The 52,398-nt window shown below is 53.7% G+C and carries 48 protein-coding genes and 1 pseudogene (1 of these 49 cut by a window edge); 2 read left to right on the top strand and 47 right to left on the bottom strand.

Annotated features, from left to right (window positions below):
* From ACYASS_RS18940 to ACYASS_RS18950, 3 genes are all read right to left on the bottom strand, one after another.
* Positions 1-2,639 carry the start of a non-ribosomal peptide synthetase gene (locus ACYASS_RS18940; protein ID WP_463587234.1) on the bottom strand. 10,414 nt of this gene lie to the left of the window's left edge, so the window shows 2,639 of its 13,053 coding nt (coding positions 1-2,639); its start codon is at positions 2,637-2,639; its stop codon lies beyond the left edge, outside the window.
* 84 nt (positions 2,640-2,723) lie between these two features.
* Positions 2,724-3,488 (bottom strand): thioesterase II family protein, encoded by a 765-nt coding sequence (locus ACYASS_RS18945; RefSeq protein WP_463587235.1) that lies wholly within the window; start codon positions 3,486-3,488, stop codon positions 2,724-2,726.
* A gap of 1 nt (position 3,489) precedes the next feature.
* Entirely contained in the window at positions 3,490-3,708 is a 219-nt protein-coding gene (locus tag ACYASS_RS18950; protein WP_243246590.1) for an MbtH family protein, read from the bottom strand.
* A gap of 263 nt (positions 3,709-3,971) precedes the next feature.
* On the opposite strand from ACYASS_RS18950, the gene ACYASS_RS18955 reads away from it, so the two are divergent.
* Entirely contained in the window at positions 3,972-4,517 is a 546-nt protein-coding gene (locus tag ACYASS_RS18955) for an RNA polymerase factor sigma-70 (RefSeq protein ID WP_243246589.1), read from the top strand.
* A 95-nt stretch (positions 4,518-4,612) separates the two neighbouring features.
* Here ACYASS_RS18955 and ACYASS_RS18960 read toward each other — a convergent pair.
* Positions 4,613-5,197, bottom strand: a pseudogene (locus ACYASS_RS18960) (GNAT family N-acetyltransferase); the annotation flags it as partial.
* Positions 5,198-5,454: 257 nt separating this feature from the next.
* Here ACYASS_RS18960 and ACYASS_RS18965 point away from each other — a divergent pair.
* On the top strand, positions 5,455-6,018 hold the full coding sequence (locus tag ACYASS_RS18965; protein WP_463587236.1) for a TetR/AcrR family transcriptional regulator: 564 nt from the start codon (positions 5,455-5,457) through the stop codon (positions 6,016-6,018).
* On the opposite strand, the gene fabF is transcribed toward ACYASS_RS18965, so the two are convergent.
* From fabF to serC, 43 genes are all read right to left on the bottom strand, one after another.
* Positions 6,019-7,293: a beta-ketoacyl-ACP synthase II gene (gene fabF / locus ACYASS_RS18970; RefSeq protein WP_463587237.1), complete on the bottom strand. Its 1,275-nt coding sequence runs from the start codon at positions 7,291-7,293 to the stop codon at positions 6,019-6,021.
* Positions 7,294-7,611: 318 nt separating this feature from the next.
* Positions 7,612-7,932: a ComEA family DNA-binding protein gene (locus tag ACYASS_RS18975; RefSeq protein ID WP_463587238.1), complete on the bottom strand. Its 321-nt coding sequence runs from the start codon at positions 7,930-7,932 to the stop codon at positions 7,612-7,614.
* A 524-nt stretch (positions 7,933-8,456) separates the two neighbouring features.
* On the bottom strand, positions 8,457-9,608 hold the full coding sequence (rffA, locus tag ACYASS_RS18980) for a dTDP-4-amino-4,6-dideoxygalactose transaminase (protein WP_463587239.1): 1,152 nt from the start codon (positions 9,606-9,608) through the stop codon (positions 8,457-8,459).
* Positions 9,609-9,672: 64 nt separating this feature from the next.
* Positions 9,673-10,101, bottom strand: coding sequence for a GtrA family protein (locus tag ACYASS_RS18985; RefSeq protein WP_463587240.1), 429 nt, complete (start codon positions 10,099-10,101; stop codon positions 9,673-9,675).
* Positions 10,094-11,014 carry a hypothetical protein gene (locus ACYASS_RS18990; RefSeq protein WP_463587241.1) on the bottom strand — a complete coding sequence of 307 codons (921 nt, stop codon included), beginning with the start codon at positions 11,012-11,014 and terminating at the stop codon, positions 10,094-10,096. Before ACYASS_RS18990 ends, ACYASS_RS18985 begins: the two co-directional genes overlap by 8 nt.
* Positions 11,011-11,673: an acetyltransferase gene (locus ACYASS_RS18995; protein ID WP_463587242.1), complete on the bottom strand. Its 663-nt coding sequence runs from the start codon at positions 11,671-11,673 to the stop codon at positions 11,011-11,013. Before ACYASS_RS18995 ends, ACYASS_RS18990 begins: the two co-directional genes overlap by 4 nt.
* Entirely contained in the window at positions 11,670-12,338 is a 669-nt protein-coding gene (locus ACYASS_RS19000) for a methyltransferase domain-containing protein (protein WP_463587243.1), read from the bottom strand. The genes ACYASS_RS18995 and ACYASS_RS19000 overlap by 4 nt, the downstream gene beginning before the upstream one ends.
* Complete coding sequence (locus ACYASS_RS19005) at positions 12,335-13,333, bottom strand: class I SAM-dependent methyltransferase (protein ID WP_463587244.1); 999 nt, start codon at positions 13,331-13,333, stop codon at positions 12,335-12,337. Before ACYASS_RS19005 ends, ACYASS_RS19000 begins: the two co-directional genes overlap by 4 nt.
* Positions 13,334-13,383: 50 nt before the next feature.
* Positions 13,384-14,199, bottom strand: a complete 816-nt coding sequence (locus ACYASS_RS19010; protein WP_463587245.1) for a phytanoyl-CoA dioxygenase family protein — start codon at positions 14,197-14,199, stop codon at positions 13,384-13,386.
* Positions 14,200-14,208: 9 nt separating this feature from the next.
* Positions 14,209-15,135 carry a glycosyltransferase family 2 protein gene (locus ACYASS_RS19015; protein ID WP_243246578.1) on the bottom strand — a complete coding sequence of 309 codons (927 nt, stop codon included), beginning with the start codon at positions 15,133-15,135 and terminating at the stop codon, positions 14,209-14,211.
* Positions 15,132-15,824: a WbqC family protein gene (locus ACYASS_RS19020; RefSeq protein ID WP_463587246.1), complete on the bottom strand. Its 693-nt coding sequence runs from the start codon at positions 15,822-15,824 to the stop codon at positions 15,132-15,134. Before ACYASS_RS19020 ends, ACYASS_RS19015 begins: the two co-directional genes overlap by 4 nt.
* 1 nt (position 15,825) lies before the next feature.
* Positions 15,826-17,346 (bottom strand): hypothetical protein, encoded by a 1,521-nt coding sequence (locus ACYASS_RS19025; RefSeq protein ID WP_463587247.1) that lies wholly within the window; start codon positions 17,344-17,346, stop codon positions 15,826-15,828.
* 273 nt (positions 17,347-17,619) lie between these two features.
* On the bottom strand, positions 17,620-19,614 hold the full coding sequence (locus ACYASS_RS19030; protein WP_463587248.1) for a polysaccharide biosynthesis protein: 1,995 nt from the start codon (positions 19,612-19,614) through the stop codon (positions 17,620-17,622).
* A gap of 109 nt (positions 19,615-19,723) precedes the next feature.
* Positions 19,724-20,734: an MraY family glycosyltransferase gene (locus tag ACYASS_RS19035; protein ID WP_463587249.1), complete on the bottom strand. Its 1,011-nt coding sequence runs from the start codon at positions 20,732-20,734 to the stop codon at positions 19,724-19,726.
* A complete protein-coding gene (locus ACYASS_RS19040) occupies positions 20,731-21,708 on the bottom strand; it encodes a UDP-glucose 4-epimerase family protein (RefSeq protein WP_463587250.1) in 978 nt (325 codons plus the stop codon). The genes ACYASS_RS19035 and ACYASS_RS19040 overlap by 4 nt, the downstream gene beginning before the upstream one ends.
* Positions 21,705-22,961, bottom strand: a complete 1,257-nt coding sequence (locus ACYASS_RS19045; RefSeq protein ID WP_463587251.1) for a glycosyltransferase family 4 protein — start codon at positions 22,959-22,961, stop codon at positions 21,705-21,707. The genes ACYASS_RS19040 and ACYASS_RS19045 overlap by 4 nt, the downstream gene beginning before the upstream one ends.
* Positions 22,962-22,975: 14 nt before the next feature.
* Positions 22,976-24,106, bottom strand: coding sequence for a non-hydrolyzing UDP-N-acetylglucosamine 2-epimerase (gene wecB / locus ACYASS_RS19050; protein ID WP_243246572.1), 1,131 nt, complete (start codon positions 24,104-24,106; stop codon positions 22,976-22,978).
* A gap of 23 nt (positions 24,107-24,129) precedes the next feature.
* Positions 24,130-25,248, bottom strand: a complete 1,119-nt coding sequence (wbjC, locus tag ACYASS_RS19055) for a UDP-2-acetamido-2,6-beta-L-arabino-hexul-4-ose reductase (RefSeq protein ID WP_463587252.1) — start codon at positions 25,246-25,248, stop codon at positions 24,130-24,132.
* Positions 25,249-25,250: 2 nt separating this feature from the next.
* Positions 25,251-26,285 (bottom strand): polysaccharide biosynthesis protein, encoded by a 1,035-nt coding sequence (locus ACYASS_RS19060; RefSeq protein ID WP_243246570.1) that lies wholly within the window; start codon positions 26,283-26,285, stop codon positions 25,251-25,253.
* Positions 26,278-26,793 carry an acyltransferase gene (locus ACYASS_RS19065; protein ID WP_463587253.1) on the bottom strand — a complete coding sequence of 172 codons (516 nt, stop codon included), beginning with the start codon at positions 26,791-26,793 and terminating at the stop codon, positions 26,278-26,280. Before ACYASS_RS19065 ends, ACYASS_RS19060 begins: the two co-directional genes overlap by 8 nt.
* Positions 26,794-28,209, bottom strand: coding sequence for a hypothetical protein (locus ACYASS_RS19070; protein ID WP_463587254.1), 1,416 nt, complete (start codon positions 28,207-28,209; stop codon positions 26,794-26,796). It abuts the gene before it with no gap.
* A gap of 1 nt (position 28,210) precedes the next feature.
* The gene (locus ACYASS_RS19075) at positions 28,211-29,314 is read right to left on the bottom strand and encodes an O-antigen ligase family protein (RefSeq protein ID WP_463587255.1); all 1,104 of its coding nucleotides are present in this window, start codon (positions 29,312-29,314) and stop codon (positions 28,211-28,213) included.
* On the bottom strand, positions 29,311-30,543 hold the full coding sequence (locus ACYASS_RS19080; protein WP_463587256.1) for a lipopolysaccharide biosynthesis protein: 1,233 nt from the start codon (positions 30,541-30,543) through the stop codon (positions 29,311-29,313). Before ACYASS_RS19080 ends, ACYASS_RS19075 begins: the two co-directional genes overlap by 4 nt.
* An 88-nt stretch (positions 30,544-30,631) precedes the next feature.
* Positions 30,632-31,321 (bottom strand): acylneuraminate cytidylyltransferase family protein, encoded by a 690-nt coding sequence (locus ACYASS_RS19085; protein ID WP_463587257.1) that lies wholly within the window; start codon positions 31,319-31,321, stop codon positions 30,632-30,634.
* Positions 31,318-31,968, bottom strand: a complete 651-nt coding sequence (gene hisH, locus ACYASS_RS19090) for an imidazole glycerol phosphate synthase subunit HisH (protein WP_463587258.1) — start codon at positions 31,966-31,968, stop codon at positions 31,318-31,320. The genes ACYASS_RS19085 and hisH overlap by 4 nt, the downstream gene beginning before the upstream one ends.
* Positions 31,961-32,722, bottom strand: a complete 762-nt coding sequence (gene hisF, locus ACYASS_RS19095) for an imidazole glycerol phosphate synthase subunit HisF (RefSeq protein ID WP_243246563.1) — start codon at positions 32,720-32,722, stop codon at positions 31,961-31,963. Before hisF ends, hisH begins: the two co-directional genes overlap by 8 nt.
* Complete coding sequence (locus ACYASS_RS19100) at positions 32,719-34,032, bottom strand: N-acetyl sugar amidotransferase (protein ID WP_243246562.1); 1,314 nt, start codon at positions 34,030-34,032, stop codon at positions 32,719-32,721. Before ACYASS_RS19100 ends, hisF begins: the two co-directional genes overlap by 4 nt.
* 25 nt (positions 34,033-34,057) lie before the next feature.
* Positions 34,058-35,113, bottom strand: a complete 1,056-nt coding sequence (locus ACYASS_RS19105) for a nucleotidyltransferase family protein (RefSeq protein ID WP_243246561.1) — start codon at positions 35,111-35,113, stop codon at positions 34,058-34,060.
* Positions 35,110-35,802 (bottom strand): acetyltransferase, encoded by a 693-nt coding sequence (locus tag ACYASS_RS19110; protein ID WP_243246560.1) that lies wholly within the window; start codon positions 35,800-35,802, stop codon positions 35,110-35,112. Before ACYASS_RS19110 ends, ACYASS_RS19105 begins: the two co-directional genes overlap by 4 nt.
* Entirely contained in the window at positions 35,799-36,884 is a 1,086-nt protein-coding gene (neuB, locus tag ACYASS_RS19115; protein ID WP_463587259.1) for an N-acetylneuraminate synthase, read from the bottom strand. The genes ACYASS_RS19110 and neuB overlap by 4 nt, the downstream gene beginning before the upstream one ends.
* Positions 36,885-36,887: 3 nt before the next feature.
* On the bottom strand, positions 36,888-38,042 hold the full coding sequence (gene neuC / locus ACYASS_RS19120) for a UDP-N-acetylglucosamine 2-epimerase (protein WP_463587260.1): 1,155 nt from the start codon (positions 38,040-38,042) through the stop codon (positions 36,888-36,890).
* The gene (locus tag ACYASS_RS19125) at positions 38,042-39,190 is read right to left on the bottom strand and encodes a LegC family aminotransferase (RefSeq protein WP_463587261.1); all 1,149 of its coding nucleotides are present in this window, start codon (positions 39,188-39,190) and stop codon (positions 38,042-38,044) included. The genes neuC and ACYASS_RS19125 overlap by 1 nt, the downstream gene beginning before the upstream one ends.
* An 8-nt stretch (positions 39,191-39,198) precedes the next feature.
* Complete coding sequence (locus ACYASS_RS19130) at positions 39,199-40,176, bottom strand: NAD-dependent 4,6-dehydratase LegB (RefSeq protein WP_243246556.1); 978 nt, start codon at positions 40,174-40,176, stop codon at positions 39,199-39,201.
* Positions 40,177-40,433: 257 nt separating this feature from the next.
* Positions 40,434-41,504, bottom strand: coding sequence for an LPS O-antigen chain length determinant protein WzzB (locus ACYASS_RS19135; RefSeq protein ID WP_463587262.1), 1,071 nt, complete (start codon positions 41,502-41,504; stop codon positions 40,434-40,436).
* Between the two features lie 187 nt (positions 41,505-41,691).
* A complete protein-coding gene (locus tag ACYASS_RS19140; RefSeq protein WP_463587275.1) occupies positions 41,692-43,140 on the bottom strand; it encodes an MBL fold metallo-hydrolase RNA specificity domain-containing protein in 1,449 nt (482 codons plus the stop codon).
* Between the two features lie 140 nt (positions 43,141-43,280).
* Positions 43,281-43,523 carry a lipopolysaccharide assembly protein LapA domain-containing protein gene (locus ACYASS_RS19145; protein ID WP_463587263.1) on the bottom strand — a complete coding sequence of 81 codons (243 nt, stop codon included), beginning with the start codon at positions 43,521-43,523 and terminating at the stop codon, positions 43,281-43,283.
* A gap of 24 nt (positions 43,524-43,547) precedes the next feature.
* On the bottom strand, positions 43,548-43,844 hold the full coding sequence (gene ihfB / locus ACYASS_RS19150) for an integration host factor subunit beta (RefSeq protein ID WP_122704315.1): 297 nt from the start codon (positions 43,842-43,844) through the stop codon (positions 43,548-43,550).
* A gap of 229 nt (positions 43,845-44,073) precedes the next feature.
* Positions 44,074-45,765: a 30S ribosomal protein S1 gene (rpsA, locus tag ACYASS_RS19155; RefSeq protein ID WP_122665829.1), complete on the bottom strand. Its 1,692-nt coding sequence runs from the start codon at positions 45,763-45,765 to the stop codon at positions 44,074-44,076.
* Positions 45,766-45,886: 121 nt separating this feature from the next.
* Positions 45,887-46,576, bottom strand: coding sequence for a (d)CMP kinase (gene cmk, locus ACYASS_RS19160; RefSeq protein WP_122665830.1), 690 nt, complete (start codon positions 46,574-46,576; stop codon positions 45,887-45,889).
* A complete protein-coding gene (locus ACYASS_RS19165; RefSeq protein ID WP_463587276.1) occupies positions 46,573-48,780 on the bottom strand; it encodes a bifunctional prephenate dehydrogenase/3-phosphoshikimate 1-carboxyvinyltransferase in 2,208 nt (735 codons plus the stop codon). Before ACYASS_RS19165 ends, cmk begins: the two co-directional genes overlap by 4 nt.
* A 28-nt stretch (positions 48,781-48,808) precedes the next feature.
* Positions 48,809-49,921, bottom strand: a complete 1,113-nt coding sequence (hisC, locus tag ACYASS_RS19170; RefSeq protein ID WP_463587264.1) for a histidinol-phosphate transaminase — start codon at positions 49,919-49,921, stop codon at positions 48,809-48,811.
* A 91-nt stretch (positions 49,922-50,012) separates the two neighbouring features.
* The gene (gene pheA, locus ACYASS_RS19175) at positions 50,013-51,107 is read right to left on the bottom strand and encodes a prephenate dehydratase (RefSeq protein ID WP_027902853.1); all 1,095 of its coding nucleotides are present in this window, start codon (positions 51,105-51,107) and stop codon (positions 50,013-50,015) included.
* Positions 51,107-52,192: a 3-phosphoserine/phosphohydroxythreonine transaminase gene (serC, locus tag ACYASS_RS19180; RefSeq protein WP_463587265.1), complete on the bottom strand. Its 1,086-nt coding sequence runs from the start codon at positions 52,190-52,192 to the stop codon at positions 51,107-51,109. Before serC ends, pheA begins: the two co-directional genes overlap by 1 nt.
* Positions 52,193-52,398 lie beyond the last annotated feature (206 nt).

Here is a 52,398-nt window from a genome sequence, read left to right on the forward strand (position 1 = left end):
AACTGTTGCGTCCAGTAAACGAGCTGGCGGTGTGCTTCGCCTGCCGCCAGCCAGTCGCGTTGCCATTGCGCGTAATCAGCGTAGTGCAGCGACAAGGGCGTGAGGGTCGCTTTCTGTCCCTGAGTGGCGGCTGCATAAAGGCGTGAGAACTCGTCGATCAGCACGTTCAGCGACCAGCCGTCAGCAATGATGTGGTGCAACGTGACCCACAGTTGATGCTCCTGGTCGTCGAGACGCACCAGCGTCACCCGCAGCAGCGGCCCTTGCTCAAGGTCGAAGGCCGTCCGGGCGTCCTGATCCCGGGCCTGCACAACCTGAGCATCGCGCTCGGCCTGCGGCACATGACTGAAGTCCAGATGCTGCAAGGTGAACGTTGCTGAGGGCTCAATGCGTTGCAGTGCATGCCCGTCGCGCTCCAGAAAACGTGTACGCAGGGATTCATGCCGCTCGATCAACTGCTCGAAGCTGTTGCTCAAGGCCTGCTGATCGAGATCGCCGCGCAAACGCAGCGCGGCAGGAATGTTGTAAGCAGCGCTTTGCGGCTCCAGTTGCCAGACAATCCACAGGCGGTTTTGCGCCAGCGACTGGGGCAGATCACGATCACGCGGCAGCAACGCAATGCTGTTCTGGCGGGTTGCACCTGAGGCTTGTTGACGCGCGACTTCAGTGCAGAACTCGGCCAGTGAAGGCGCCTCGAACAACAGGCGTAGATTCAGCTCCAGACCAAGAGCCTCACGCAAACGTCCCATGACCTGGGTTGCGGCGATCGAGTTGCCACCGAGCAGGAAGAAATGGTCATCGTCGGCAATGTGCTCGACGTGCAGCTGCTCACGCCAGATCGCGGCGATGCGCTGTTGCAGGTCATCGCCAACAGCCGTCTTATCATTTGTGCGCTCAGCATCAAGCTCACCCTGATACTGGGCGACCGGGAAAAGCGCATAACTGTCGAGCGTGCCATCCGCCAGACGCGTGCGGCAGGCCGAGCGTTGCAGCTTGCCGCTGGAAGTCTTTGGCAATGCGCCGGGATTGAGCAATGCAACGACGCCTGGCGTTTCCTGAAATGCCTCAGCCACGGTTTGCCGAATCGCCTTGATCAAAGCGTCCGGCGGCAGGATTTTCTGCACGCTACGGCTGATTTCCGCCGCGATACCAATGCTATCCACACCGTTTTCAGTCACCGCAAAAGCGGCAACCCGCCCTTTGCGCACCACGTCGACTTCGCGCTCGATGGCCTGCTCTATGTCCTGCGGATAAAGGTTATGACCTCGCACGATCAGCATGTCTTTCAAGCGACCTGTGACGAACAGTTCACCATGACGCAGAAAACCAAGATCGCCGGTACGCAGCCAGGTACGGCCGTCCCGCTCAACAAAAGTCCTGGCACTGGCTTCGGGGTTGCGCCAGTAGCCATGGGCAATACTGGGGCCAGCGGCCCAGATCTCCCCCACTTGATTATCTGTCAGCACCTCACCACTCACGGCATCGACAATACACACCGCATGCCTGGGCTGACTGCCACCGCAACTCATTAACACGCTGCCAGCACCTGGCTCGGCGCGGTTCTGAGCCAACGCCTGATCGCTCACTTCCAGATTCGGAATACCGCGTCCACGCTGCCCGCCGGTCACGAACAATGTGGCTTCGGCCAAGCCGTAGCAGGCGAAGAAACTGTCTGCCGTGAAACCGCTGGCGGCGAACTTGCTGCTGAACAGATCGAGGCTGTCCTGACGAATCGGCTCGGAGCCGGAAAATGCCACGCGCCATTTACTCAGGTCCAACTTTTCCAGAGCCGAGTCACTGACCCGTTCGCTGCATAGCCGATAGGCGAAATCAGGCCCGCCACTGATAGTGCCGCCGTACTCACTGATTGCCTCCAGCCAGCGCAGCGGACGGCCGAGGAAGTAGCCCGGCGACATCAACACACACGGTACACCGCTGAAGATCGGTTGCAGCAAGCCGCCGATCAGCCCCATGTCGTGATACAGAGGCAACCAGCTGACGATGACATCGTCCGGGTTGAGATCGATGCCGAAGCCGCGACGAATCAGCAGCTCGTTGGCCACCAGATTGCCGTGGCTGACCTGCACCCCTTTGGGCAACGCGGTAGAGCCGGATGTGTATTGCAGGAACGCGATGTCATCCGGGTTCAGGCTCGGCTCATGCCAGGCGTTTGCCAGATCGATGTCCAGGGTATCCACACATAACAGTTGGGGAGCATCGGCGGCGTTGAGCTGAGCGCTCATTTGCAGCAGGGGCTCGCGCAAACTGCTGCGAGTCAGGATCAGCCGCGGCTCGGCGTCGGCGATGATCGACAACAGACGCTCCTGATGATGACGACGCGCCGACTCGGGCGGATAGGCAGGCACCGCAATGACACCGGCATACAGGCAGCCAAAGAACGCCGCGACGTAATCCGGGCCGCTGGGGAACAACAACACTGCACGTTCGCCGGGCTCGACCTGGGCTTGTAAGGCTGCCGCGATAGTACGCGCCCGCTGATCAAGCTGGCGATAACTGAGCACCGCGCCTTCACTGGCCTCCTCAGCCAGAAAACGCAAGGCAATGCGATCAGGCTGGCCTTCTGCACGTTGTTGCAGGGCCTGCACCAGAGTGTTGGGGAGTTCGAACGCGTCGTTCATGGTTGTTCCTGCCTGAGTCCGGCTTGCAATCGGGAGTTCACGAAGAGAGGCGCGCCAGATGCGCGCCGGGTACTGCTGTCTGGTTCAGCTGGCCGCCGCCGCAGGTGAACGCTGGCGATTGGCGCGCGCCAGATGCTGCTCGGCATAGCGACGCAGACAGCGCAACAAAGACGCTTCCTGGCTTTGCAGGAAAAAGTGATGACCTTCAAACATGTCCAGCGAGAAACCAACGGTGGTTTCATCCTGCCAGTCGAGTAGTTCCTCGACGCGCACGCTGTCCTGCTTGCCACCGAACACATGCACGGGCATTGGCAACGGCTCACGGGGCAGGTATTCGAAGCTGCCACACATCAGAAAATCAGCACGCAGAATGGGCAGCATCAGCGCCATCAGATCAGGGTCTGCCAACGCCACTTCAGAGGTGCCCTTGAGCGTACGCAAGCGCTCGATCAGCTCGGCATCGGTCCTGGCCTGGCGATATTCGCTGACATCACGTCGCGCCGGCCCCGCCGTACCCGAGGCGAACAGACACAGCGGCGACGGGACGTTCAACGTCAGCAAGGCATGTGCCAGCTCATAACCGAGCAATCCGCCAAGGCTATGCCCGAATATTGCGTAGGGTTGTCCAGGACTTTGCTGCAACTGGCGGCTGACCTCGCGAGCAAGTTGCGAGGCCAACCGACGGATATCGGTCTGCAGCGGCTCACTCATGCGCATACCGCGCCCGGGCAGTTCCAGTGGATGGATTTCGAGCCACTGCGGCAAGGTGCGACGCCAGCGACTGTAGACCATGGCACTGGCCCCGGAGTACGGCAGACAGAACAGGCGCAGACTGTTAAAGGCGCTCACTTCAGGCCACCACTTTGTCCTGATCCATCTTCTGTCGCAGGCTCAACGGGCGCATGTCGGTCCAGTGCTGCTCGATGTACTCCAGGCACTCTTTCTTCAGACCTTTCATGCCGACTGCACGCCAGCCATTAGGAATAGCCTTGTATTCAGGCCAGATCGAGTACTGTTCTTCGTGGTTGCACACGACCTGAAAGGTGAGGTCTTCGCGATCAAATACCATGTCATTCTCCTGCTGCATGGGTGCCTGGCGGGTAGCCGGGACTGTCATCAAAGAGAACGGATGGGGGTGAAAAATAATTAGTAACACGAGGGGCGCTGATCGTCAGGCAGAGCAAGACCTGCGACGCAGCCTGCTGAGAAAAGCATACCGATAGATATATTTCTCATTTGACAATCATTATCATCAAGCCTAATTTGTTGCCCGGTGTGTAGGGGGCTTCCCTACGAAAGCTTCATCTGCCCAATTGCTGCAAGGTGATTTCCATGCCGGAACAACTATCCACAAGTACGTGCGATTCACCGCTTCTTCAGGCGTTCGTCGAGAACCGTCTGATCCTGGTCAAGATTGCAGCCCGAATCACCGGTTGCCGATCGCGGGCCGAAGATGTCGTACAGGACGCTTTCTTTCGATTACAGTCCGCGCCACAAATTACGTCGTCAATCAAAGCCCAGCTCAGTTACCTGTTTCAGATCGTGCGCAACCTGGCGATCGATCACTACCGCAAACAGGCGCTTGAGCAGAAGTACTCGGGCACGGAGGAAGAGGGACTCAATGTGGTTATCCACGGCGCCTCCCCTGAAACCTCACACATCAACTTCACGACGCTGGAAACCATCGCCGATGCACTGACCGAACTGCCTAGCCGCACGCGCTATGCATTCGAAATGTATCGACTGCACGGCGTTCCGCAGAAAGACATTGCCAAAGAGTTGGGTGTATCACCCACACTGGTGAACTTCATGATTCGCGATGCTTTAGTGCATTGCCGCAAGGTCTCTCTCCAGGAAGCACGCGCCGTACGTCGCTGAACGCGATCGACACTGCGCCTGTAGGAGCTGCCGAAGGCTGCGAAGCTTTTTTGCCCCAATCGCAGCCTTCGGCAGCGCCTACAGAATCCGGCTTGTTAAACCCACTCGCACCGCTCAAAAAAACGCTGTCGGTGCAGGGTCATCAACGCCGCCCGCTTGTGCGGAAAATCGAATTCCTTTTCTTTCTCAAAGCCCTGTTTTTGCATGTAAGCAATCATCTTCGCGTTGTCGGCGCGCGGCTCTGAAACCAGCCGTTGGGTGCGCTCATCTTCCAGAAAAAGATAATGCACCAGTGCCGAGAGCCAACTGGCGACCTTGTGAGGGCCCCGATGGCTTTCTTCGCCGACCAGCATATGAATTCCGCGGTCGTAATCGCCGGGATTACAGAACGGCGCAATCCGGTCTTCGAGCGCCCAGTAGGCCTCAAAGTATGCAAATGGCTCATCGTCAAAGGACCCGATCAACGTCAGCGTATGGGGATCGGCAGCCTGCTTCTCCAAGTACTCTCGATGCTGCGCCAGGGTTCCGCCCTCTTGCCAGAACTGCAGAACACGTGGGTTGTTCTGCCAACGATTGAAACGCTCAAGGTCCTGATCAACATCCAGCGTGCGCAGAGAAATCGAGGCGCCAAGACTGGCATCGAAACGTCGATAGACTTCGCCTGTTGGCTTGGCCGGGCGAATCAACGGCATAGCCGTCGCGGGTAATGACTGAGGCATGCTTTGGGCTCACGAAAAAAGGCTGATTCAATGAGAAAACGTGCTCGGGCCGGGAAAATTTAATATTGGGTTTCAGTCAAGCAACACGACCTTCCTCGGTGAGCTCCTACAGGGCCGGTGTTGCCGCGCGACCGCCCAGGAAATTTACGCTCCGCCTTACCCTCATCCATGTAAAAATGTCGATCAACATTTAAAGGTCACAGCGTGAGGAGAGTTGCATGCGGTACGCGCAAGATCACAAGGCCCAGACCCACGAACGCATCCTTCATGAAGCATCGGCACGCTTTCGACGTGACGGTATCGGCGCGACCGGTCTACAGCCACTGATGAAAGCACTGGGCCTGACCCATGGCGGCTTTTATGCGCACTTCAAATCCAAGGATGACTTGGTGGAAAAGGCGCTACGCTGCGCTGCAGACGAAGCCAACGACCGCACCAGCAAGGCATTTGCAGAAGATAATGGCCTGGCTGCCTTTATCGAAATGTATCTCTCGGAAACGCATCGCAATGCTCCCGAAAAAGGCTGCCCGATCCCGACCATGAGTTCGGAGCTTGGCCAGCGTGGGGAAGCCAGTCCGATCACCGATGAGCTGATCGAGTCGCGCCTGGCGTCCTTGCAAAAATCTCTGCGCGGACCAGATGCCGACGCGCAAAGCGTGGTCATGCTGTCGACCCTGGTCGGTGCGCTGATGCTGTCGCGCAGCACGCAGGATCCGGCGCTTTCGCAGCGAATCCTGCACACGACCCGAGACTGGCTAACGCAGCAGGCGAACGAATCCTGATCAGTCCTGCCAGCGCCTGAACAGCACGCTGGCGTTGACTCCCCCGAAGCCAAAGCCGTTCGACAAGGCGTATTCGATGTTCATGCCCCGCGCTGCGCCATGGACAATATCAATCCCCGCAGCCGCGTCGTCGGGATTGTCGAAGTTAAGGGTCGCCGGGGCTATCTGATCGCGAATAGCCAAAGCGGTGAAGATGGCCTCTATCCCGCCCGCAGCCCCCAACAAATGCCCGGTCGCCGATTTGGTCGACGTCACCGCAATCGCGTGCTGCTCACCAAACAGCGCTTTGATTGCGGCCATTTCACCTTTGTCACCAACCGGTGTCGACGTCGCATGGGCATTCAAGTGCTGGATGTGTTCCGGCTTGATCCCCGCCTGACGGATTGCCGCGCCCATGGCTCGCTGCGCCCCGCTACCGTCCTCGGGCCCTGCCGTCAGGTGATACGCGTCCGCACTGGTGCCATACCCGACGAGCTCGACAATCGGCTTCGCTCCCCGAGCCAACGCATGGTCCAGGGATTCAATAACCAGTATTCCCGCGCCCTCACCCATCACGAAACCGTCACGGTCCCGGTCAAAGGGGCGTGAAGCTCGCTCGGGCGTTTCATTGAAGCCGCTGGACAAGGCCCGGGCTGCCGCAAAACCTCCCAGGCTTACCCGGTCGATAGCCGCTTCCGCGCCACCGCAAATGGCAATGTCCGCCTCACCACAACGAATCAGCCTTGCAGCATCGCCAATCGCTTGCACACCTGCAGCACAGGCCGTCACCGGTGCGCCAAGCGGCCCCTTGAAGCCATGCTGGATAGACACATGCCCGGCCGCCAGATTGACCAGAAACGAAGGGACCGTAAACGGTGACAATCGCCGAGGTCCACGGCTGTCAGTGGTGCGTACAGCATCGGCAATCGCTCCGAAGCCGCCGATACCCGAGCCAATAATCGTCGCGGTACGCTCTTGGGCCTCTTCACTCTCGGCGACCCAACCTGCCTGTTCAATCGCCTCTTTCGCGGCGGCCAGAGCAAACAGAATGAAACGGTCCATCTTCTTTTGTTCCTTCACGGGCACCGCGCTGTCGGCATCAAAACCCGCGTCGGGATCATCAGCCTTGAGCGGTACACGACCTCCGACCTTGCCCGGCAGGTCAGCGACGTCTTCGTCAGCTAGCCGAACGATGCCGGAACGCCCTGCCAGCAAACGCTGCCAAACCGCCTCAACACCAGACCCCAAGGGCGTCACCAGCCCCATGCCCGTCACTACAATTCGTCGACCACTCATGATGTTCTGCACCTTGTTTGTCACGACTTCAAGCCTTGTAACGGACAACGAAAAGACCAATGCCTGCAGAGGCGCCAATGATCAGGATTGTCCCTTTTGCGTTGACAGTGCTCATTTGAAAACTCCAGAGGTGATCAAAATTTTAGTATTACGACTGTAATTTCAAATATTGTATGTCGATTGTCATTTGATGTGTCAAGGAGTGAATCAGCACTGAGGTGCCTGACGGATAGGCCGACAAAGAAGAAGTGATCAATTTGATCAGGGTGACGAGAAGGCCGGCGCTAAACCGGCCTTCTGAGGAGGGTTTAGCGAAGGTTACTCAACCGCGATCTTGTCCAGATTTTTGTCCAGAAGTGCTTTGCCAATGCCTTTGACTTCGATCAATTCATCCACCGAGGTAAACTCGCCGTTGGCTTCTCGATAAGCAACGATGGCTTCTGCCTTGCCCTTCCCGATACCGGAGAGCTGTTTTTGCAAGGTTTCAGCGTCAGCTGTGTTGATATTGACCTTGGCTGCCATTTGCTCCTGCATGACGGGCGCGTTCTTTTCCAAAGAGGCAGTGGGCGCGGCAGTAGCAACCACCGAAACACTGGTTAACACAGCGAACAACAGCGAGGAGAGAAAAGCTTTACGCATCTGGAACACTCCGTAACATCATTTGATTTGAATGCGACATTCCGTGTGCCGCCTTCCAAAGTTAGTTCAGAGTCGTGAGCTGTCAATTAAAGTAAGCGTGTCGAGTTATTACACAGCCCCTAAACTCTGACATTTCTGAGATCATTATTTTTCAGCATGACTACACAGAAGCTTACAATGAAATTCCAACAATAAAAGATGCTAAAATCCTTGTAGGTTTTAAGAAATATTTTAGATGATACTCTCACGCATCGAGCGCTTAACCCATGACCTTCTTGACCCTGACAGCGCACTAAGGCGGCATACCGCCACTTACTGGAAAACATAAAACTCCGAACTGCGTGGCCCGCTGCTAGACGGGAGCAAGCCGTCGCCCCTCAAATCCCGCGGCCTCGGGAACTGGAGCACACGTAGCGTATTTAACAACGAACAACGCCAATAATGCTCAGCCCAGATCGATTTCCGCTTGCAGAGCGCTCTGATGAACGATCAGGACCGCCACTCTGCAACAACGTTTTGTCTGTTTATCTTCGCGCAATCAATAACGCCTTTGCCAGGACGTCAATAATACGATGCTGTTGTTGGGCTGTCATACCCACCCACAGGGGGAGTCGTAAAATTCGAGACGAAACATCATCAGTCACTTGCATGCTCCCATGATGACGTCCGAACTTCAGCCCCCCGGGTGAAGAGTGCAGAGGCACGTAATGGAAGACAGCGGAAACGGAGTGTTGCTTTAAATACTCGATCACTTTTCCCCGGTCAACTTCAGGGTTTAGCAACACATAATACATATGCGCATTATGCCCACACTCGGCGGGTACGATAGGTCGACGAATCAGCTTATCCGTTTCAAGCGAAGCAAGAAGAGTATGGTAGTTTTCCCAAATAGCCAGCCGCAAGTTAGTAATCGCTTGCGCCTCTTCCAACTGTGCCCAGAGAAACGCAGCCGTCAACTCTCCGGGCAGAAACGAGGAACCCATTTCCTGCCAGGTATATTTATCCACCTGTCCCCTGAAGAAACGACTTCTGTCTGTCCCTTTTTCCCTGATAATTTCCGCTCGTGCACCCAACTGAGGATCGCGTACCAATAACGCTCCTCCCTCTCCTGATATCACATTCTTCGTTTCATGAAAGCTGTAGGCGCCGAGTTCACCAATACTTCCTAACGCACGACCTTTGTAGGAGGCCATTACACCTTGCGCCGCATCCTCAACAATCATCAAGCTGTGTTTTTTTGCGATCGCCAACAGCGTATCCATTTCACACGCTACCCCGGCGTAGTGCACAGGAACAATGGCGCGGGTTTTAGCAGTAATAGCAGCTTCGACCAAAGTCTCGTCAAGATTAAGGGTATCAGCCCGAACATCCACAAACACCGGCACCCCGCCCCTCAGCACAAACGCATTGGCCGTCGAAACGAAGGTATAGGAAGGCATAATCACTTCGTCCCCCGGCTGGATGTCAAGCAGGAGGGCCGCCATCTCCAGCGCAGCGGTACACGAATGCGTCAGCAGCGCTGTAGGTACGTCACCGACCTCTTCTAACCAGCGATGACAGCGCTTGGTAAACGGCCCGTCGCCTGCCAGCATATTGCCGAATTTAGCCTCAGCAATGTAATGAAGCTCTTTACCTGTCATGTAGGGCCGGTTGAATTCAATTTTTTCGTCAGTCATTTCAATCCCTTCAACCTATAAATTCAGCCTATAAACTGGCCGTACAGCTGCAGTACAGTTATCGCTAGCGGCTTGTCGAGGCATCACGGGGCGATGAAAATACGAAGAACTTCAGTACGATGAATAGATAACCTGCCACCACTACAATGGCCACTGCCTGAACCCACTGATGCGGCCATCCCAGCCGCTCGTGCAGGTAAAGCAGCATGGCCAAATTGATACTATACCCCCCTAAATGAGCAAGGCCATACCGGATGGCCGTCTGCCAAAAACGCCCAGAGTGACTGAAGGCAATCTTTTTTGCGCCAAAAAAGCCGGCGGTTGCTCCCACTGCGTAAAGGCAGGTCATCGTCAACGAGGGGTCAGTGCCGAGCCATGTCAGCAAAAGGTACACGCAAAATCCTATCCCATTGTTCAACAGCCCGACCACGCCGTAACGAAACAACTCTCGGAGAGTGCGGTTATTCCGGTACCGCTCCAGCAGCTCATACATCAGCCAATACCGCCAAACCAAAACCACTTCGCCCATAGCCGTTGCCGTTGTAAAGCATGTACGTAGCCCCGCCATGCCTTAAAACAAAGGGATACTCGACCATTTCGCTGTCCCACCCGTGAGGGGATACATTCAACATCGCCGTGTCGAACGCTAGTTGCCAGCTGACACCATCCACGCTGGCGGCATGACCGATCCGGTAGGACTCTCCTGTTCCAGAGCGAAAGGAAAACCACATATGAAATAAATTGTCGTCACCTTTTAAAATGGTCGGCCGGGAAAACGCTTGGGCAACCCCCAATTTATAGGGTACAGAAGCGCCATGCCTTTCCCAGTGCTCCCCATCTGAGGAAGTGGCATGTTTAATCACGGCGAGCATCTCACCATTGCCGGCCTCCCAGGAAACAACCGATGGGTACCACATATCTAAACCGTGCTCACCGGCTTCCACCCAAGGGTAGGCAAGACTAATAGGATCTTCTTCACCCATACCCATAAGTAGCGATTCGCTACCCGTCGCAATAGTAAGATTGTCAAAAACCTCTACACGACCAATATCACCACGCCAATGGCCATCCGACGGTGTCTGCCACCCCATGAAGGCCATATAGCGTCGCCCTTGGACCGTATAACAATTTCCGATGCTGACTCCATCTGCAAAAAAACTACCTTCCCCGCCATGCTCGAAGAACGGCGCGACATGCTCTTTAATTACAACACGTTTGACAATGTCAATATCGACGGCGCCGACTGAAGAACGATTTTCAACGTCTCTGCCACAATAAAATATTCGATAAACATCACCTTCCAGATGAAGAGGCAGTGGATTAGCAGCATGGGTCAACAGCTTGGCATGTCGAGCATCAGTGCCTGGACAGTAAAGCAACCCAAGCTTCTGCCATTCCCTGCTCATAAACCACGCAGCCGTGAGCTCGGTATCTTTGATCGCGGGGAGGCTGTCCCCATGTAAACGCCACCCGCTTCCGCGTCTGTTAATATAAGCACGCCCGCCCCCAGCACACATTTTTCGCCAATAGTTATATGGTCACGCAACGTGGCATTAACACCGATAAAGGAATACGCACCGACCGTGACACCTCCGGATATAACGACATGCGAGGAAATAAAGCAGTGGTCAGCCAATGTGCTGTGGTGCCCAATATGATTACCGCTCCACAACGTGACATTTTCACCGATTCTGACGAATGGCTGAATGGTATTGTCTTCGAGAATGAAGCAGTTTTCTCCGGGCGGCGAAGAGCTTAAGTAATTCGCCCGGGAACTCACATAACTTGCCAAGCCATATCCCAACTGCCGGGCTGCTGAAAATTTATTTGCACGTATTGAATTAAGCCCCGAATAGCTGAGCGCGATAAACATACTGTATTCACTGGGCGGAAAGTGCTCACTAACACTTTCGAACGGCACAACCGGCAAGCCAAAAAACTCCGACTCAAGCCTGTAGGCTGCGTCCACAGTAAACGCTACCACTTCATAGTCGGAATCCGTGGAAAAATAATGATGAGCAAGCTCCGCGATTTGCCCTACTCCAAATATCACCAACTTCTTCACGATGACTTCCTCACAAGGATTGTAAACTCGTACAGGTCATAGTCATGCAACAACGTTACATTTTTTGAATAGCGACGCTTGCACAAATCAAACAACCAGCATGGGTCCGCATAGTACAAATCACTGCGCATAAAAGGCGCGTCTGAGTAGCTGGTCAGGCAGTTGAACGCAAAACCATGTCGGCTGGAACTGGCCAAGACATCAAGTGTGTCTACGAGATACGCCTTCCATTCTGAATCAGAACGACCTAGACGCACATTAAAGATACCGCTGGCCACAGCATAGTCAGCTACCTCATCCGGGCGATTGGCAGTGATAAAGCGGGCAGCGTCCTGGTGTGCATATCGTTTTTTCGCAGCATCAATCATTGCGTCAGCAATATCGACACCGATATAGGAAAAATCATCGTAACTCGTACGAAGATAATCGAACATTGCGCCATATCCGCAGCCAAGATCTGCGATAGAAAATGTTTGAAGCTGTATCAGCCTGCAAAGCTGGGTGAAGCGCAGTACCTGCCCTTCGGCACCATTCCAGTCAACGCCTTTGGGTGTTTCACCATGAGTCGAGAGCTTTTGAGTGTAGTAGTCAGACACCTCGGCCAGCAGCGCTTTGTCAGATAGACCGATGGCTTCAGGTCCGGATTTTGAAGTCATAATTTTCATTCACCTGTATCCAGACGTGCTCGTAAGGCATCCTCTATCCATTGGCTTGCACTAATCCCGGCTTCCAGGCTCGCGTCTTTTACACGGTTCTTAACGGCTGGACTAACGCCCTCAAGCTGGCCGTAATAGCGCGTACGCATCGAGCCCCCACGAGTGCCTTTATGCACAACGTCCATGTCAATAAAAGGGAGCGTTTCACCAACCGTGAAGTCAATGACATAAAAACAGTTCCCCAACGTCCAGGAAAGAGAAACGTCTTTTGCGGTCGACGGTACATATTCAAGTGGAGCATCGCATGCCCACAACCCGTTGTTCTGTATTGCCGCCTTGCCGTACTCGGTATTTTTCAGCCAAGGCGCGACACCTTCGTCGCCTATCAACACCCTCCCACCCGTCTTGGTGACCCGGTTCATTTCCGCGATAGCTCCGGGGATATCGGAAAACAAATTAATGCCGCCAAAATGATAGGCGGAATCAAAATAACCATCCGGGAAAGGCAGGGCCGACGCATTTGAAACGGAGAGATAAAGATTTTGCCGTCCTTGAGGGACCACACTAGCCATTCGACGAGAGGTAGCGGCAACCATCAAATCTGACAGATCCTGAGCGAAGAGCTCGCCAGTTTCGCCCAACAGAGGGTAAATGTACTTCAGATCATCGCCTAATCCGCATCCGGTAACCAGAACCCGGTGACCTGACTCTATATTTAAACGCTCAATGAGTGCCAATCGAAAGCTACGCTCGTCTTGTGCAAACGTAGCAAATAGCCATGAGAGGAAATTATCATATGCGCCTTCCGAGTCATCTTGAGTGTACATCGCACGCGAGATGACATCTCCACCCGAGAGTTTGTCTGCTTCGACGAAAACAGGAATATCGTTGCCCTGTGCGGAAGAAAGCAACGAATATGAATGGCCGCACGCGCTGATCAGTTTCCCATCATGCGTGTGAAGAGGCTGATGCGTGACAGGACAGCAATAGGGTGAATGTGTCATGGGCTATCCTTACTGAATAAAATTAAGATTATGCATTTGATACGACCACGCTATGCGCCCCTGCCGTGGAGGTAGTGCTCTACAGTGGCAGGGGTTGAGTAGTTAAAGCCCAGGAAATCCTTCTGTGCTGCAGTCAGTGTTTCTGCGGCCATGAGCGAGGGCAAATCTATTTGCTGCTTGAAGTAAGGAACTGTGAACAGGTGATTGACCGCACGTCTGGGCTGCCGCGTACTGTTGTAACCACCGCGATGAAATAGCATGCAATCAAGGACAACAAATGACCCAGCCTTTGCCTCGACCTGCACAGCATTTCGACGTATGTATTCATCACTGGGAAAATTTTCCAGTCTGTGTGACGCCGGTAATACGAACGTACAGCCGTTGTCCAGAGTAAAATCGTCAATGCAATACAACGCATTGAGAGCGAGTGGACGAGACGACACGAAATGCTGGTAGGGAAGATCACGATGCCACGCCGCCTGATTGTAGGTTTCGCAGGCTGGATTGATGATGCCGTTTTGCTGGCTCAACATAAACTTCCCCACGATGAGGCTTTGCAGAACCGTGTTCAACGGAATATTCATCGCCAACTGTAGAAACGCAGGGTCCCCTTGAGCCAGGATCGCTCGAACAGTATTTAATTCATCGCAAGCTCGTAACCTTTCAGGTCCATATTTTGCTCGATAGCCTTCGGATACAGCTGCAAAACGCTGGGCAATATCCTGGATTTGCGCTTGCGTATATCCAGACTCAACAACGGCATACCCGATTGCCCGTATCTGCTCAACTGCCGGATGATCCTGCCCCTGAGCCCGGAACCCGCCAAGAACTCCATAGGAAGGTTCTGATGACTCTTGCCTATCCATGCCGTGCCCTCAGTCCGCTTTTTTATAGATCGACTTGATAATGGTGTATGGGCGCTTCTTCACCTCGGTGAAGATCTTCGAGATATAAATCCCTTGGACCCCTATGAAAAATATGATCAACCCCGAGAAAAACCAGATCGATGCCACAACAGAGGTATAGCCCGTTGGCGGGGCGGATCCAATAAAATAGCGAAAAAGCAAGTATAGAATGAAGCAGGCTGCGGTGAACGAGATAGCCGCGCCAACATAGAATGTGAAAACAAGAGGGAGACTGCTGAAGGACGTTACGGCATTAACCAGGTGGCCCAGCTTGCTACGCAGCGAATAGGTCGTAGGACTACTGGCTTTTTTAGCAACCATTAAAGGACGCTGATCAAATCCGGTCAGTATCCACAGCCCCCCAATATTGAGCTCCCGCTCCTCATGCCGCAGCAGTGCCGCTACGTACTGCGCAGTCATGAGGCGTGCCGTGACAATATTGTCTGGCTGGGATATGCCTGTCAGCAACCGGAAGGCGCGATAAAAGATATTGCCGGTCAACCGCTCTACCCATCCGCCTTTACGCGTGCCTTGAACGCCATACACCACATCACAACGATGAGTGGCCATGCACTCAGCAAACAGAGTGAGCCACTCGGGGTCTTCCTCAAGGTCGCTGTCGATCAGAAAAACCCTCTCCCCCTTTGCCAAGCTCAATCCTGTCATCATGGCCTTGTGATGACCAAAATTTTTGGAGAGATCCACCACACAAACTTTTTCATTGGAGTCAGCAACGCCTTGAGCAACACTCAGGCTGTCATCTGGCGACCCGTCGTTGACCAGAATGATTTCATACTCATCGCCCACGAGGGCCTGGGCTGCAGAACCCGCACGCTGGCAAAACTCGTTTATATAGGATGTAGATTTATACAGCGTCGCAACGATGGACAACTTCATTTTACAAACCTCATGAAGCTTTTGGCAGACTGGCCGCAGTTCATTAAAAGGTCCAAGATAGAAACACCGTGCTCAAAAGCACCCCAGAGTTGCGGATATTCAGGATACCCGCTGTAGTCAAACCAGGTAAGCTTTACTCCAGCGTCAGAGAAAAGACTTGGCACCACGTAGTCCATTGCAGAGGGCCCCGAAACATATTCCGTAGCCTGCGCCTGCAGGCAAAGGTCTACCAGACGCTCAGTCTTCCCTTCTTTAAGATTAAATTCACTGGATGAGCGAATGACCGTGCGTATTCCGAGGTAGTTGCAAACCGCCTCCACCAGGCGTCGATTCAACGTAGACAGGTCCTGTGGCAAGCATTCCGTATATATTGGAACCAACCATGCCATCACCTCATCGAAGAACTTGGCACGTTTATAGTTTTGGCTCAATGCGTTCAGGTGATCGTTCGCCCACCCGCCCGAAACGATCCGGGTGTCTTTTATCAACTGATGATACTTCCCTTTCACTTCGACGGGGACAGTGAGCCATTGAAGTCCTTGGGGTGTTTTTATCTTGTTGCGGTTGCGCCAATCCCGACGCGTGTACTGCATATCATCATAAAGAATAAACTCATCGACTGCTGCGATAAGATCAAAATAACCCTTCCACGGTATGTAATTCGACTGCAAAATGGCAACTTTTTTCATCTTATTCCTGCCTTGTGGCGGCGTTCATTCCGTTCAACACTTCCGAGGATAACGGCCGAGAGCTGTAGACGATCTTAGGTAAAAGAGTAAACGATCGTTCTTCATCGTCCCCTTCTCCTTTCCGAAGGGTCACGACTACCGCCCGCTCATCCGGTCTACGTCGATGGGCACCCGCCTTGTACAGACTTGAAAAGTAATCATCGAACTTACCACTCCGGTAAGCATCAACATCACCGACTTCAACGGCAAATCTCGACTCATCTCCTAAAGAATGAGTGAGCATCCCGTTCCACTCATAGAAGCGATAGTTTCGATGGATCGCGTTGTACTGCTTCGTCTGATCATCGATGATCACGAAACTGGCGCGAGCGACGAGAGGATCATGTTTAAATTGACTTAAAATGATTTTTTGCTTTTGCCAATCGACGTAGAAGCCGACGTAACCCACCACCCCGTAGCTGATGCAAGCGGAAATGATCAGTGATATCAGAAGGCGCTGAACTCTCTCAGTGGCACATGTGAGCAATGCTGTCATGATGAGCGCTACGCCCAAAGGCATCAGTAACTGGTGTCTTGAAGTCCATTCGAGGAACGTAGGAATATAGCCGAGTATCCAGTAAGGAATGCCACCCAGGACGAGCGCCAAAAACCCCGTACCGAACAATACGGTAAAATTAATAAGTGAAACCGGATCCCTGTGAATAAAAAACTGCCTGCGCAACGCATAATAGACAGGCACGAGCATGCAGAGCATAACCGCAAAGTCCACCTTCAAATTGACAACATCTTTCAGCTGAGCTTTGATAGCCAAAGGAATCGCAATCAGACTGTAGCCCTGATTATAGCCTGCGTAAAAACCCTCTGGCTTGAAGAGCATGGTTTTCATCCCGAAGTACAAGAACGGAATGAAAAACAATTCCCAGCGGGATATAAAAAAACGCCACAACCCATTAAGGGTGTAACGCTCTTGAGTTCGGTACAAAAGGTCGAGCATTGGCAATGCGTAAAAAACCAATAGCGAGTTGCTATTAAAACTCAGAAAAAAAAGCGCCGCCGCAAGCACTCTATAGCGATCCATCGCCAGCCACGCAGCAAAAAACAGCGCGTAGCAGATCGAGTAAGGAAAATCGATCATGGCAACCCGTGCCAGATTAAATGGCAACAGCATAAAGAGTAAAACAACTAAATACCGTGCTCTAATCCCGAATACGCCATTACGTTTTAAAATAGCATTCAGAAAAAAACCTGAGCCCCCCATTAAAACAAAGGTGAGAACCTTGTAACTCCACAACCCCAGGGACGTGAGACCTATGTGTAGGTAGCCGGCTAGATTAAAGAAAGCGCCAGCCTGTCGATAGTTCTCCAGAGTCACACTGGCACTGGTTTCAAACGTTACCCAGTCATCCCAAAATACCGCCGAGGGGATAAATAAAATGCCTCCATGCATCAACGCATACAAAACGCCAGCAAGAATTAAAAACTTTGCCTCACCTGAAGATGAGATACTTTTCGCCCCTGCCAAAATCAATCCTTAACCATAGCTTTTCTGAATTAACAATCGCGCCCAACCGCTTGATTCAACTATCTAGGCGTCAATAGGGTTATTTCGGGATTTTGCGGGCGACAGTCTTTACAAGTCAACGCTTGCCAAGCGATTTAGCAAACAATCTCATGCACCAGGCAGACTTGGAAAGATACAGCGCCGTGTCAGCGCCTGATGGCCGAGCAGAATCCAGAGCCTCGCTTCCAGGCTGGGTGCGATGCTTTTGCGGCACCGAACCCACGCCTACAACGCTTAGCCCGGCTTGCGTCGCTGCAGATAAAACCAGTCGACAATTTCACCGTCTGGGTTATAACCACTCACGATGCGACGCAGGTTTTTTCGGACCTGATCGTAATCATCCTTCTCCAACGACTCAAGGAGTTCTCCTATCAGCTCCTTCAGCGCCTCCCATGTGTAGCAGTCCTCGTGCGCGCTCATGATCATAGGGTGACGTGTCGCGGATACGTTGTCGCCGATCAAAAGCTCTTCATACAATTTCTCACCGGGCCTGAGGCCGGTGAACTCCAACGCTATATCACCATGCGGATTACGCTCAGAACGAATGCTCAAGCCTGACAAATGAACCATTTTTTCCGCCAGCGCTACGATTTTCACGGGTTCGCCCATATCCAGCACGAAAACGTCTCCCCCCTGCCCCATTGAGCCAGCCTGAATCACCAGCTGTGCAGCCTCAGGAATGGTCATGAAATAGCGGGTGATATTGGGGTGGGTTACTGTAATCGGACCTCCAGCCTTTATCTGGCGATGAAAGACCGGGATCACTGATCCTGAAGAACCCAGAACATTGCCGAAGCGGACCATGGTAAAACGGGTTTTGTTCAAGCAGGGAACATTGTCAGCTTTGCCGAAAAGAACCGGAGCGCTTTCCTGGCTCAACGCTTGCAATACCATCTCCGCCAAGCGTTTTGTACTGCCCATTACATTGGTCGGCCTTACAGCCTTATCCGTCGAAACCAGCACGAAATTACTCACGCCCGCCTGTATGGCCGTCTGTGCTGTATTCAGCGTACCAATGACATTATTAAGGATGCCTTCGGCAATGTTGTGCTCAACCATAGGGACATGTTTATAGGCGGCTGCATGGTAAACGGTGTCAACCTTCCATGCTGTCATGACCTCCAGTAATTTCCCGGCATTGCGTACGGAGCCAAGCACCGGCAGGAGCTGAACGGGCAAGGAGCTCCTGTTCGCATGCTGCTCCAGCTCGTTCATGATGCTGTAAAGATTGAATTCGCTGTGCTCGAACATCAACAGCGTCGTAGGCCCCTGCTCCAGGATTTGCCTACACAGTTCGGAACCAATCGACCCGCCAGCTCCGGTAACCAATACGACCTTGCCGACGATGCAATGCTCCAGCAGATCTTCCTGAGCAGGTACAGCATCACGCCCGAGCAGGTCGGCAATGTCCACTTCCTGGATGTCGTCAACCTTCACCCGGCCGCTGGCCAAGTCCATAAACCCGGGCACACTGCGCACATGCAGCGGATAACCTTCCAGGTACTCGAGAATTTCCCGGCGACGCGCACGGGTCGCCGATGGCACGGCCAGAAGAATCTCCTCGGCACCCGTGGCGTCGATCATCTGCTGGATATGTTTAGGCTTGTAAACCTGTAGTCCGGCAATAGTGCGTTTGCTGATGTTGTCATCATCATCAATGAACGCCACCGGTCGCATCAAACGCCCCATGCGTAATGCTGCTACCAGTTGATTACCGGCCGCACCGGCACCATAGATAGCAACCTTGGGGAGTCCGTCGTGCCGCGTAGCGAAAGGCACATGGAGAGTTCCCATGAACCAGTCACCTAAAAAATACTGGCGCATGAGTAATCGCAAGCCGCCGATCATGACGAGGCTCAGCCACCAGTAATTGAAAACGATTGAGCGCGGTACAACGACCTGATGGTCGCTGTACCAGTAGACAACAAGTGCCAGCAAGAGCGCAGAGAGGCTAACAGCCTTGCCAATGGTAACAAGCGCATCGTTGCCGAAAAATCGCATTACGGCACGGTACATGCCAAAACGGATGAAGATAGGAATCGTCAATACAGGCGCAGTGGCAAACAACCAGACGTGATTCGAGATAGGCAAATAGGCAGCGTCAAAACCCAATCGCACGACGAAGGCGAGCACCAACGCTATCCAGATCAGCACAATATCGGCGCCAACCTGCACAATCCGCTTGTTCTTGCGCGAAAGACCAAGCATTCGCGAGCGTAACTTCATCATCATCCCTCTGCTTCCAACAGACTCCGTGCCGCATTGTACGATTTCGACAGGCACAGAGTTGATGAAAAAACCGGTGTGTAGCAATTTTATTACAAAGCGTCCCGCCGACTTATTCGGCAGCTCCGGCTGAAAACTTGAATGCGAGTACAACCAGAGGGGCATACGCAAGAACCAATGCCGTCGTACCCTCCATCCCCCATACCCCGACGGCCATTGCCAGAGGCAGCAACCAGACGATATTTATCACCGCGACGGTGAGGGTCACTGACAGGTGCCGCCCAAACCGGCGCGTCGCAAATTGGTAGGCATGAGAACGATGGGCCTCATATACCTTCTCGCCCCGAATCAAGCGATGTATCAGTGTCACTGTAGCGTCGACAATGAATACACCCAGCAGGATCAGCCAGCTCCACAGCAGGGAGGGCTCGGCCCAAGCCGCCTGCAGTGAAAGCAGACCCAGAATAACGCCCAGAAAACCGCTTCCAGCATCGCCCATGAAAATGCGTGCCGGGGGAAAGTTCCAGAACAGAAAACCGGTAACAGCAGCAGCCAATAGCAAGGGGAACGTAATCAACTCTGCGTGACCGGACATCGCATAGATCAGACAAGCCCCCAGGCAGACGCAGATGGCTTCAATGCTTGCGATGCCATCGATTCCGTCCATGAAGTTGTAAAGATTAAGCACCCAGACCAGATAAAAAGCCGCTAAAACTGCGCCAATCCACCCCAGATGAAACTCATGACCGAACATCAACAGCGGTGGCAGGCCGCCCATCCAGTAGAGCCCCCACGCGGCTGAAGTGAAATGCCCCAGTAGACGCCAACGAGCTGCGATATGCCCGTGATCATCCATAAAGCCAATGATCGCGATCAGGCCACCAGCGCCGGCCAAACCAATCACTGAACGGGAGTCGGCAAGACCACTCAGGCCAAGCGCAGCAAGGACGATCAGAAACGCCAGTACGATGGCGACGCCGCCGCCTCGGGGGGTCGGGATGACGTGGGAGCTGCGCGCGTTGGGAATGTCGATGATACTTTTTGCCAACGCGTACCTGCGCAAGCCAGCGGTCATCAATAACGACGCCAGTAGCACCAGCGGAACAAGCCACCATTGAGTCATTTCTTTGCCTGTTCCTGTGCATGCTTCTGGTAGGGACGGGCAGCCATAGACAAAGCCTCGTCAACATTTACCACCGGCGTCCAGCCTAATAACGAGCGGTTTTTTTCAATATCGACCTGTAGGGACCCGCAAAGGCGCTGGGACAGCGAACGTCTTCCCAACAGGGTCGCGGCCCATACAAGCAACACCGACGGAACCGGCAGCAAGCGCGCAGTTTTCCCCAGAGCACGAGCCATGCGTTTCAACAACATGGTTGTCGACAGGTCTTCGCCGTCACTGACCAGAAACGTCTGGTTGGCAGCGGCAGGATGCGTCATGCACGTAAGGATAAGATCGATCAGGTTATCCAGCGCTACGAGGCTGCGTCGGTTGTCGATGGCGCCGAAAGGAAGCGGTACCCCTTTGTCCAGCCAACGCATCATCGACAGGAAGTTCGCCTTGACCCCTGGGCCATAGACCAGAACAGGGCGAATGATCACCACCTCCAGACCCACTTGCTCGGCCAGCGCGCGCAGCCCCTGCTCCGCTTCCATCTTGGATACGCCGTACGGGTCGGCGGGAGCTGGAGTGTCATCTGCTCGATAAGACTGGCCTGGCGCAGTGCCCTCACCATTGACCTTGATTGAACTGATGAAGATGAAGCGCTTAACGCCTGCTGCCGCAGCCTGACGCGCCAGATTAAGGGTACCTTCGACATTGACAGCGCGAAAAGCTGCCAGAGGATCGGCTTCGGTGTCGTTCATCACATGCACGCGCGCGGCCGAATGGATCACCACTTGCACGTCCTTGAGACAGTCTCTCCAGTCAGTCTTGCCATCCAGGCCAGCGATGTACTCAAGCGAGGCCCGCGGATCAAGCGCTGCAGAGGCGTCACGTACGGCGGCTACGACCCTGTCGCCGCGCTTGATAAGGTTGTTCAGCAATGCATTGCCAACAAAACCGGTGGCACCGGTCAATAAAACTGCAGTACTCATTGCTGGCTTGCCTTGCGAAGGGTTGCATCACGAAATAGGGATTCCAGGCGCATCAATAGATTGCCCTTGGCGTAGTGCTGCTCGTAATAGTGACGGCCCGCCTGGCCCATCTCGTCGCGACGATCCTTCGATGCATCGGCCAGCGAACGAGTAATGGCAGCCAGCCCCAGTGCATCTCCGGAATCACAGGCAAAGCCTGCGCCTGACTCTTTTATCACTCGCGCCGCTTCACCATTGATCATGCCGAGCAGAGGCCTGCCGGATGCCAGATAGGCCTGGACTTTGCCCGGGATGGTTTTTTCGAACACATCATTGGTTTTCAGGGAAACCAGCAAGGCGTCAGCCTGCGCGAACAAGCCAGGCATCGCCTCCAGCGGATGCCGCCCCAGCAAGTGCACATTGTCCAACTGACGAGCCGCGATTTGCTCAGCAATCCATTCGCTCATTCGCCCATCGCCAACGATCACCCAGCGCACAGATACGCTTCCACGTAGCGACTCGGCGGCATCCAGCACCGCGGGAAAGTCCTGAGCATCGCCCAGATTACCGGCGAACACGACAGTAAAGGCCTCGGGATCCGGCTTAATCAGGTCGCAAGCAGGTGGTGTAGAGGATGAAAAATCGTCTTCAGCCCAACTGGGGAAGTAGACCAGACGCTCGTCATTGATAGGTCGGGTGCAATAGCGTCGAACGTTCTCGATAAAACCGTGAGACTGCAGCAGCAAGTAATCCGTGCGGTTGTAAATCCAGGACACGACCTTGCCGACAAGCCCCAGGAGCATTGGCTGCTTGAGCACACCAACCGCACGCAATGTCTCCGGCCACAAGTCCAGTACCCAGACAAAGACAGGTGCACGCTTCAGCCGCCCGATCACCAGTGCAGGAATGGCTGCCATGATGGGTGATACGGCATAGACGAAGACAGTATCGAATTCATGCTTACGCAGCTTGAACGCGCCAAGGGTCGAGGCGCTGAAAAAGAACGAAAGATAATTCAGCGCCAGGCTGATACTGCGTTTGCCCCTCGGGATCAGCGGTACTCTCACCACTTCAGCACCACAGTAGGCGCTGAATGCTTCCGGTTTTTCGCGAAACTGCTCGAACACGGCTCCTTCAGGATAATTGGGCAACCCGGTCAGTACGGTAACCTGATGGCCTTTTTCCGAAAGATCGCGAACCAGATCATTGATCCGCATGTTCTCTGGCCAGAAATACTGCGTAACGACCAGAACTCTCAAACTGCTTTCACACATGCTTACTACTCGAATCAGTATTGCTTCCAGACGACGCGATTCACGTAGTCGGTGTAGCTATGCAGTATACGCACGACCTTGTCCGAAACGTTGGGCATGCTGTAGTCAGCGACCAGACGCAAGCTACGTGCATCACCTCGCCCCTGGCTTTCAAGAACACAAAGTCCTTGCAGCACACGCTCGGTTTCCAGCCCGACCATCATCACCGCCGCCTCCTCCATCCCTTCCGGACGCTCGTGCGCCTCGCGGATGTTCAGTGCAGGAAAGTTCAGGATGGAGGACTCTTCGCTTATGGTGCCGCTATCGGACAGCACGGCTTTGGACTCGAGCTGAAGCTTGTTGTAGTCCTTGAACCCTAGCGGTTTCAACAAGCGCACATTGGCGTGAAACTCTACACCCATGGCGTCAAAACGCTTCTGTGTCCGTGGATGCGTCGACACAATGACCGGCAGGCCGAACTGCTCGGCTACTGTGTTGAGCACATCAGCCAGCTTGAGGAAGTTTTTGTCCGAGTCGATGTTCTCCTCGCGGTGCGCACTGACCACGAAGAACTTTCCGGACTCGAGACCGAGACGCGTCAGGACATCAGAGTTATCGATCCCCTCACGGTAGTAACCCAGTACTTCAAACATCGGGCTACCGGTCTTGATCACCCGATCGGCAGGCAGCCCTTCGCGCAGCAGGTAATCACGGGCGATGGTGCTGTAGGTAAGGTTGATATCCGCCGTGTGATCAACGATACGCCGATTGATTTCCTCAGGCACACGCATATCGAAACAGCGATTGCCTGCTTCCATATGAAAGGTGGGGATTTTGCGACGCTTGGCGGGCAAAACAGCCATGCAGCTATTCGTATCCCCCAGCACCAGAAGCGCCTCGGGTTCAATCTCAGCCAGTACGCGGTCGACAGCAATAATCACATTACCAATGGTTTCCGCACCACTGGCGCCCGCGGCATTAAGGAAATGATCAGGCTTGCGTATGCCGAGGTCCTGAAAAAATATCTCGTTAAGTTCGTAGTCATAGTTCTGGCCGGTATGCACCAGAATGTGATCGCAGTGCTCATCCAGGGCCGCCATCACGCGCGACAAACGAATAATCTCCGGTCGTGTACCTACGACCGTTACAATTTTCAGCTTTTTCATTTCAATATCCTGTCAACAGCGGCTCAGGCTTCGGTACCGACGGGGCGGGCAAAAGTGTCCGGATGCTCGCGATCAAAAATTTCGTTGGCCCAGAGCATCACAATCATCTCGTCGTCGCCGACGTTGGTGATGTCGTGCGTCCAGCCAGGTACTGTCTCGACGATCTGCGGTCGCTCCCCCGTGGTGAACAACTCATAAAACTCACCAGACACGATGTGACGGAAACGAAAACAGGCATTGCCTTTGATGACCAGAAACTTTTCAGTTTTCGAATGGTGGTAGTGCCCGCCGCGGGTGATGCCGGGGTGCGCCGTGAAGTAGGAAAACTGACCCGAATCGCGGGTCTTGAGCATCTCCACGAACACGCCACGGGGATCGGCGTGCCGTGGGACTTCATAGGTAAATCGCTCAGGAGGCAAATAGCTGAGATAGGTCGAGTACAGCGCCCGAACCAATCCGGTGCCCACCGGCTCTGTGACCATCGACTGGCGACTGTCGCGAAAGGCATGCAATTGCTGCGAAAGATCGCCGACGCTGATCGAATATTCAGGTTCGACGCAGACAAAAGGCTGGTCTGCGGACGCACCGTCCATGATCGCCATGAACCGGCTAACAACATCGTCAATGTAAACCAAAGATATTGACGCAGAAGGATCATTGATGGTGATAGGCAGATCGCGAGCAATATTGTGGCAAAAGGTCGCTACAGCCGAGTTGTAATTCGGGCGCGCCCATTTGCCAAACACATTGGGCAAACGGAACAGGAACACCGGCACCTGATGCGCTGCATGCAATGCCAGAAGCGCCTCTTCAGCACCCCGTTTGCTGCTGCCATACGGGTTTTCCTGCCCGGCCTGAATTGACGAGGTGTACAAAACAGGCACCGGTCTGCCACAAGCCGCAACAGCATTGCACAACGCCGTGGTCAGGTCGGTATTACCGGTACGAAACTCTTGAGGATCCTGAGGGCGATTGACGCCTGCCAGGTGAAAAACAAAGTCAGCCTGTGCCACGAGCCCCGGAAGGCTGTCCATGCTATCTGCACGGGTATAACTCAGCACTTCCACATCGGTACGCTCACCCAGACGGGCGACGAGATTCTGACCGACAAATCCATTGGCGCCGGTAATCAGGACTTTCATCCTCACTCCTCCGGCGTGGCGTTTTCGCCACGCTGGATAGCCCGCATGAAGTCAAGCTTCAGCAACAGGCGCTGCATACCTTCAACATCCAGCCGCTCGGTATTGTGAGAGTTGTAGTCTTCAGTGGATGAAATCCTGGTTTCACCCTGCTCTACAAACTTGGCGTAGTTCAGGTCACGGAGATCCGGCGGAATACGGTAGTACTCACCCATGTCTTCAGCGCACGCCATTTCTTCGCGGCTCAACAAGGCTTCATACAGTTTTTCGCCATGCCGGGTACCGATGACCTGAATCGGATGATCGGGCTTACCCACCAGACTGGTCAGCGCCTGGGCAAGGGTCTGAACAGTCGCAGCTGGCGCTTTTTGTACAAACAGATCGCCATTGTTTCCGTGTTCAAACGCATACAGAACCAGATCTACAGCATCCGAAAGCGTCATCATGAAACGCGTCATGTTGGGATCAGTCAGCGTCAGCTCTTTGCCAGCGCGAATCTGCTCGATGAACAGCGGAATCACCGAGCCACGCGACGCCATGACGTTGCCGTAACGCGTGCCGCAGATCACCGTCTTTGTATCGTCGATATTACGAGACTTCGCGACCATGACTTTTTCCATCATCGCCTTGGAAATACCCATGGCGTTGATCGGATAAACAGCTTTATCGGTGCTCAGACAAACGACGCGGCGCACCTCATTCTGAATTGCAGCTTCCAACAGGTTCTCGGTGCCAATGACGTTCGTCTTGACCGCTTCCATAGGATGGAATTCGCATGACGGGACCTGCTTGAGCGCAGCAGCATGGAAAATATAGTCAACCCCGCGCGTCGCGTTAAGCACGCTCTGATAATCGCGCACGTCACCAATGTAGAACTTCAGCTTGCTGCTGGCGTACAGCTTGCGCATGTCGTCCTGCTTTTTCTCATCACGGCTGAAGATCCGGATTTCAGCAATGTCCGTGTCGAGAAAACGCTTGAGAACAGCATTGCCGAAAGAGCCGGTGCCGCCTGAGATCAACAGCTTCTTTGAATCAAACATGCGTACCGCTCCTGTCCAACCGTTCTATATGCACTTTTTGCCCTGCCTCATCAAACCGCCATTTTAGGTGGCGGGCCGGGTTACCAGCAACAACGGAAAAGGCCTCCACATTTTTGGTGACCACCGATCCTGCCGCAACAATTGCTCCGTCACCGATACTGAGACCATTCAGGATGATTGCACCGTGCCCCACCCAAACATCACGGCCTAGTGCCGTAGGCCTCCACTCCTCACGCCCACCATCCCGCATCGTGACCCCTGGGCAACCAAATGCGTGGTCGCCTCCGACGATCGCAACGTTATTGGCAAGCATCGTGTAGGCCCCAATCGTGATATCTCCATCGAGATAACAGCCCGAACCGACATAACAATATTCACCCAGGCTTACCTTATTAGGGAACACGAACAATCGCCTACCGAGACGAACTCTCGCGCCCACGCGTCTAAAGCGATAAAGAGCCCGCAACTGAAAACCTGTATAGAGGAAAAGTAAAAAACGCTTGATCACTTAGTCACCCGCAATTGGCATGTGTCTGGAGGCAGCGGACCACCAGCCATTTTCGCTGATCAGATTTTCGAGCATTGTGGCCAGAGTGTCGAAGCGGTAAACCAGCAAATCCTCACCAAAGTAGATGACGGGGAGGAAAGAGGGCTCATCGCACACCAGAATAGGGCCATAACCCTGAACATCATAAAAGGCAGTCGAGTTTATTGTGACGAAAACAGGACGATAGCCAGCGAGATCAGCCCAATCCCTAACCTGCCTGACGTGGTCAGATTGTTCCGTTGGCGCACTGTTAGGATGAATCTTTATGAACAGTGGAAGCTTTGCCGAGGCGCAGAACGCTTCAAGAAGGCGCTGTGTTTCAGCAAGTGCCTCAGCTTCCGCAACACAATTGAAAACCATGAAGTTCTGATCCAGTAGCACGATCGCTGGAGGGAGATTTCGAGCGGCGTCGGCGGAAGCAAGAGGCAACGTTGAGTTTTTACTTCTCCGTAGGCCCGGCTTCATACGCGGGCATCGCTGCCGGTAAAAATTTGACTGCGCGATGTTCACACCCTTGAATTCGCTGTAAGCGACATAAGGCGAATATAGCCCAACACCATGGGCGGTATTCACCACCTCTACCCCACCGTCCATAAGACGTTCGTACATGGCGACTGCGCCCACCTCGAATTCGTCACTGGTACGCACTTTGCGCACGCCCATAGCAATTAGCTCGCGCGCATAACGCTGATAAGCCTGTGTTTCAAGACGGACGATATGGGCATCAAGCTTGCCCCCCCCCAACAACAAACGCGCCAGAGAGATAACAGGATATGGCAAACCTACAAATTTCACTTTTGCCCCACGTCGCCGCATGGACCTGAAGAAGCGAAACTGGCGAGCAACGCCGTAGGGAAATGGGTAGAGCATCAGGGTGGACTCGAAGACCTCCTCAGGGTACATCGCTTCAGTGACGTCAACCCACCCCCTGACGACAGTGTCTGAAGTGCGAACTCGCGACGGTATCAGTCGGAAGACCCTGTGAAAAATAATTTTCATTGCGATCGACAGTCGCGCAGACCTTTCGACATGCGAGCCAGGGGCATCCCCAATGCTGTGAATGGATAAAGCATCAGTATCTACAAGGGCGCGTAAAACGAAGTTCGAGTCATCACGACCATGCACTTCTGCCACGTCATAAAGGTGCTCACTGACATAATAGACAAGCGCTGCAATATCTTTTACCCGAGAAGATTTCAGCGCGTACAGATTCACTAACACCTTGTGTTCTACACCCTCAAGGCGATGCCGACGCGCCAACACCTCACAGACTTCGTAGAATAAATCTGTCTGAAAGATGCTCAATGCGTACTTAGCACGTATATCAACAGCTTGAACAACCGACCCATCTGTCAGTACGCAGTATTCCAGGCTCATCTTACAAATCCTTCCGCCGAACAAGAGTCGCCAAGATCGCTGAGTAAATCATTACGAAATGGGGGTGCTTCAGGAAGTTCTGGAACATTGAGGGGACCAAAAAATACATAATAATCGCCCCCATCATCCAAACGTGTTCAGGGCGTGCGCGGCGAATGTTCGGAAACACCAGCGCCAGAAAAATTATCAGTCCCAAAAAACCCTGCCGGACGAGAATGTCCAGATACGTGTTGTGAAACGAAGCGGCGCCGTGATTACCAACGCGCTCATCCAGCAATACCGCTCCACTCCCGAGGTAAGGCGAAACCTCAAAGAGACGCCAGGCTGAGGAGTAAACCTCCGCGCGATCAGAAAACAAGAAGAGTCGTACGAAAAACTCCGCCCCCATATCCGCAGTCGGCAATAGCACTACTGCGCTGATAATCAAAAATACCAACCCTGCCAAAAACGAAATAATACGCGCCCGCCATCCCATCTTGAAGAAAATGAAAATCAGCGCAAATCCCAGCGCAAACAGTGGCGTTCGAGAAGTGGTCATAAAAGCGGCTATCAAGCAAACGGCCGCCAGGACAAAACGACGCTCGACGAAAATGCCCAACAGAAAACCCAACCCAAGCATAAATGCCAAGTAGTTCGGCCAATCAGGGAAATAATGGGCGCCCCAGAGACGATACTCGGCCACAGAGAACATTATCAATCCGACCTGATAAGGGCGCTCAATAAAAAATACCAGCATCACGAGCATTGCGACCACACAGATACCCGCAAACAGCCCTTTGAAAAATCGTTGTAAATCAGGAACCAAAGAACCGAAGACAAAAAACCCATAAAACAGGATTGAACCTGCAATCTGCCGTTCGCCGATGTAATACCCTGAAAGGCCGAGGTAACTGGATAACGCAGCGCTCAACATGGCGAGGGTGATAAGCAACTGTATTCGCAACGGTATGGGTTGCCGACCGTAGAACAGCATCGAGCCAAAAACTGCGAACGCTATCCAATAATACGGTACACCCGGGTAAGCAAAAGGAAACGCAAGACAGAATCCGGCCAACCATGAATGGCGTTCAGCGAGAGTTCCTGACGACGAAGAGAGAAGCCTCATGCGTTATACCTACGACGAGTAAACAAGGACGTTGCAGCAAATAACAACGCAAAAGAAAAGCAGGAGGTCCATGCTGCCGATATAGCCCCATAAAGAGGGACCAAATACCAATTCAGAACACCACTAAGCAACGCGACAGCACCGATCATCCACGCCAAAGCACGGGTCTGGCCATAATACAGACAATAACTGCTGGCTATTCTGTACATTCCATTGAAAAACATGGCAGCAAACAGCCAGGGTGCAAAACCCAACGCCTGCCAGTAAGACTCCTGATCCATAACGATTACAACGCCCTTAAAAGCTAGAAAACTTACCAAACACAGTACGGATAGAGATGCTGAATAGATAAAAACCAGACGGCCAACCTCCATTGTTCGAGCGTCTTTATCACCGAGGACCTTATAAAGCCAAGGGGTGAAGGCCTGAACAAAGCCACCAGAAGCAATATTTACCAGCTGTGAGACCTGAAAGGCCAGCGCGTAATAACCTGCGATGGCGACACCAAGTACACCGGTGATAATAAATCTATCCAGCATCGCCATTCCCCAACCGGCTATCTGGTAAGGGACCAGGGGAAGCCCATAGGCTAATGCTTTCTTCAGGTAAGCGCGGCTTAATGAGAGCGTTAAATACCCCTTAACGCGTAACCCATACACAGACATGAGGCCGCCGACAATAAACACCAGTGCCTGGCCGTAAACGGCACTTTCCCATCTAACCCCCCACATATTTAAAAGCGCGACGGGGATAACAAGCTGAAGGCCACAATAAAAAAGCATGTAGAAAAGATAAGGTCGTGGAGCACCCTCAGACTGCCACACCACTAAAATAACTTGTTGAAGCGCCTGCCCTAGCGCGCCCAAAAGTGCTACAGGCAATACGTACAGAGCAGCCAGCCAATAAGAAGAAACGACGGCCCCCACCAAGACCGCAACGACGCAGCAAACCATACCGCTCATCAACAACATCCAGACAATACTAGACAGGTATAAAGGCCGCTGTTCTGGTTCTGCAGAAAAAAAATCCCTCTGAAAAGCCGCAACCAACCCTAATCCCAGAACCTGACTGGAAAGCGCTACAACGGCCATAAACAATGTCTGAGTTCCCAGCGCTTCTCCGGGGAGGACATAGGCACAATAAAAAAGCAGGAGCAGCTGCGCACCTGATGCAAACCCATTAGAGGCAGTATAAATAACCGCTGCGCCGCCTATTTGTTTTAGACTCATTATCAATACTCAGCACACATTGATTGAACACTGCACTAGCACAACCGGTTAATGGCTGAAACTTAACGGCAACTGTTTGCGTAATTATCTATGGACGCATGCACGCCAGATAATTCAAAGCCAACTGCCAATCATCAGCAGTGTCGATATCAAGCGCCTCCGCCCCACTGCCGGTAACAAGTGGCTGCGTACCCGGAATCAAGAATCGTTTGTGACGGCGAAGATCCTGCGGACTAATCAAATAAAGAGATCCCGTCAACGTATAGGCTGGCGTGAGGTCTTGGGACCTCTGGGCTACATCGTCCCATCCCAGAAAAGGGTCGAGTGAAGATTCGATAATTTTGAACGTCCACGCAGGATGAACCGCCGCTGCGCATACGCTTACCACAGGCGCCCGACTGGAAACGAACAGTTGCACAGCGGCACTCATCGACTCAGAGGTCCGAAACGGCGAGGTAGGTTGAAGTAGCATGACGCCATCAACCTCCCCATGAGTAGCCTCGTAGTGCTTGAGGACATCCATCACCACGTCATAGCTGGTAGCGGTATCCGTTGCTAACTCAGCACTCCGCAAATAGGGGACAGACCCGCCGAACTGTTCAGCAACACTCGCGATGTTGCTGTCATCCGTCGTGACGACTACATCAATGAACTCACCACTACTAAGAGCGGCCTCGAGTGTCCAGGCGATTAAGGGCTTTCCACCTAACAGCTTTATATTCTTGCCAGGTAAGCGCTTGGAACCGCCACGCGCCGGTACAACTGCAAGGATATTCATCTGAGGTTTACAAATGTTTGGAGCATTGAAAGACCCACTTTGCCGCTTTTTTCGGGGTGGAACTGAGCCCCCCAAACATTGCCATTCTCAATCACGGCAGCGACCGGCGCTCCTCCATACATGCAATCAGCTACCCGATGCTCGTCAGAATCAGGGACCGCCATAAACGAGTGAACAAAGTAAACAGCATTGTTCTCTCGCTGAGTTCCATGTAGCAGCGTGTCATTCCAACCGTCACGCCCCGACGCAGGCTGCAGATCGCGCCAACCTATGTTCGGTACTTTCACGGACTCTCCGCTCACACCCTTGCGAGGAATGGGCAGCACGCTACCAGGAATCAAACCCAGTCCTTCAACAAAACCAAATTCGGTACTGCTGTCGAGTAACAACTGCATACCCAGACAAATACCCAACAGCGGATTCCCCGTGCGAGAAAAATCTCTCAGACCGTCGGCTAAACCATTCTCCGACAATATCGCCATCGCGTTAGCGTAAGCGCCGACACCAGGGAGCAACACCTTACCCGCACAGGCGAGCTGCTCAGGCGTAGTGACGAGCTCAACCTGGGCGCCGCAATGCTCTAATGCCCGCCGTACGCTAAGAAGATTACCGACACCATAATCAACCAGGCTGATTACATTACTCATAGTCACGCACTCTTACTCCACCCGCTAATACCTGTCGGCGAATATCTGCCAGTGATTCGCGGTTGTAATGCAGGATGTCCGCCATGGCAGCAGCATCGGCGCCAGACGCAACCGCCGCAACAATATCATCGGCCTTCCCCATTCCCCCGCTGGCAATCACCGGGATATCGACCACGCTGCTCACCGCCCGAACCAGAGGCAGATCAAAGCCTTTGCGGGTTCCCTCTTGGTCGACAGAGGTCAACAGAATCTCTCCAGCACCCAGCGCCATACCCTTGGCCGCCCACTCGACAACATCAAGTCCAGTACTTTCCCGACCATTGTCAGTAAACACTTCCCAGCGATCAGGGCCCATCCGTTTCGCTTCAATGGAAAGAACCATGCACTGGCTTCCAAAGCGCCTTGCGATTTCGGTAATGAGTGCGGGCTGATTCACCGCCGCAGTGTTAACTGCAACCTTGTCAGCACCGCATCGCAACAAATGGGTAACATCATCGACGGAGCGAACGCCTCCCCCCACCGTCATGGGAATGAAAACATTCTCTGCCGTTTGTTGAATCAAATGGCCAAGGCTGTTGCGCCCGTAGAGGCTGGCCACACAGTCCATGTAGATAAGCTCGTCAATACCCTGCTCGTAGTACTTCGCAGCGAAGTCATTAGGGGGGCCGATGATTCTCAGCCCCTCCAGATGAATCCCCTTTATCAGGTTGGCGCCTTTGACATCAAGGCGCGCAATGAGGCGGGTATTACTCATGCACCAAACCCTTGCTGATCCCAAGGCGTATGACGCAACTTCCATTCACCGTCCACTACATGCCAGAGGTGTGGAGAGCGGAAGCGATCGCAGATCGCCAAAAACTCTTCACGGTCCATGCTGATGTAGTCCAGGAATTCTTTCTCATAACGAGCCGGGTATTCACCCTCGTAGCGACGCATGAGCGCGCACGCTTCTTCCTTGTCAATGTGATGGTTTCGGATTTCCTGTGCGGAATCCATCATGGTCCGACCGACACCAAATTTGATCCAGCGGGTGAAGTAGAAGAAGCCATCTACTTTGTCGTCGAGGCTGTTGTACTTCGAGTATGTCCCTTCCGTCCGGACTGGATTAGCCTCGAACCCGGTGTTCTCAACGGCATAATAGTAAGCTTCCTGCGGCACCCACTTTTTGTAGTACCCCAGGTATTTGAAATCAATCCCTTTGCGCTCCAGCACATCAGGGGGCATTGGCAAATAACTTTTCAAATCCACCAGTGGAACACCTTCATCCAGGTATTTCCCGATCTGCTGGCCGCCTAGATAAATGTCCCTTACATCTGTATCGCCAATATAATCCAACGAGAAACCTTCAGCTTCTGCTGACTCGCTGGCAGCAGCATAGCTAGACGTCTTGTGGGAGATTTTTTCGCCATACTCACCCGGCATTTCCCCGTAGAAAATCAGCGGAATATTGAGCTGAGCGGCCATTTTTGCAACGAACGTCTTTTGCCCGAGAATAAAAGGCTGAAAAGGGTGAAGAAGATTAATAGTCGCGTTACGCGTCAGCAGGCGGTGAATTTTACCGTTGGGTGTATACAGGAAGTTATCGAAACCGCCGACATGCAGCCAGTTCTGAAAATTCTTCCAGCCGATATCGGTATACAAATGCGGAGACCAGGTAACGGTAAGCGGGTTCATACCGTACTTATATTTCAACAGGTGCGATTGCATGGCACTGTCTTTGCCGCCACTGCCACCTACAATGCAGTCGTACGAGCCGTCAGACTTCCGGTACTGGTTGCATAGCTCCTGCAACTCGCGCTCGCGCTCGTCCCAGTCGATTTCACCGGTTTCCTTGAGCTTGTTGAAACGACACGCATGACACACGCCTTCTTCGTCAAAGCTCAACGTTGTTTTGGTCGAGCTGTGGCTATGCGCGTACTCGTTGCTCGACATCGGCTGCTGATTAGACATGTTGCAGATTTTGCAAAATTTCACGTCACGCGGAAGTCCGTAGAAGACTTCCAATTCACCCACAGGCTTGGAGAATCTGGACAGATCAGTGGACGAACTAGGGGTAATTTTCAAATCATTCTCCAATCATAAAACGTGTTCAAACCAGGTACTGGCTTCGGGCTTTCTGAAGATCATCAGGCCTGCCGACATCCAGCCAGGGCTCATGCATCGGATAGGCAATGGTGCTCTGCCCCATGCGCTGTATTCTCTCGAACAGCGTTGGCATATCACATTGCTCACCCGCGATCAGTTCATCAAGCACAGTCGGAGCCAGAACGTATATACCAGCATTGACATGAGTACGATGCACGGGCTTTTCATCAAAGCCGATGATGTTGATACCTTCAGTGCGCACTACACCGAAAGGGTTCTGCCATTCATGCAAACGAACCGCCATTGTGGCTTTTGCACCATGACGAGTATGAAAATCAAGCATCTCACCGTAACGAATGTCGCTGAGTACATCACCATTTGTGACGACAAAGGGCTCGTCCGGGCGAGGATTCAAGAGACTGATCGCACCGGCAGTCCCAAGTGGAGACTCTTCATGGAGGTAGCGAATTTCTACCTCCCACTGTTCCCCATTCCCGAAATACTCTTCGATAATGTGGCCAAGATAATGTACGGAGACGATAAAACGACGGAATCCTTCACTTTTAGCCCGCTCGATGATTCGCTCCAGCATTGGCTTGCCGCCGACCGGTAGCATCGGTTTGGGACAATCTTCGGTCAAAGGCAAGAGACGCTTTCCCAACCCGCCAGCCATGATCACCATGGTGTTTGGTCGATTCGCAGGCTCAATTACCTCATCCCACAAATGCAATCCGACGACGCGACGTTCCGCATCGACTATCGGCAATTGGTGAATTTTGTTGGCGTGCATCAAATGCAGGACCATCTCACGGCCGATTTCCGGCGGCACAACCAACGGTGCCTTGAACATGATGTCCTGAACGGCACTTTCGAGCTTCAGCCCTTTTAGCAACGCACGCCGCACATCACCATCAGTGACACTTCCCTGCAGACGCCCTTCAGCACAGACAACCAGCACGATTTGTAATCCGGACTCGTCAAGATTGCTGATGGCCTGTTGAATAGTGGCCCCGGCTGGCAGCAGCACACTGCGCCACAACTGATTATCAACTGGCTTCATGATTTCTTCGGCTGAACATTATGTCTCGATTCCTTGATTCGTACGGGCGCCCCCAGAATGACCTGTCCATCTGGAATATCTCTGACGACAGTGACGCCGGCGCCCACTACAGCTAGCTCCCCAATTGCGATGCCTTGAATTACGGTAGCACCGGCAGCGATGAAACTTCCATCACCAACAGATACGCTGCCGCAAAGCACAGAGGAAGGGGCAATGTGCGCATGACGACCGATTATACAGTCATGGTCGATTACAGCCCCGGTATTTATGATCGAGTTACTGCCTATACGAGCATCGGCCTGAATAATCGCCCCAGCCATGACCTGCACGCCATCATCCAGATACGCCGTATGATCGACCCAGGCCGCAGGATGGATCACCGAGGGAAGAGTGAATCCCCGCGCGATCAACGCTTCATACAGTTTCTGCCTACGAGTCCCGTGTACCAGTTGCCCAAGACCATTGACGAGCAGCACCTCAGAAGGATTCACACTCTGCAAGGCCTCATCACCGCCTAAAATCGGGATCCCCCTCCACACTCCCCCTTTATCAGCGCCTAATGCAGGGTCACACACACCAGCAACTTCAGCCCGTAAAGAGTGAAGCAATGAAAGCAATACCTTTGCGTGCCCGCCAGCACCCATAATGATCACCGGCAGAGGTGCCTCGTGATTGCGCGACAAGATCATTCGATAATCTCGCCAGGCTCATAAGCTCTGCTTGCAGGACAGCCAATTTTTTCCCATAACAAAACGGCTGGCAGACCTGCACCGCAACGCGCAGTGGTGAGGTCATCACGGACAAAGGTTTGTCCCGCCGGAATTGCGCGCGCGGCCACTACTTGTTGTCTCGCCGCCAGACGCGTATCCCATTCAGTGGGATGTGGCGCCTTTCTCCCATCCCCCAGAATTTTTTCCAGGGCGCGGATACGACTAACCATTTCCCTGAGCTCGGCGGGTTCAAGAGATGCCTTGTGATCTGGTCCCGGCAGGGATCTATCCGTCGTAAAATGCTTCTCTATCACTTTTGCACCACGCGCTACGGCAGCTACGGGTACCAGCAACCCCTCCGTATGATCGGAATAGCCAACCGCAAGCCCAAAGGCATGCTTGAGGGTATCCATCGCACGCAGGTTAACTTCCTCCAATGGTGTTGGGTACTGCGAAGTGCAATGAAGCAACGTTACAGAATCCACCAGGAGCTTCTGGGCGTCTGGTTGACTCCAGTACTTCCAGACCTCCTCCATACTTGCAGGCTCTCGCTCATGCCCCTTGGCATGGGCAATTATCGCCAGACCTTGTTCGACCTCACTCAATGTAGCCATGCCAGTGGACAAGACCAGTGGTAACCCTGTACGAGCGAACTTCCAAAGCAGCGGGCCATTAGTCAACTCCCCAGAAGGGACTTTAAATAAAGGAATTTTCAAAGTGGCCAGAAAATCGAGACTATCACCATCAAATGCAGTGCTCAGAAAGTCGATCCCACGCTTATTGGCATGAATTAAAAGATCACGATGCCACTCTCGAGGAAGCTCAAGCTTTTTGAGCATCTCGAGCTGACTCTCGGACTGATCAGTTGTCCGCTTTTGATAACCGGCTTTCGGCGCTTTGACCGACGCCAGCTTACGGGCGTCAAAAGTCTGAAACTTGACCGCATCCGCTCCCGCGTCGGCAGCGATATCCACAAGCTCGAATGCTCGTTCTCTATCGCCGTTATGATTAACGCCTGCCTCGGCGATAATGTAGACCGCATCTTTATTCTGTGTATTCATTTGTCAGCTCAAGTCATGGAAGGTCTTTTGTACCCCAAGATCGCAAGTGCTGAGCACCTCGACGATGCTACGCGCGGCATCACCCTCTCCATAAGGATTTACTGCGGAGTTGCATAAGGCTGAGAAGTCAGCGCTTAGGGCTGTATCGAGCGCCTGAGTAACGCCCTCCACGGTTGCAGCGCAATGGAGGACAGAGTCAGCACACAAGCGACCTGCCTGGCGGACACCCACATTTACCGTAGGTACGTGAAAGGACGGCACCTCTATGATGCCACTGGACGAGTTGCCGACCACCGCACCTGCTAGCTTTACAACGCTCAAATAACGACGAAATCCAAGGGAAGGAATGGCCAGAACCTGATCTGGCCGTGCGGCCGCGTAGGCCTCCAACACAGGAATGATTGCTCGACCGCCGTTGTCAGCATTGGGGTAAGTGATAATTATCTGGTAATCCGTGAATTGGTCCAAAGCACTCAGAATATTCAGGAAGCTCCCCACAGGGTCTTCATTGGCCAGAGTAACCGGATGGTATGTGACCAGCAGAAAAGGTGGACGAAGGTCAAAACCAAGACTTTCGCCAAGTTCCTCCAGCGACATCAATGGAGTGCGCTTGAGGTGATCCAGTCCCACCGCACCGACATTGAATACACGTTCAGGAGCCTCACCCATCTGTATCACTCTGGCCTTATAGGGCTGAGCGGCAACGAAATGCAGGTAAGCCATTTTTGTCAACGCATGCCTGATGCCGTCATCGTAAGCTCCCTCAGTTAGCTCGCCACCATGTAAATGAGCGATAGGGATACGCATGACCAAAGCGGCTTGGGCAATGCTCAACGCTTCGAACCTGTCTCCCAATACAACCAGCACATCGGGCCGCAAACGATCAAGGGCGTCAGCAAAACCAATGGCACCAAGCCCCATTGACTTCACCACCCCGACGGCAGTATCCGACGACAGCAGCATTTCGACCTTGGCATCGATAGTGAATCCATCACTCTCGACCAGACGCCAGGTTTCACCAAACTCCGGCGACAGGTGCATGCCACCTACAATAGTTTGCAGTTCAAGAGCTGGATCCTGCCTGACTTCCGACATAAGCCAGTAAAGTAGACCATATTCAGCTCGGGTTCCTGTGAAAACTGCAACTCTGCGCGCCATTATGCTTCCCGCTCAGAAACACTACTGGGAAGATTAACGACGCGAGACTCGAGCCACTGCGCATTACTAAGATCGCCTTGCAAACAATGCTCGTAAGCCTTCAATCGATTCATTAGCGTCCAGATCGGACGCGTCATGACACCCTTTTCATTGGTAAATTTCAACAGCTCGTCCCGCTGCGATGGATCCTCGCAGACAACAGCATTGAGCCAATAGTTTGAACGACATCCGTCGGGCTCAATGACAAATTGCAACGCACTGCCAGCAAGCTCTTTCGCGTAGGCATGCGCCAATGAACGCTTGGCCGCGACAAAGCCCTCCAGCTGTTCTAACTGAGCACAGCCAAGTGCGGCGTTCAGATTCGGCAGGCGGTAGTTGTATCCAATTTCGTCATGTACATACTCATAGGGGTGGGGCTGCTTCGCGGTGGTAGTCAGGTGCTTGGCTTTGCTACCTAACACCTCATCGGCAAGTATCATGCCCCCGCCACCTGTAGTGATGATCTTGTTTCCGTTGAAACTGAGGGTCCCGACAAGCCCAAACGTACCGGTGTGGCGACCGTTGTAAAGGCTCCCAAGAGATTCTGCAGCGTCCTCAACAAGCGCAAGCCCCCACTTTGCGCAAACTGAAACCAGGCCATTCAGATCCGCCGGGTGTCCAAAGGTATGCATTGGTAAACATGCGCGGATCGGCTGGCCATTCTTGCGCAATCTGCAACCACCATCGGAATCAAGGAAAGCTTCAGACTCCAGCCAAGTCTCCAGTGCGACAGGCGAAAGGCCCAACGTGTGTCGGTCCACATCCACAAAAACTGGCTCAGCGCCACAATAGGCAATAGCGTTGCACGTCGCGACAAATGTCAGCGACTGGGTAATAACAAGATCGCCACGCTCAACCCCAGCCAGAAGCAACGCCACATGTAGCGCCGCCGTACCGTTGACAGTCGCCACGGCTCGAGGGCTACCGGTATAGAGCTGCATATCGTGCTCGAATCGATCTACGAATGCGCCGACACTCGAAACGAAGGTCGATTTAATGGTTTCCGCAACGTACTCCTGTTCATTCCCCGCGAACACCGGAGCATGAAGAGGGATAAATTCATTGCTGGAATACTGCTCGCGAATGAATGAGACAAGGGACTGGTACATCGAGCACCTCAGACGTTGTAGATATCGGCTTTATATTTGGCGAGATTCTCAGGGCGGGTGAACCAGTTAATGGTCTCCTGCAACCCTCGCTCGATGTCGTAGGCCGGCGTGAAACCAGTCAAAGCATGAATCTTGGCGTTATCGCACCACAGCCGGAAGACCTCTGATTTGCCAGGCCGCATGCGCTGGTCATCGGTCAGAAACTCGACATCACTGCCCATCAACTTCCGGATCAAATCGAGGGTATCGCCCACTGAGATTTCAAAATTGGAGCCAATGTTGACTGTCTCGCCAATGGCCTGATCGCAGCGCGCGAGTTCCAGAAAACCTCGGCATGTGTCTGCCACATAATTGAAATCACGGGTCGGCGTGACGTCGCCGAGTTTGATCTGTTTTTGCCCACTGGCAATCTGGCTGATGATGGTCGGGATGACCGCGCGGGCAGACTGCCGAGGACCGTAGGTATTGAATGGACGCGCGATAGTCAAGGGGAGGTCAAAGGCGTTAAAAAAACTCATCGCCATGGCATCTGCGCCTATTTTTGACGCGCTGTAGGGTGACTGCGCCTGCAGCGGATGCTTTTCGTCAATCGGCACATATTGCGCAGTACCATAAACTTCACTGGTCGACGTATGAATAACCCGCTTAACGCCGTTTTCAAGGGCTGCCTGGCAGATATTCAGCGTACCCTTCACGTTAGTGTCCACGTAGCTATCAGGGGCCACGTAAGAATAGGGAATAGCGATTAGCGCGGCCAAATGAAAAACGATATCAACATCTTTAGTGATGTGCTTGCAGTAATGGGGATCCCTCACATCACCGTTGAGGACTTCGATTCGTGAACAATCCACATCCTCAAGCCATCCCCAATAGTTGAACGAGTTGTACTGAGAAAGCGCCTTGACCTTATAGCCTTCACGCACGAGCAACTCGGTCAAATGCGAGCCAATGAAGCCATCAGCACCCGTAACTAAAACGGTAGTCATCTTCCAACCCCTAACGTGCCCACCCCAGCGAACTGAGTCGTGGTAAAACAAAATAAAAAGAACCGCAGCTCAAGACTGGAGATCAAGCTTAGCCACGCGATGATATTTCCGAGATTGTGCCACTTCTTGGCGCGGATGCCACGCTCTCTGAACCTCATGGACCGGGAAAAGCGATCACCCTACTCAAAAAGCTGCTCGCTGGGACGATGAAAGCCTAGGGTTGATGGGGGCCGCTCATTAAACGAAAGGGCCTAAATCTACCTCTGATCGGCAAAACTCTCCTCCCTCTTCGAAGCTCGAACGTCCAAGAAATCAAGAATGAGAGCGATAAGGATTCCTACGATCAGACCGATGACTCCACCCAGAAGAATAATAAGCGCAGCTCTCGGCTTAACAGGCTCGTGGGGCAACTCAATATTTCCGTCCTGGCGATAAACGGAAATCCCGGCAGGATCAATTTTCAGCTGACGATAAAATTTCGACAGTGATTGCTTATGACGTAAATCCGCAATGAAAGGGTCATCCGAAGGGCGCTCCTGCAGATTTTGAATCTCTGCCTCCAACGCTCTCGTTCCCCGCATATATGCCAGAACACCATCAGCCTCCGAGGGGCGCCCATTTGCAGTTGGTCCAAAGAAACGCACTGGCCTCTCCATACCGATTGATCGCGCAATAGCCAACGCCTCCGTCAGACGAGCAATGCGGTCCTCTCGCTGGTTTCGAGCGCTTTCCTGACCGCTCGAAACCTGCTGATCCAGGTTATTTGCTTTCAGCTCCGCATCACTTTGAACACTCTTGATTATCTCTCGGCTTGCACGCTGCGCAACGAGCGCCACAAACTCTGAAACCCACCGAGCAGCCTTTTCTGGATCTGAATGCTCCAAGGTCACGACGTAGACTTGCGGAGAATCCTTGGATGGCATTGCCACTGTGAGGGTCTTATTGAAGCTTTTGAACATCTCGCTCGTGAACCCTTTACTTTGATCATCGCCCAATTCAGGCACAACAACGGCCCTGAAGTAATCGTATCGTGCCGACTCAGATTGCAGAGTTTGCACAAAAACAGCGTATACATCCTCTATTCCCAGCATCCTCAAACCACTTGACTCGCCACGACCGTAGTTCAGAGAGGAGATATCATTTTGCGAAGGCGGATGAATAAAGAGCTTAGCTTCGTAAATCGGTTGTTTTAAAAATACATAAGCCATCGAAACGATGATCGCTAGAAAAGCTATACCCGCTACAAGAGTCTTTCTTGCAAAAAGACTTACCATCAAATCGAAAAACCCCACATCCTCCGCACCGGAGTACTTATCTTCACTTCTCATAATTCGCAATCTTCCTAATCGCCACCTGACCGCAAATGCGGGCGACATTCAAATAATTCAAATTCGACAATCGCGACCGCTGAGCTTTTTCCGCGACTTGCACAAACCATCTTCAGCTCTACACCGAGCACTTAGACTTACTTACCAATCCGATACACAGCGCAACGAGCATGCATAGATTTATTTGTTATGCTGGCACGACCACCACCAACTCAACCCCACGCTCGCGACCGTGAAACTCCAACTTTGCCGCAAGGCTGCGCTTAGCCCTGTCTTCGCCATGGACCAACACCACACGTCCAGGCAACTCACTCATACCCATTACAAAATCCACCAGTCCCGCTTGGTCCGCATGGGCCGAATATCCGCCCACCGTCGCGACCTTTGCCTTGATTTCATACATCTCGCCATCCAGATCAATCTTCACAAAGCCTTCAGCCCCCTCACTCGCCTGAATAACTGCTCCGGGGGTGCCTTTGGCTTGGTAGCCGGTAAAGACTATTTCGTGCCGGGGATCTCCCAACATGGCTTTCAGGTAGTTAACGATGCGTCCGCCGGAACACATGCCGTTACTCGCAATGACGATTGCAGGCCGACCAGTACTCTTCAGATAGTTCACTACCTGCTGGTGCTGTTGGTGGCTTTCGATACTGATGAGTTGCTTGAACTTCAATGGGTTGCGATGCCCGGCCAGCCTTTGCTGCGCAGAGTCATTCCAGTACTGGCTCATGTCGCGATACACCTGCGTGAACCTGTTTGCCAAGGGCGAATCGAGAATCACGGGGAGCTGAGGCCAATCGATTGGTGAAAACGCCTCCTGCGACCCATCCTCATCTGCCTCGCCGAGCAGCAACGATTTGCGATGCAGAATGTCCTCGATCTCGAACAGAAGTTCTTGAGTACGGCCGATGCTGAACGCGGGGATCAGAACTGTTCCCTGATCAGCCAGCGCCCGATCTATCACTTGCTCCAGACGCTGCTGCCGCGCTGACCGGTCCGCATGCAGCCTGTCGCCGTAAGTGCTTTCCAGCACAAGAATATCGGCCCGCTCCGGCGAACAAGGCTCACGTAACAACGGATTTGGAGACGCACCGACATCTCCTGAAAAAACCACCCTCTGATCTCGACTTTGCAGAGGATACGAGACTTCGCACTCTACATAGGCCGACCCAAGGAGATGCCCGGCACGCTGGAAACGGACCCGACAGGTAAGCTCATCATCAAGAATCAGGCTGTGCCATTGCCCGAACGGGATAGGCACAATCACGTTGCGAATATGGCGAAGATATTGATCGATTACGTGCGGCTCACGACCGCCCTCTACTTTCAACGCATCCTCGAGCACCAAAGGAAGCAATAACGCGGAAGGCTCGCTGCACAGGATTGGCCCCCGGTAACCTGCTGCGATGAGATCAGGGATACGCCCGACATGATCCAGATGAACATGAGTGACTAGTAACGCGGTAATTCCGGCAGTGGGAAAGTCTATACGCGACGAGTCGGCAGATCTTGCATCAAGCCCCAAATGCAGGCCGCAATCGACTAGAAGACTTTGCGCAGGATCAAGATGAAGCTGATGGCAGGAGCCCGTGACGCCTTGAACAGCGCCATGATGGGAAATGAAGGGATATGAGATGCGCACCTGCTCGCTCCATGGTGTTTTTGAGGGGCGTCATTACCCCATAAAAAACCACGGATGAATCTAGGATGCTTCGACCAGCGCTGTACGAAATATCCGAAAATATCGAGTAGCGGCGACAGTCAGGAAAAATTAATTCAGATGCGCGATCTGCGCAGACGACGCCTGGATCTTAGTGCAACATAAGCCCCCAAAACGGGCCCAATACCCAACCCAAGGAGCAAGGCCACCAGTACCGGGATCGCCAATGGCACCGCAGGAGCCGACCAACCGAACAACACCAAAACAACCGATTGCCGGTTCTCCAGCACAAAAAACACTACGACTGCAGCGACCGCTAACAGCAACAACGCAAACAGCATACGCTTCAGGTTGAGCATTTATACCTTCCCCCCTACGCACAATCAATCATCGTGCTCTTCATCTTCGTTTACACGATCCCTAAGTTCTTTCCCTGGTTTGAAATGAGGAACGAACTTGCCGTCGAGACTCACCGACTGGCCAGTTTTCGGATTACGCCCCACACGCGGTGCACGATAGTGGAGTGAGAAGCTACCGAAACCCCGTATTTCAATCCGGTCGCCTGTCGCCAGGCATTGGGACATCTGCTCAAGCATAGTCTTGATAGCCAGCTCGACATCCTTCGATGAGAGCAGCCCTTGATGGGTGACAATTCGTTCGATCAACTCCGACTTCGTCATATTTTTCCCTTCTTTTTCAAGCAGCTAGATAAGCGCTCCGAAGGTTTTAGCATGACCGGATAAAATTTAATAGCCTGCGTATTGACTTATGTGCTGCTGTTCCAATGGAGGAATATCCACTCATAAGCGCCAACCCCCGAAATACAAGTCATGCAGACTACCCAGGGTCAAATTGCGCCCACAAAAAAGGGCGACCGAAGTCGCCCTTTTTCTAATGGTCAGTCAGAACTTAGTTCTGCTTTTCCATTTGCGCACGCAACAGGTCACCAAGAGTGGTAGGACCAGTGTTTTCAGCGGCTTCTGGCTTGCTACGCAGGCTTTGGATCGCTTCTTTCTCGTCTTCAACGTCTTTCGACTTGATGGACAAGCTGATCACGCGGCTCTTGCGGTCAACGCTGATGATCTTGGCTTCGATCTCTTCGCCTTCTTTCAGAACGTTACGCGCGTCTTCAACGCGGTCACGGCTGATTTCGGAGGCCTTCAGGGAAGCTTCGATGTCGTCGGCCAGAGTGATGATGGCGCCTTTGGCGTCAACTTCTTTAACGATACCGCGAACGATTGCGCCCTTGTCATTGACAGTGACGTACTCGGAGAACGGATCGCTTTCCAGCTGTTTGATACCCAGCGAGATACGCTCACGCTCTGGATCAACAGACAGGATCACGGTGTCGAGCTCGTCGCCCTTCTTGAAGCGACGTACGGCTTCTTCGCCCACTTCGTTCCAGGAGATGTCGGACAGGTGAACCAGGCCGTCGATGCCGCCGTCCAAACCAATGAAGATACCGAAATCGGTGATCGACTTGATGGTGCCGGAGATTTTATCGCCCTTGTTGAACTGGCCAGAGAAATCTTCCCATGGGTTAGATTTGCACTGCTTGATGCCGAGGGAGATACGACGACGCTCTTCGTCGATGTCCAGAACCATAACTTCCACTTCGTCGCCGACTTGTACGACTTTCGAAGGGTGGATGTTTTTGTTGGTCCAGTCCATTTCGGAAACGTGTACCAGGCCTTCCACGCCTTCTTCCAGCTCTGCGAAGCAGCCGTAGTCGGTCAGGTTGGTAACACGCGCAGTTACGCGAGTGCTTTCTGGGTAACGAGCCTTGATAGCAACCCATGGGTCTTCGCCCAGTTGCTTCAGACCCAGGGAAACACGATTGCGCTCGCGATCGTACTTCAGCACTTTTACATCGATCTCATCGCCAACATTGACGATTTCCGATGGATGCTTGATGCGCTTCCAGGCCATGTCGGTGATGTGCAGCAGGCCATCGACGCCACCCAGATCGACGAATGCGCCGTAATCGGTGAGGTTCTTGACGATACCTTTGACTTGTTGACCTTCCTGCAGGGACTCGAGCAGAGCTTCGCGCTCGGCACTGTTCTCGGCTTCCAGCACGCTGCGACGCGAAACAACAACGTTGTTGCGCTTCTGATCCAGCTTGATGACCTTGAACTCGAGCTCTTTGCCTTCCAGGTGAGTCGTGTCGCGCACAGGGCGAACGTCGACCAAAGAACCAGGCAGGAACGCACGGATGCCGTTAACGTCGACAGTGAAGCCGCCTTTAACCTTACCGTTGATAACGCCCTTGACCACTTCTTCAGCTGCGAAAGCCGCTTCCAGAACAATCCAGCACTCGGCACGCTTGGCTTTTTCGCGGGACAGCTTGGTTTCGCCAAAGCCGTCTTCTACCGCGTCCAGAGCAACGTGAACTTCGTCGCCGATCTTGATGGTCAGATCGCCAGCGTCGTTGTGGAACTGTTCCAGCGGGATCAGGCCTTCAGATTTCAGACCGGCGTGAACCGTCACCCAGCCTGCCTGGTAATCGATATCAACGATGATAGCGGTGATGATCGAACCGGCCTGAAGGTTGAGGGTCTTTAGGCTTTCTTCAAAAAGTTCTGCAAAGCTTTCGCTCATTTTAATTCCTGTTGATCAAGGGCGAAGGATACGCCCATCTGCCACGCTCCAGACAACGTGGGTTTCGTTCAAGTAAAAGAAAGCCTGCGGGACTATTTCTGGTCTCCCACACGCTTCTTTGTCACCCGGTGATATCGCGAAGCGCGATTTCACTCAGAATGCGTTCAAGCACCTGCTCGATGGATAATTCGGTTGAATCCAGCTGAATAGCGTCTTGCGCTGGCTTGAGCGGGGCTACCGCTCGCTGGGTGTCTCGCTCGTCGCGGGCACTTATCTCATCTAGCAGACTCGACAGACTAACATCATCCCCCTTGGCCTTCAACTGCAAGTAACGTCGACGGGCACGTTCTTCGGCGCTGGCGGTGAGGAATATCTTCAGCGGAGCATCCGGAAAAACCACGGTTCCCATGTCGCGACCGTCTGCGACAAGGCCTGGCTCTTCCTGAAAAGCACGCTGACGCTGCAGCAATGCATCACGCACCGCAGGCAATGAAGCAACCTGCGAGGCGCCACTGCCAATCTGCTCGTTACGAATCGAGTGAGTGACATCCTCACCCTCGAGAATAATCCGCTGCTCCTGACCTTCAGTGCCGGTTTCGAACTGCACATCCAGATGTGCAGCCAACAGCTTCAAGGCTTCTTCATTGGTCAGGTCCACGCCGTGGTTGCGGGCAGCAAACGCCAGCAAACGATACAGCGCGCCTGAATCGAGCAGACACCAGCCAAGTCGCTTTGCCAGCAACCCTGCAACTGTGCCCTTCCCCGAACCGCTAGGTCCATCAATGGTAATAACCGGTGCTTGAGTTTTCACAACTGCCCCTCTTGCGCTACACGCATGCCGACTTGAGCGCTAAGCGCGAGAAAATTTGGGAACGACGTAGCGACGTTCGCACAATCATGGATCTGAATCGGCGCGCTGGCACGCAACGCCGCAACACTGAATGCCATCGCAATACGGTGATCGCCATGAGCATGCACGACACCACCAACAATCTGACCACCCTCAATAATAATACCGTCCGGCGTGGGCTCGACACTGACGCCGAGCGCCAGCAGACCGTCGGCCATGGCCTGAATACGATCTGACTCCTTGACTCTCAACTCCTGCGCGCCACGCAGCACTGTGCGCCCCTGGGCACAGGCAGCCGCCACAAAAAGCACCGGAAACTCATCAATCGCCAACGGCACCAGCGCCTCGGGAATCTCGATACCCTTGAGCGGTGCAGACCGTACACGCACATCAGCCACCGGTTCGCCCCCCGCCTCACGCTGATTTTCCAGCGTAATGTCCGCGCCCATCAGACGCAGAATCTCGATAACACCGGTACGTGTCGGGTTGATACCGACATGCTCAAGCAGAAGGTCGGAACCCTCAGCAATGGAAGCTGCCACCATAAAGAACGCGGCGGAGGAAATATCGGCAGGCACTTCAATACGCGCAGCCGTCAATCCGGAGCCTGAAGACAACGAGACTTTCGGCCCGTCAACGTCCACCGGATGACCGAAGCCACGCAGCATACGCTCAGTATGGTCACGCGTCGGGGCTGGCTCGGTCACTGTAGTTGTACCGTGTGCATAAAGCCCCGCCAACAGCAGTGAAGATTTGACCTGAGCGCTGGCGATCGGCATGTCATAGGTCAGGCCATTGAGCGTTTGCCCCCCCTTGATCTTCAAAGGCGGACGCCCTTCTGCGGCGGTTTCAATCACTGCGCCCATAGCCCGCAACGGCTCAGCTACTCGCCCCATCGGACGCCGTGACAGCGAAGCGTCACCGGTCAGGGTACTGTCGAAACTTTGCGCAGCCAGTAAACCCGCCAGCAGACGCATCGACGTACCGGAGTTGCCTAAATAAATCGGCCCAGGTGCAGATTTGAGACCCTGCAGGCCAACGCCGTGAATCGTCAGACGGCCGTGGTGCGGACCTTCAATAACCACGCCCATGTCACGGAATGCTTGCAGTGTCGCCAGTGCATCCTCGCCCTCAAGAAAACCGTCAACTTCCGTGACCCCGTCAGCCAGCGAGCCCAGCATGATCGAACGATGAGAGATGGACTTGTCGCCCGGCACGCGCACCCGGCCTGACACGCTACCGCCAGGACTGGCCAGAAACACCATATCCTCCGCCGCTGCTGGCTCTACGTAAGCTCGCCGCGCAAGAATCTTGCCGAAATGCTCGCGCGCCACCCTTGCACGGGTAAACACCCCGAGCAACTGACGACCATCGCCCGCGACCATGGCCTCACGCAGCGCGTCCAGGTCAGCTTGAAAGGTATCGAGTGTGCGCAGAACCGCCTCGCGGTTGGCCAGAAAGATGTCGTGCCACATCACCGGATCGCTACCCGCAATGCGCGTGAAGTCGCGAAAACCGCCTGCTGCATAGCGGAAGATGTCGAGGTTTTCGTTACGCTTGGCCAACGAATCCACCAGCCCGAACGCCAGCAGATGAGGCAGATGACTGGTTGCCGCCAGCACCTCATCGTGACGTTCGACCTCCATGTGTTCCACGTCAGCACCCAGTTCGGACCAGAGTCGATCGACCACCGCCAGAGCTTCAGGATCAGTCTCGGGTAATGGCGTGAGTATTACTTTGTGTCGTTTGAACAACTGCGCATTGGAAGCCTCGACGCCGCTCTGTTCGGACCCAGCAATTGGATGCCCTGGAACGAACCTCGGTGGCATTGCGCCGAACGCCAGACGCGCAGCTCGAACCACATTGCCTTTGGCACTGCCAACATCGGTCAGCACTGCGTCGCCCAGGTCAAAGGTCGCCAGCAACGCCAGGACTTTTTCCATCGCGAGAATCGGAACAGCGAGCTGAATCACATCAGCATCACGGCACGCCACAGCCAGATCCGCTTCACAGCGATCCACAACACCCAGCTCGACGGCTAGCTTGCGTGACTGGGGATCGAGATCAACGCCGACTACCTCGCCACACACGCCACTTTCACGAATACCTTTGGCGAAAGACCCGCCAATCAGGCCAAGCCCCACGACCACCAAGCGCCGAATAATAGGCTGGATTGGTTTCACTGAGATGACATCAATCACGCGCCAGAACCTTGGCCAACGCCTCAAGGAAACGAGTGTTTTCTTCTAACAAACCGATACTCACACGCAAATGATTGGGCATACCGTAGCCAGCGACCGGGCGAACAATCACCCCTTCGCGCAGCAGCCCCTGATAAACCGGAGCGCTTTCACGCCCAAGATCGATGGCAATGAAATTGCCTTTGGATGGAATCCAGCTCAACCCAAGTAAACGCAAGCCACCCTCAATCTGCTCCATGCCGACTTCGTTCAACTGGCGACTCTTGGTCACGTACTCAACGTCGTCCAGAGCAGCGCATGCCGCGGCCAGCGCAAAGCTGTTGACGTTGAAGGGTTGTCGAACCCGATTAAGCACGTCCGCGACTGCCGGGGACGACAGGGCGTAGCCGACCCGCAACGAGGCCAGACCGTAGGCTTTGGAGAACGTGCGCGAGACCAACAGATTCGGATAATCAGCCAGGTAATCGAGGCCATCGGGCAAGTCGGCACCGTGGGCATACTCGATGTACGCCTCGTCCAGCACCACCAGCACATGCTCCGGCACGGCAGCAAGGAACTCACTCAACGCCTGCGGACCAAACCAGGTCCCGGTCGGGTTGTTCGGATTAGCGATGAACACCACGCGGGTATCGTTATCGATAGCTGCCAGCATTGCGGGTAAATCATGCCCCCAATCCTTGGCGGGCGTGACACGAGCCGTTGCGCCGATGGCCTGGGTGACAATCGGATACACCGCGAAAGCGAATTCACTGAACACCGCGTTCAGCCCGGGCGCAAGGTATGCACGGGCGACCAACTCAAGAATGTCATTGGAGCCGTTACCCAATGTCACTTGCTCGATTTGCACACCACAACGCGCGGCAAGGCGTTTTTTCAGCTCAAACCCATTGCCATCCGGGTAACGCGTCAGTTCTGCCAGCTCGTTACGAATTGCAGCCAGCGCCTTCGGGCTAGGACCCAATGGATTTTCGTTACTGGCCAGCTTGATGATCTTTGCCGGATCGATGCCCAACTCGCGTGCCAGTTCGCTCACAGGCTTGCCTGGAACATAAGGCGAAAGTTTTTGCACGCCCGGCTGCGCCAGTGCGAGGAAGTCGCCAGTCATGTGTCGCTAACCTCTTATCAACAAATGCAATCTACTGAATTGGAACAATTATCTATAGGTGCTCGTGCGCTCCTACAGGTATCGGCTCAACTCAGAGAACCGCTTTCGGATACGAACCCAGCACCTTGAGCGCCACCGCTTCCTGACTGATCCGCTCCAGAACCGCTTTGACCAATGGATCCCGGTGGTGCCCCACAAAGTCGATGAAGAACACATAGGTCCACTTACCACTGCGCGAAGGTCGGGTCTCGATGCGCGTCAGATCCAGCCCGTTCTCATGGAAAGGCACCAGCAGCTCGTGCAGCGCACCCGGCTTGTTGCTCATGGATACGATGATCGAGGTCTTGTCGTCGCCAGTGGGCGGGACTTCCTGACTGCCGATAATCAGGAACCGGGTGGAGTTGTCCGGACGGTCTTCAATTTTCTCTGCGATGCGCGTCAAACCGTACAGGTTTGCACTCATGTCACCGGCAATCGCTGCGGAATTCCATTCGCCTTTGACCCGTTTGGCAGCTTCGGCGTTGCTCGCAACCGCGATCCGCTCGACATTCGGGTAATGAGCATCCAGCCATTTGCGGCACTGGGCCAGCGACTGGGCGTGGGAATAGATACGACTGATGCTTTCTGTCTTGGTGTTTTCGCCGATCAGCAGATGATGGTGGATTCGCAGCTCGACTTCGCCACAGATCACCATGTCATGCTCAAGGAAGCTGTCCAGCGTGTGGTTGACCGCACCTTCGGTGGAGTTTTCCACCGGCACCACACCAAAGTTCACCGCACCGGCAGCCACTTCACGGAACACTTCATCAATCGCAGCCATCGGCAGACTGATGACTGCGTTGCCGAAATGCTTGATGGCTGCAGCCTGGGTGAAAGTACCTTCAGGTCCGAGGTAAGCAACCTTCAACGGTTGCTCCAACGCCAGGCATGAAGACATGATTTCGCGAAACAGACGCGCCATTTCTTCGTTGCTCAACGGCCCGCGATTGCGCTCCATAACACGTTTGAGCACCTGGGCTTCACGCTCAGGACGATAAAACACCGGCACTTCGCCTTCAGCCAGATTGGCCATTTTTACCCGCGCCACTTCCTGGGCGCAGCGTGCGCGCTCACTGATCAACTCCAGGACTTTTTCGTCCAGGCTGTCGATGCGGACGCGCAGCGCCTTGAGTTCTTGCTCGGACATTAGCCGTGTTCCTTCTCGAACTCTGCCATGTAAGCCACCAGCGCATTGATCGCGTTGATGTCCACGGCATTATAGATAGAGGCACGCATGCCACCGACCGAACGGTGACCTTTGAGGTTGAGCAGCCCGCGCGCATCAGCGCCCGCCAAAAACGGCTTGTCCAGCCGATCATCGGCAAGACGGAACGGCACGTTCATCCACGAGCGATCAGATTTGTTGATCGGGTTGCTGTACAAGCCGCTGCCGTCGATGAAATCGTAAAGCGTGCGCTTTTTGACTTCGTTGAGCTTGCCGATGGCCTCAACGCCACCCTGCTCTTTCAGCCATTCGAAGACCAGACCGGACAGGTACCAGGCCAGGGTCGGCGGCGTGTTGTACATCGAGCCGTTATCGGCTGCGACCTTGTAATTAAGCATGGTCGGGCACAGCGAACGAGCGCGCCCCAGCAGGTCTTCGCGAATGATCACAACGACGATACCGCTCGGGCCAATGTTTTTCTGGGCGCCCGCGTAGATCATGCCGAAACGCGAGACGTCTACCGGACGGGACAGAATGTCCGAAGACATGTCAGCTACCAGCGGCACATCACCGGTTTCTGGAATCCAGTCGAATTCCAGGCCACCGATGGTTTCGTTCGGGGCGTAATGAACGTAGGCAGCATCCTTGGACAGCTTCCACTCGTTCTGACCCGGGATAGCGAAGTAATCGTAGGGCTTGGCGCTGGCAGCCACATTGACGTGACCGTAACGCGAAGCTTCTTCGATAGCCTTCTGCGACCAGATACCGGTATCGATATAGTCGGCAGAGCCGTTTTCCGGCAGCAAATTCAGGGGGATCTGAGCAAATTGCTGGCTCGCGCCACCCTGCAGAAACAACACCTTGTAGTTCGAGGGAATCGTCAGCAGGTCACGCAGATCCTGCTCAGCCTTGTTGGCGATGGAGGTGAATTCATCACTGCGATGGCTCATTTCCATGACGGACAGGCCTTTGCCATGCCAGTCCAGTAGTTCCGCCTGGGCACGCAGCAGAACAGCTTCAGGAAGCGCAGCAGGACCTGCGCAGAAGTTAAAGGCTCGCTTGCTCATATCCACTCTCACTACGCTCTGATTTTCTCAGGCTTGGGTCATCTGGAATACGAAGCGTCGAAGGCCGCGAAGCGGTGTGAACCGTTCGCAGCCTTCGGCTACTTCTGTCAAACAACACGCGGTTGCTTGATGTACATGATCCCTGTAGGAGTGAGCTTGCTCGCGATAGCGTCATTCCGGCAATTACTCATCGACTACCTTGACGC

This window comes from Pseudomonas sp. HP_14, from assembly GCF_055283875.1.

What these genes read in the sequence shown, in the direction of transcription:
- ACYASS_RS18950 (WP_243246590.1), bottom strand. Translation starts at nt 3,708, where the DNA reads ATGGTATTTGATCGCGAAGACCTCACCTTTCAGGTCGTGTGCAACCAC.
- ACYASS_RS18955 (WP_243246589.1), top strand. Translation starts at nt 3,972, where the DNA reads ATGCCGGAACAACTATCCACAAGTACGTGCGATTCACCGCTTCTTCAG.
- ACYASS_RS18965 (WP_463587236.1), top strand. Translation starts at nt 5,455, where the DNA reads ATGCGGTACGCGCAAGATCACAAGGCCCAGACCCACGAACGCATCCTT.
- fabF (WP_463587237.1), bottom strand. Translation starts at nt 7,293, where the DNA reads ATGAGTGGTCGACGAATTGTAGTGACGGGCATGGGGCTGGTGACGCCC.
- ACYASS_RS18975 (WP_463587238.1), bottom strand. Translation starts at nt 7,932, where the DNA reads ATGCGTAAAGCTTTTCTCTCCTCGCTGTTGTTCGCTGTGTTAACCAGT.
- rffA (WP_463587239.1), bottom strand. Translation starts at nt 9,608, where the DNA reads ATGACTGACGAAAAAATTGAATTCAACCGGCCCTACATGACAGGTAAA.
- ACYASS_RS18985 (WP_463587240.1), bottom strand. Translation starts at nt 10,101, where the DNA reads ATGTATGAGCTGCTGGAGCGGTACCGGAATAACCGCACTCTCCGAGAG.
- ACYASS_RS18990 (WP_463587241.1), bottom strand. Translation starts at nt 11,014, where the DNA reads ATGAGCAGGGAATGGCAGAAGCTTGGGTTGCTTTACTGTCCAGGCACT.
- ACYASS_RS19000 (WP_463587243.1), bottom strand. Translation starts at nt 12,338, where the DNA reads ATGAAAATTATGACTTCAAAATCCGGACCTGAAGCCATCGGTCTATCT.
- ACYASS_RS19005 (WP_463587244.1), bottom strand. Translation starts at nt 13,333, where the DNA reads ATGACACATTCACCCTATTGCTGTCCTGTCACGCATCAGCCTCTTCAC.
- ACYASS_RS19010 (WP_463587245.1), bottom strand. Translation starts at nt 14,199, where the DNA reads ATGGATAGGCAAGAGTCATCAGAACCTTCCTATGGAGTTCTTGGCGGG.
- ACYASS_RS19015 (WP_243246578.1), bottom strand. Translation starts at nt 15,135, where the DNA reads ATGAAGTTGTCCATCGTTGCGACGCTGTATAAATCTACATCCTATATA.
- ACYASS_RS19020 (WP_463587246.1), bottom strand. Translation starts at nt 15,824, where the DNA reads ATGAAAAAAGTTGCCATTTTGCAGTCGAATTACATACCGTGGAAGGGT.
- ACYASS_RS19030 (WP_463587248.1), bottom strand. Translation starts at nt 19,614, where the DNA reads ATGATGAAGTTACGCTCGCGAATGCTTGGTCTTTCGCGCAAGAACAAG.
- ACYASS_RS19035 (WP_463587249.1), bottom strand. Translation starts at nt 20,734, where the DNA reads ATGACTCAATGGTGGCTTGTTCCGCTGGTGCTACTGGCGTCGTTATTG.
- ACYASS_RS19040 (WP_463587250.1), bottom strand. Translation starts at nt 21,708, where the DNA reads ATGAGTACTGCAGTTTTATTGACCGGTGCCACCGGTTTTGTTGGCAAT.
- ACYASS_RS19045 (WP_463587251.1), bottom strand. Translation starts at nt 22,961, where the DNA reads ATGTGTGAAAGCAGTTTGAGAGTTCTGGTCGTTACGCAGTATTTCTGG.
- wecB (WP_243246572.1), bottom strand. Translation starts at nt 24,106, where the DNA reads ATGAAAAAGCTGAAAATTGTAACGGTCGTAGGTACACGACCGGAGATT.
- wbjC (WP_463587252.1), bottom strand. Translation starts at nt 25,248, where the DNA reads ATGAAAGTCCTGATTACCGGCGCCAATGGATTTGTCGGTCAGAATCTC.
- ACYASS_RS19060 (WP_243246570.1), bottom strand. Translation starts at nt 26,285, where the DNA reads ATGTTTGATTCAAAGAAGCTGTTGATCTCAGGCGGCACCGGCTCTTTC.
- ACYASS_RS19070 (WP_463587254.1), bottom strand. Translation starts at nt 28,209, where the DNA reads ATGAGCCTGGAATACTGCGTACTGACAGATGGGTCGGTTGTTCAAGCT.
- ACYASS_RS19075 (WP_463587255.1), bottom strand. Translation starts at nt 29,314, where the DNA reads ATGAGGCTTCTCTCTTCGTCGTCAGGAACTCTCGCTGAACGCCATTCA.
- ACYASS_RS19080 (WP_463587256.1), bottom strand. Translation starts at nt 30,543, where the DNA reads ATGAGTCTAAAACAAATAGGCGGCGCAGCGGTTATTTATACTGCCTCT.
- ACYASS_RS19085 (WP_463587257.1), bottom strand. Translation starts at nt 31,321, where the DNA reads ATGAATATCCTTGCAGTTGTACCGGCGCGTGGCGGTTCCAAGCGCTTA.
- hisH (WP_463587258.1), bottom strand. Translation starts at nt 31,968, where the DNA reads ATGAGTAATGTAATCAGCCTGGTTGATTATGGTGTCGGTAATCTTCTT.
- hisF (WP_243246563.1), bottom strand. Translation starts at nt 32,722, where the DNA reads ATGAGTAATACCCGCCTCATTGCGCGCCTTGATGTCAAAGGCGCCAAC.
- ACYASS_RS19105 (WP_243246561.1), bottom strand. Translation starts at nt 35,113, where the DNA reads ATGAAGCCAGTTGATAATCAGTTGTGGCGCAGTGTGCTGCTGCCAGCC.
- ACYASS_RS19110 (WP_243246560.1), bottom strand. Translation starts at nt 35,802, where the DNA reads ATGATCTTGTCGCGCAATCACGAGGCACCTCTGCCGGTGATCATTATG.
- neuB (WP_463587259.1), bottom strand. Translation starts at nt 36,884, where the DNA reads ATGAATACACAGAATAAAGATGCGGTCTACATTATCGCCGAGGCAGGC.
- neuC (WP_463587260.1), bottom strand. Translation starts at nt 38,042, where the DNA reads ATGGCGCGCAGAGTTGCAGTTTTCACAGGAACCCGAGCTGAATATGGT.
- ACYASS_RS19125 (WP_463587261.1), bottom strand. Translation starts at nt 39,190, where the DNA reads ATGTACCAGTCCCTTGTCTCATTCATTCGCGAGCAGTATTCCAGCAAT.
- ACYASS_RS19130 (WP_243246556.1), bottom strand. Translation starts at nt 40,176, where the DNA reads ATGACTACCGTTTTAGTTACGGGTGCTGATGGCTTCATTGGCTCGCAT.
- ACYASS_RS19135 (WP_463587262.1), bottom strand. Translation starts at nt 41,504, where the DNA reads ATGAGAAGTGAAGATAAGTACTCCGGTGCGGAGGATGTGGGGTTTTTC.
- ACYASS_RS19145 (WP_463587263.1), bottom strand. Translation starts at nt 43,523, where the DNA reads ATGCTCAACCTGAAGCGTATGCTGTTTGCGTTGTTGCTGTTAGCGGTC.
- ihfB (WP_122704315.1), bottom strand. Translation starts at nt 43,844, where the DNA reads ATGACGAAGTCGGAGTTGATCGAACGAATTGTCACCCATCAAGGGCTG.
- rpsA (WP_122665829.1), bottom strand. Translation starts at nt 45,765, where the DNA reads ATGAGCGAAAGCTTTGCAGAACTTTTTGAAGAAAGCCTAAAGACCCTC.
- hisC (WP_463587264.1), bottom strand. Translation starts at nt 49,921, where the DNA reads ATGACTGGCGACTTCCTCGCACTGGCGCAGCCGGGCGTGCAAAAACTT.
- pheA (WP_027902853.1), bottom strand. Translation starts at nt 51,107, where the DNA reads ATGTCCGAGCAAGAACTCAAGGCGCTGCGCGTCCGCATCGACAGCCTG.
- serC (WP_463587265.1), bottom strand. Translation starts at nt 52,192, where the DNA reads ATGAGCAAGCGAGCCTTTAACTTCTGCGCAGGTCCTGCTGCGCTTCCT.